This window comes from Tsukamurella sp. DT100 (assembly GCF_049844855.1).
Lineage (GTDB): Bacteria > Actinomycetota > Actinomycetes > Mycobacteriales > Mycobacteriaceae > Tsukamurella.
Window position 1 is genome coordinate 516094 of the sequence record NZ_JBNCLV010000002.1, and the last position, 54743, is coordinate 570836.

Annotated in this window: 57 protein-coding genes (2 of these 57 only partly in view); 24 read left to right on the plus strand and 33 right to left on the minus strand. The window is 71.1% G+C overall.

The features are described 5' to 3' along the window. The 6 genes from ACLQ3K_RS06060 to ACLQ3K_RS06085 form a co-directional block, all read right to left on the minus strand. Positions 1–442, minus strand: the 5' end (the start) of a protein-coding gene (locus tag ACLQ3K_RS06060; protein WP_425997819.1) for a pyridoxal phosphate-dependent aminotransferase. The gene continues 719 nt to the left of window position 1, outside the view; the window shows 442 of its 1161 coding nt (coding positions 1–442); its start codon is at positions 440–442; its stop codon lies off the left edge, out of view. 96 nt (positions 443–538) lie between these two features. Then, positions 539–1693: a THUMP-like domain-containing protein gene (locus ACLQ3K_RS06065; protein ID WP_425997821.1), complete on the minus strand. Its 1155-nt coding sequence runs from the start codon at positions 1691–1693 to the stop codon at positions 539–541. A 16-nt stretch (positions 1694–1709) separates the two neighbouring features. Next, complete coding sequence (locus ACLQ3K_RS06070; RefSeq protein WP_224648413.1) at positions 1710–2672, minus strand: class I SAM-dependent methyltransferase; 963 nt, start codon at positions 2670–2672, stop codon at positions 1710–1712. A gap of 132 nt (positions 2673–2804) precedes the next feature. Then, positions 2805–3593 (minus strand): enoyl-CoA hydratase/isomerase family protein, encoded by a 789-nt coding sequence (locus ACLQ3K_RS06075; RefSeq protein WP_224648415.1) that lies wholly within the window; start codon positions 3591–3593, stop codon positions 2805–2807. A 68-nt stretch (positions 3594–3661) separates the two neighbouring features. Next, complete coding sequence (locus tag ACLQ3K_RS06080; RefSeq protein WP_425997824.1) at positions 3662–4309, minus strand: NUDIX hydrolase; 648 nt, start codon at positions 4307–4309, stop codon at positions 3662–3664. Then, positions 4306–5178: an ABC transporter ATP-binding protein gene (locus ACLQ3K_RS06085; RefSeq protein WP_224648419.1), complete on the minus strand. Its 873-nt coding sequence runs from the start codon at positions 5176–5178 to the stop codon at positions 4306–4308. The genes ACLQ3K_RS06080 and ACLQ3K_RS06085 overlap by 4 nt, the downstream gene beginning before the upstream one ends. A 40-nt stretch (positions 5179–5218) precedes the next feature. On the opposite strand from ACLQ3K_RS06085, the gene glgX reads away from it, so the two are divergent. Beyond that, positions 5219–7363: a glycogen debranching protein GlgX gene (glgX, locus tag ACLQ3K_RS06090; RefSeq protein WP_425997826.1), complete on the plus strand. Its 2145-nt coding sequence runs from the start codon at positions 5219–5221 to the stop codon at positions 7361–7363. 23 nt (positions 7364–7386) lie between these two features. Here the strand turns inward: glgX and serB are convergent, their stop codons facing one another. Further along, positions 7387–8616 carry a phosphoserine phosphatase SerB gene (gene serB, locus ACLQ3K_RS06095; protein WP_425997828.1) on the minus strand — a complete coding sequence of 410 codons (1230 nt, stop codon included), beginning with the start codon at positions 8614–8616 and terminating at the stop codon, positions 7387–7389. A gap of 88 nt (positions 8617–8704) precedes the next feature. Further along, positions 8705–10441, minus strand: a complete 1737-nt coding sequence (ctaD, locus tag ACLQ3K_RS06100) for a cytochrome c oxidase subunit I (protein WP_425997830.1) — start codon at positions 10439–10441, stop codon at positions 8705–8707. A gap of 246 nt (positions 10442–10687) precedes the next feature. On the opposite strand from ctaD, the gene ACLQ3K_RS06105 reads away from it, so the two are divergent. The 5 genes from ACLQ3K_RS06105 (at position 10688) to ACLQ3K_RS06125 (ending at position 16132) form a co-directional block, all read left to right on the plus strand. Continuing rightward, positions 10688–11632: an ABC transporter substrate-binding protein gene (locus tag ACLQ3K_RS06105; protein ID WP_425997832.1), complete on the plus strand. Its 945-nt coding sequence runs from the start codon at positions 10688–10690 to the stop codon at positions 11630–11632. A gap of 351 nt (positions 11633–11983) precedes the next feature. Next, a complete protein-coding gene (locus ACLQ3K_RS06110) occupies positions 11984–12988 on the plus strand; it encodes an AurF N-oxygenase family protein (RefSeq protein ID WP_224650451.1) in 1005 nt (334 codons plus the stop codon). Positions 12989–13082: 94 nt separating this feature from the next. Then, positions 13083–14606 (plus strand): FAD-dependent oxidoreductase, encoded by a 1524-nt coding sequence (locus ACLQ3K_RS06115; protein ID WP_425997834.1) that lies wholly within the window; start codon positions 13083–13085, stop codon positions 14604–14606. A gap of 28 nt (positions 14607–14634) precedes the next feature. Continuing rightward, positions 14635–15582, plus strand: a complete 948-nt coding sequence (gene ligD / locus ACLQ3K_RS06120; protein WP_425997836.1) for a non-homologous end-joining DNA ligase — start codon at positions 14635–14637, stop codon at positions 15580–15582. Positions 15583–15637: 55 nt separating this feature from the next. Continuing rightward, positions 15638–16132 (plus strand): beta-class carbonic anhydrase, encoded by a 495-nt coding sequence (locus ACLQ3K_RS06125; RefSeq protein ID WP_425997838.1) that lies wholly within the window; start codon positions 15638–15640, stop codon positions 16130–16132. 10 nt (positions 16133–16142) lie between these two features. On the opposite strand, the gene ACLQ3K_RS06130 is transcribed toward ACLQ3K_RS06125, so the two are convergent. The 3 genes from ACLQ3K_RS06130 to nrdF form a co-directional block, all read right to left on the minus strand. After that, positions 16143–16379, minus strand: coding sequence for a DUF1272 domain-containing protein (locus ACLQ3K_RS06130; RefSeq protein WP_224650414.1), 237 nt, complete (start codon positions 16377–16379; stop codon positions 16143–16145). Between the two features lie 79 nt (positions 16380–16458). Continuing rightward, positions 16459–17058, minus strand: coding sequence for a hypothetical protein (locus ACLQ3K_RS06135; RefSeq protein WP_425997840.1), 600 nt, complete (start codon positions 17056–17058; stop codon positions 16459–16461). Between the two features lie 80 nt (positions 17059–17138). Then, the gene (nrdF, locus tag ACLQ3K_RS06140) at positions 17139–18143 is read right to left on the minus strand and encodes a class 1b ribonucleoside-diphosphate reductase subunit beta (protein ID WP_224650410.1); all 1005 of its coding nucleotides are present in this window, start codon (positions 18141–18143) and stop codon (positions 17139–17141) included. A gap of 141 nt (positions 18144–18284) precedes the next feature. On the opposite strand from nrdF, the gene ACLQ3K_RS06145 reads away from it, so the two are divergent. Then, complete coding sequence (locus ACLQ3K_RS06145) at positions 18285–18734, plus strand: SRPBCC family protein (RefSeq protein ID WP_224650408.1); 450 nt, start codon at positions 18285–18287, stop codon at positions 18732–18734. A 58-nt stretch (positions 18735–18792) separates the two neighbouring features. Here ACLQ3K_RS06145 and ACLQ3K_RS06150 read toward each other — a convergent pair whose 3' ends face one another. The 3 genes from ACLQ3K_RS06150 to ACLQ3K_RS06160 are packed head-to-tail and all read right to left on the minus strand — an operon-like array spanning position 18793 to position 20866. Continuing rightward, complete coding sequence (locus ACLQ3K_RS06150; RefSeq protein ID WP_425997843.1) at positions 18793–19533, minus strand: maleylpyruvate isomerase family mycothiol-dependent enzyme; 741 nt, start codon at positions 19531–19533, stop codon at positions 18793–18795. Positions 19534–19550: 17 nt separating this feature from the next. Then, positions 19551–20066: a TrmH family RNA methyltransferase gene (locus ACLQ3K_RS06155; RefSeq protein ID WP_425997847.1), complete on the minus strand. Its 516-nt coding sequence runs from the start codon at positions 20064–20066 to the stop codon at positions 19551–19553. Between the two features lie 50 nt (positions 20067–20116). Beyond that, positions 20117–20866, minus strand: a complete 750-nt coding sequence (locus ACLQ3K_RS06160; RefSeq protein ID WP_224650402.1) for a maleylpyruvate isomerase family mycothiol-dependent enzyme — start codon at positions 20864–20866, stop codon at positions 20117–20119. Positions 20867–20903: 37 nt separating this feature from the next. Between ACLQ3K_RS06160 and ACLQ3K_RS06165 the strand changes: the two genes are divergently transcribed. After that, on the plus strand, positions 20904–21521 hold the full coding sequence (locus ACLQ3K_RS06165) for an LON peptidase substrate-binding domain-containing protein (RefSeq protein ID WP_224650400.1): 618 nt from the start codon (positions 20904–20906) through the stop codon (positions 21519–21521). A 155-nt stretch (positions 21522–21676) separates the two neighbouring features. After that, on the plus strand, positions 21677–22048 hold the full coding sequence (locus ACLQ3K_RS06170; protein ID WP_224650398.1) for a nitroreductase family deazaflavin-dependent oxidoreductase: 372 nt from the start codon (positions 21677–21679) through the stop codon (positions 22046–22048). Between the two features lie 7 nt (positions 22049–22055). Here ACLQ3K_RS06170 and ACLQ3K_RS06175 read toward each other — a convergent pair whose 3' ends face one another. Next, on the minus strand, positions 22056–22664 hold the full coding sequence (locus ACLQ3K_RS06175) for a TetR/AcrR family transcriptional regulator (RefSeq protein ID WP_224650396.1): 609 nt from the start codon (positions 22662–22664) through the stop codon (positions 22056–22058). Positions 22665–22734: 70 nt separating this feature from the next. On the opposite strand from ACLQ3K_RS06175, the gene ACLQ3K_RS06180 reads away from it, so the two are divergent. Both ACLQ3K_RS06180 and ACLQ3K_RS06185 read left to right on the plus strand, forming a co-directional pair. Beyond that, on the plus strand, positions 22735–23187 hold the full coding sequence (locus tag ACLQ3K_RS06180) for a PaaI family thioesterase (protein WP_224650394.1): 453 nt from the start codon (positions 22735–22737) through the stop codon (positions 23185–23187). A 123-nt stretch (positions 23188–23310) separates the two neighbouring features. Continuing rightward, positions 23311–23685: a hypothetical protein gene (locus ACLQ3K_RS06185; RefSeq protein ID WP_224650392.1), complete on the plus strand. Its 375-nt coding sequence runs from the start codon at positions 23311–23313 to the stop codon at positions 23683–23685. Here ACLQ3K_RS06185 and ACLQ3K_RS06190 read toward each other — a convergent pair. Next, on the minus strand, positions 23670–24284 hold the full coding sequence (locus ACLQ3K_RS06190) for a TetR/AcrR family transcriptional regulator (RefSeq protein WP_224650390.1): 615 nt from the start codon (positions 24282–24284) through the stop codon (positions 23670–23672). The genes ACLQ3K_RS06185 and ACLQ3K_RS06190 overlap by 16 nt on opposite strands. A 101-nt stretch (positions 24285–24385) precedes the next feature. Between ACLQ3K_RS06190 and ACLQ3K_RS06195 the strand changes: the two genes are divergently transcribed. Then, complete coding sequence (locus tag ACLQ3K_RS06195; protein WP_224650388.1) at positions 24386–24871, plus strand: SRPBCC family protein; 486 nt, start codon at positions 24386–24388, stop codon at positions 24869–24871. Positions 24872–24901: 30 nt separating this feature from the next. Here the strand turns inward: ACLQ3K_RS06195 and ACLQ3K_RS06200 are convergent, their stop codons facing one another. Next, positions 24902–25447 (minus strand): TetR/AcrR family transcriptional regulator, encoded by a 546-nt coding sequence (locus ACLQ3K_RS06200; RefSeq protein ID WP_224650386.1) that lies wholly within the window; start codon positions 25445–25447, stop codon positions 24902–24904. 84 nt (positions 25448–25531) lie between these two features. Here ACLQ3K_RS06200 and ACLQ3K_RS06205 point away from each other — a divergent pair, with 84 nt between their 5' ends. Together ACLQ3K_RS06205 and ACLQ3K_RS06210 are read left to right on the plus strand one after the other, a co-directional pair. Beyond that, positions 25532–28021 (plus strand): molybdopterin-dependent oxidoreductase, encoded by a 2490-nt coding sequence (locus tag ACLQ3K_RS06205; protein WP_425997852.1) that lies wholly within the window; start codon positions 25532–25534, stop codon positions 28019–28021. Next, entirely contained in the window at positions 28018–28443 is a 426-nt protein-coding gene (locus ACLQ3K_RS06210; protein ID WP_224650382.1) for a CBS domain-containing protein, read from the plus strand. The genes ACLQ3K_RS06205 and ACLQ3K_RS06210 overlap by 4 nt, the downstream gene beginning before the upstream one ends. A 1-nt stretch (position 28444) precedes the next feature. On the opposite strand, the gene ACLQ3K_RS06215 is transcribed toward ACLQ3K_RS06210, so the two are convergent. From ACLQ3K_RS06215 to ACLQ3K_RS06240, 6 genes are all read right to left on the minus strand, one after another. Then, a complete protein-coding gene (locus tag ACLQ3K_RS06215; RefSeq protein ID WP_224650379.1) occupies positions 28445–29494 on the minus strand; it encodes an aromatic ring-hydroxylating dioxygenase subunit alpha in 1050 nt (349 codons plus the stop codon). After that, positions 29491–31911: a cytochrome P450/oxidoreductase gene (locus ACLQ3K_RS06220; RefSeq protein WP_224650377.1), complete on the minus strand. Its 2421-nt coding sequence runs from the start codon at positions 31909–31911 to the stop codon at positions 29491–29493. Before ACLQ3K_RS06220 ends, ACLQ3K_RS06215 begins: the two co-directional genes overlap by 4 nt. A 157-nt stretch (positions 31912–32068) precedes the next feature. After that, complete coding sequence (nrdE, locus tag ACLQ3K_RS06225; RefSeq protein WP_336671082.1) at positions 32069–34249, minus strand: class 1b ribonucleoside-diphosphate reductase subunit alpha; 2181 nt, start codon at positions 34247–34249, stop codon at positions 32069–32071. Next, on the minus strand, positions 34246–34704 hold the full coding sequence (nrdI, locus tag ACLQ3K_RS06230; protein WP_224650373.1) for a class Ib ribonucleoside-diphosphate reductase assembly flavoprotein NrdI: 459 nt from the start codon (positions 34702–34704) through the stop codon (positions 34246–34248). The genes nrdE and nrdI overlap by 4 nt, the downstream gene beginning before the upstream one ends. Before the next feature lie 2 nt (positions 34705–34706). Next, the gene (gene nrdH, locus ACLQ3K_RS06235; RefSeq protein WP_425997856.1) at positions 34707–34955 is read right to left on the minus strand and encodes a glutaredoxin-like protein NrdH; all 249 of its coding nucleotides are present in this window, start codon (positions 34953–34955) and stop codon (positions 34707–34709) included. Between the two features lie 386 nt (positions 34956–35341). Next, the gene (locus tag ACLQ3K_RS06240; protein WP_224650369.1) at positions 35342–35875 is read right to left on the minus strand and encodes an NADPH-dependent FMN reductase; all 534 of its coding nucleotides are present in this window, start codon (positions 35873–35875) and stop codon (positions 35342–35344) included. A gap of 128 nt (positions 35876–36003) precedes the next feature. Between ACLQ3K_RS06240 and ACLQ3K_RS06245 the strand changes: the two genes are divergently transcribed. Next, entirely contained in the window at positions 36004–36600 is a 597-nt protein-coding gene (locus tag ACLQ3K_RS06245; protein WP_224650367.1) for a TetR/AcrR family transcriptional regulator, read from the plus strand. Here ACLQ3K_RS06245 and ACLQ3K_RS06250 read toward each other — a convergent pair. The 4 genes from ACLQ3K_RS06250 to ACLQ3K_RS06265 form a co-directional block, all read right to left on the minus strand. After that, positions 36583–37476, minus strand: a complete 894-nt coding sequence (locus ACLQ3K_RS06250) for an SDR family oxidoreductase (protein ID WP_224650364.1) — start codon at positions 37474–37476, stop codon at positions 36583–36585. The two genes, ACLQ3K_RS06245 and ACLQ3K_RS06250, sit on opposite strands and share 18 nt — an antisense overlap. An 84-nt stretch (positions 37477–37560) precedes the next feature. Beyond that, entirely contained in the window at positions 37561–38955 is a 1395-nt protein-coding gene (locus ACLQ3K_RS06255) for an N-acetylmuramoyl-L-alanine amidase family protein (protein WP_255604073.1), read from the minus strand. A 159-nt stretch (positions 38956–39114) separates the two neighbouring features. After that, positions 39115–40194 carry a CobW family GTP-binding protein gene (locus tag ACLQ3K_RS06260; RefSeq protein ID WP_224650360.1) on the minus strand — a complete coding sequence of 360 codons (1080 nt, stop codon included), beginning with the start codon at positions 40192–40194 and terminating at the stop codon, positions 39115–39117. Continuing rightward, positions 40191–41027 carry a rhodanese-related sulfurtransferase gene (locus ACLQ3K_RS06265; protein ID WP_425997860.1) on the minus strand — a complete coding sequence of 279 codons (837 nt, stop codon included), beginning with the start codon at positions 41025–41027 and terminating at the stop codon, positions 40191–40193. The genes ACLQ3K_RS06260 and ACLQ3K_RS06265 overlap by 4 nt, the downstream gene beginning before the upstream one ends. An 87-nt stretch (positions 41028–41114) precedes the next feature. Here ACLQ3K_RS06265 and ACLQ3K_RS06270 point away from each other — a divergent pair, with 87 nt between their 5' ends. The 5 genes from ACLQ3K_RS06270 to ACLQ3K_RS06290 all read left to right on the plus strand — a co-directional run bounded on the left by ACLQ3K_RS06270 (position 41115) and on the right by ACLQ3K_RS06290 (position 47112). Next, positions 41115–42143, plus strand: coding sequence for an ABC transporter substrate-binding protein (locus tag ACLQ3K_RS06270; RefSeq protein ID WP_336671086.1), 1029 nt, complete (start codon positions 41115–41117; stop codon positions 42141–42143). A 10-nt stretch (positions 42144–42153) separates the two neighbouring features. After that, positions 42154–43044: an ABC transporter permease gene (locus ACLQ3K_RS06275; protein ID WP_336671087.1), complete on the plus strand. Its 891-nt coding sequence runs from the start codon at positions 42154–42156 to the stop codon at positions 43042–43044. Further along, on the plus strand, positions 43020–43796 hold the full coding sequence (locus ACLQ3K_RS06280) for an ABC transporter ATP-binding protein (protein ID WP_425997863.1): 777 nt from the start codon (positions 43020–43022) through the stop codon (positions 43794–43796). Before ACLQ3K_RS06275 ends, ACLQ3K_RS06280 begins: the two co-directional genes overlap by 25 nt. After that, positions 43793–46099: an arylsulfatase gene (locus ACLQ3K_RS06285; RefSeq protein ID WP_425997865.1), complete on the plus strand. Its 2307-nt coding sequence runs from the start codon at positions 43793–43795 to the stop codon at positions 46097–46099. The genes ACLQ3K_RS06280 and ACLQ3K_RS06285 overlap by 4 nt, the downstream gene beginning before the upstream one ends. A gap of 95 nt (positions 46100–46194) precedes the next feature. Beyond that, positions 46195–47112: a TauD/TfdA dioxygenase family protein gene (locus ACLQ3K_RS06290; protein ID WP_425997867.1), complete on the plus strand. Its 918-nt coding sequence runs from the start codon at positions 46195–46197 to the stop codon at positions 47110–47112. On the opposite strand, the gene ACLQ3K_RS06295 is transcribed toward ACLQ3K_RS06290, so the two are convergent. From ACLQ3K_RS06295 to ACLQ3K_RS06315, 5 genes are all read right to left on the minus strand, one after another. Continuing rightward, the gene (locus ACLQ3K_RS06295; RefSeq protein WP_425997869.1) at positions 47076–48362 is read right to left on the minus strand and encodes an esterase/lipase family protein; all 1287 of its coding nucleotides are present in this window, start codon (positions 48360–48362) and stop codon (positions 47076–47078) included. The two genes, ACLQ3K_RS06290 and ACLQ3K_RS06295, sit on opposite strands and share 37 nt — an antisense overlap. A gap of 46 nt (positions 48363–48408) precedes the next feature. Beyond that, positions 48409–49713 (minus strand): UDP-glucose dehydrogenase family protein, encoded by a 1305-nt coding sequence (locus ACLQ3K_RS06300; protein WP_425997871.1) that lies wholly within the window; start codon positions 49711–49713, stop codon positions 48409–48411. Between the two features lie 139 nt (positions 49714–49852). Continuing rightward, positions 49853–50902: a hypothetical protein gene (locus ACLQ3K_RS06305; protein WP_224648739.1), complete on the minus strand. Its 1050-nt coding sequence runs from the start codon at positions 50900–50902 to the stop codon at positions 49853–49855. Between the two features lie 61 nt (positions 50903–50963). After that, positions 50964–51833, minus strand: a complete 870-nt coding sequence (locus ACLQ3K_RS06310; RefSeq protein ID WP_425997873.1) for an NAD(P)-dependent oxidoreductase — start codon at positions 51831–51833, stop codon at positions 50964–50966. Further along, a complete protein-coding gene (locus ACLQ3K_RS06315; protein WP_425997875.1) occupies positions 51830–52747 on the minus strand; it encodes an NAD(P)-dependent oxidoreductase in 918 nt (305 codons plus the stop codon). The genes ACLQ3K_RS06310 and ACLQ3K_RS06315 overlap by 4 nt, the downstream gene beginning before the upstream one ends. 83 nt (positions 52748–52830) lie before the next feature. Between ACLQ3K_RS06315 and ACLQ3K_RS06320 the strand changes: the two genes are divergently transcribed. From ACLQ3K_RS06320 to ACLQ3K_RS06335, 4 genes are read left to right on the plus strand one after another with little or no spacing between them, the layout of a single operon-like run. Further along, on the plus strand, positions 52831–53250 hold the full coding sequence (locus tag ACLQ3K_RS06320) for a winged helix-turn-helix transcriptional regulator (protein WP_425997877.1): 420 nt from the start codon (positions 52831–52833) through the stop codon (positions 53248–53250). After that, a complete protein-coding gene (locus ACLQ3K_RS06325; protein ID WP_425997879.1) occupies positions 53247–53570 on the plus strand; it encodes an ArsR/SmtB family transcription factor in 324 nt (107 codons plus the stop codon). The genes ACLQ3K_RS06320 and ACLQ3K_RS06325 overlap by 4 nt, the downstream gene beginning before the upstream one ends. 1 nt (position 53571) lies before the next feature. Beyond that, a complete protein-coding gene (locus ACLQ3K_RS06330) occupies positions 53572–53964 on the plus strand; it encodes an SRPBCC family protein (protein ID WP_425997881.1) in 393 nt (130 codons plus the stop codon). A 27-nt stretch (positions 53965–53991) separates the two neighbouring features. After that, positions 53992–54678 (plus strand): GNAT family N-acetyltransferase, encoded by a 687-nt coding sequence (locus tag ACLQ3K_RS06335; RefSeq protein WP_425997883.1) that lies wholly within the window; start codon positions 53992–53994, stop codon positions 54676–54678. 3 nt (positions 54679–54681) lie between these two features. Here ACLQ3K_RS06335 and ACLQ3K_RS06340 read toward each other — a convergent pair whose 3' ends face one another. Further along, positions 54682–54743, minus strand: partial view of a copper resistance D family protein gene (locus tag ACLQ3K_RS06340; protein WP_425997885.1) — the end only. 1084 nt of this gene lie beyond the right edge of the window; only the last 62 of its 1146 coding nucleotides appear in the window; its start codon lies off the right edge, out of view; the stop codon is at positions 54682–54684.

A 54743-nucleotide genomic window follows, 5' to 3' on the forward strand; every position in this document is an offset into this window, starting at 1 on the left:
CCGCGCCGCAGTCCAGCTCGACGACCTCACAGCCGAGCGCCTTCAGCGTGTTCCGGTAGGCGGGGTAGCCGGGCCGGGCCATGACGACGGTGTCGCCCGCGTCGAAGGCGGCGAGGAAGACCAGCGTGAACGCGCCCGACGAGCCGGTGGTCACCGCCACCGCCTCCGGGGGGACGTCAAGGCCGTAGGCGCGACCGTAGTGCGCGGCGATGGTCTCGCGCAGCGGCGCGATGCCCATCGACTCGGTGTAGCCGAGCGGCCCGGCGTCCAGCGCCGCGTGCGCGGCGGCGAGCACCGGCTTGGGCGCCCCCGCACTGGGCTGGCCCGCGGCCAGCGAGATCACGTCGCCGTGGGTCTCCCGGCGCCGGGCCGCCGCGGCCAGCACGTCCATGACGTGGAACATCTCGACATCCGACCGGCTGGATTCCTGCATGCGCTCCATCGTTTCACGCCCGGTCGTGTCCGAAACCGGCCTCACACTCGGTCACGACGCGAATACTTCGGCCCGGCCCAGAAATCGGGCGGTTTCGGACGACGATCAGCGGGTCGGGCGGGTCAGGTAGGCGACGACCTCGCGGCCGATGCGGGTGATCACCACGGTCATCGGCTGTGAGCCCTGGAGTTTGAGCCGTTTGCGCAGGGCGTCGGGATCCACGCCCGCGCCGCGGGTGAGGATCTCCACCGACCCCACGTCGCGCCGCCGCAGCTCCGCGCGCAGCGCCTTCTCGGAGAACTTCAGCTCCTCGAGGATCTCGAAGCCGCGCTCCCCCGCGGGCACGGCGTCGCCGCTGAGATAGGCGATGTGCGGGTCGATCTGCCACAGCCCGTGGCGCGCGGCGTAGTGCCGCACCAGGCCGGCGCGGATGACGGCGCCGTCGGGCTCGAGGAGGTACTTCCCCGCCGGCTCCGGGTCCACGTCGTGCGGGTCGGTGGAGAAGACCTCGTAGCCGCCGGAACCGGAGCCGTGCAGCACCGTCGCCCTGGTCAGGCCGGGGACGGCGACGGGGCCGGACCACAGGCAGGCCTCCCGGACGCCGCCGTCGAGGGAGACGATCTCCACTTCCCCGTCGAAGCCGCCCCGCCGCAGGCCGTCGTAGTCGATGCCGGGCGCCGTCTTCACGGCCAGCGAGCGTCCGGCGTACGCGGCGCGCAGGGCCGAGAGCGCGGGCGACATCTGCTCGGGATCGACGATGCGCCGCCCGCCCGCCCGGCGCGCCGGGTCGGCGATGACGACGTCGGCGGTGGACGTGGGGGTGAGCGCGTCGGCGACGTAGACCAGCGCGCGGGGCACGTTGTGCGCGGCCATCCGGGCGCGCAACGGATCCAGGTCGCTGCCAACGACCCGCGGGCAGACCTGCACCAGCGCGCGCAGCTCCGCGCCGATCGAGCAGGTGACGTCGTGCACCGACAGCCACGCCAGGCGGCGGGCGCGGTGCTCCGCGACCGCCGACGGGGTGGCCTGCTGCACCGCCTCGTCGGTGAGCAGCCAGCCGTCGACGTCGCCGAGCTTGGCGGCCGCGCGGCGGCGGGCCCGCACCTGCTCGATGACGGCGGGGGCGTGCGCACCCGCGATGCCGCGCACCGTCCCCACGTCCGCGAGGAGGGTGCGATCGGTCAACGCGAGCCGACCCGCCGCGGCGACGGCGGCGGCGCCGTCGGCCGTGCGCAGATAGGCGAGATCGGCCCCGTCCAAACCCGGCGTGCCCGGACTACTCGGGCTTGGTGCCCGTGATGGCCAGGTTGTAGAAGAACTTGCGCGGGACGACGCGGCGCATCACGGCCTCGTCGAGCGCGGAGAGCTTCTTCCAGCCGCCGAAGGCGAAGCCGGCCCAGCCGAAGCCGAGCTTCGACGGCGGCACGGCCGCCTCGAAGGTGCGCACGGGCCAGCCGAGGAAGGCGGCGGTGAACTCGTCGGTGGTGGCCTCGACCTCGACGGCGCCGGCGCGGGCCGCCATGGCCTCCATCTCGTCGGGGTCGAAGGTGTGGATGTCGACGACGGCCTCGAGCGCCGCGGCGCGCGACGACTCGTCGAGCTCGGCCTGCGGGCGGCGCCAGTCCGCGAGGAACGGGAGCTTCGTCGCGTTGGTGGTGATGCCCCAGGTGATCCGCCCCAGCCAGCGGGCGTAGAAGTCGCCGATGGTCGTCGGCTCGCCCGCGAAGACGAACCGGCCGCCCGGCTTGAGCACGCGCAGGACCTCGCGCAGCGACTGCTCCACATCGGGGATGTGGTGCAGCACGGCGTGGCCGACGACCAGGTCGAAGGTGTTGTCCTCGTACGGGATCGTCTCCGCGTCCGCGACGCGCCCGTCGACGGTGTGGCCCAGGGCCTCGCCGTTGCGCAGCGCGACCTTCACCATGCCGGGCGAGAGGTCGGTGACCGAGCCGGTCTCCGCGACCCCCGCGGACATGAGGTTGAGCAGGAAGAAGCCGGTGCCGCAGCCCAGCTCCAGGGCGCGGCCGTAGGGCTTCTCGTTCTCCCCGCCGGTGGCGGCCTCGAAACGCTCGCGGGCGTAGTCGATGCACCGCTCGTCGAAGCTGATGTGCCACTTCTCGTCGTACGTCTCGGCTTCCCAGTCGTGGTAGAGCACCTGGGCGAGCTTCGTATCGGAGAATGCGGCCTCAACCTCGTCCGCCGTGGCGTGCGGGTTGGGAGCCGGCTGCTGGTCGGTCATGAAGGCCTTTCGAGAAGATTGTTCCCGTCAGGTTACCGCCCGGTCAGATCACCGCCAACCCGCGTGATGAGAACAGGTTCTCCCGCCGCGGGCCGCCCGGGACCTCCGGGCGGCAGCCGCGGGGCGCTCGGGCTACTTGCCGACGAACTTCGCCTTGCCCGGCCCGTTCTCGATGAACGAGGTCATGCCGATGGTGCGGTCCTCGGTGGCGAACAGCCCGGCGAACAGGTGCCGCTCGATGGCGAGGCCGGTGTTCAGGTCGGTGTCGAGCCCCTGGTCGATGGCCTGCTTGGCGGCGCGCAGCGCCTGCGAGGCGGCGCCCGAGAACTGCTTCGCCCACGTCAGGGCGGCGTTGTAGACGTCGTCGGGGGCGACGACCTCGTCGACCAGGCCGATCTGCAGGGCCTCCTCGGCGCCGACGAAGCGGCCGGTGAAGACCATGTCCTTGGCCTTGGCCGGGCCCACGAGGCGGGCGAGGCGCTGTGTGCCGCCGCCGCCGGGGATCACGCCGAGCAGGATCTCGGGCACGCCCACCTTGGCGTTGTCGCCGACAATGCGGCGGTCGGCGCCGAGGGCCACCTCGAGGCCGCCGCCGAGGGCGTAGCCGGTGATGGCGGCGACGGTCGGCTTGGTGATCGACGCGATTGCCGACAGGCCGCCCTGCAGCCGGGCGATGGCCTCGCTCATGTCCGCGTAGCCCATCGCCTGCATCTCCTTGATGTCGGCGCCGGCCGCGAAGACCTTCGGCCCGCCGTAGACGACGACGGCCTTGATGTCGTCGCGCGTGTTCACCTCGGCGGCGAGGGCGATGAGCTCGTCCTGGACCTGCGAGTTGATGGCGTTCATCGGCGGGCGGTTCAGGCGGATCGTGCCGATGCCGGGGTGCTCGTCGGAGGTCTCGAGGGTCACGAATTCAGTCATGACCCCAGAGGCTACCGGGTGCCGGGAAATTTAGTTGGACGTCCACGTAAATCCGGCGGGCGCCGCGGTCAGTCGATCGTCGAGCCCGCGGCGTACTCCGCCCAGCCCGGGAACCGTCGCTCCTCGCGCGTCATCCCGTCGACGATGGCGACGGGCGTCAGGTCCGCCGCCTCGGCGGCCCAGCCCAACACGTCCTCCACGGTGTCGAAGGGCAGCAACTGGAACAGCTGGGAGTAGGTGGGCGCCATGAGCTTGTTGCGTCCCGCGAGCCACGCGTCGATCACGGCCTGCGGCGCGTGCCAGCCCGCCGACACGGCCTCGGTGGTCACGCACGTCGCCTCCTGCCCCGCGGGCAGCGCGGCCAGGTAGAACATCGTGTCGTAGCGGCGCGGCCGCCCGGGCGGGGTCACCCACCGCGACAGCGGCACCAGGTCGTCCGGGTGCACGCGCACGCCGCACTCCTCGTGCGTCTCCCGCGCCGCAGTCACCCGCAAGTCGTCGCCGTCCGACGGCTCGATGCCGCCGCCCGGGAAGACCGTCACGTCGGGCGCGAACTCCATCCCGCTCGCGCGGGTCTGCACGAAGACCTCCAGGCCCGACGGTGCCGTCCGCAGCAGCAGGACGGTGGCCGCGGGCCGGATGGGCACGTCCGGGAGGTCACGCCGATGGTCGGCCCCCTCCGCGCGGTGCGCCTGCGCCGCCTCGTCGCCGCTCATGCCTGCAGCCTCCGGCGTCCGGGGCGCGAGGCCCGTCGGGCGAAGAACCGGCCGTCCACCTCGTCGAGCAGGATGCGCTGACTGAAGGTCTCCGAGAGCACCTCGGCGGTGAGCACGTCGCCGATCAGGCCCTGCGCCACGACGCCGCCCTCCTTGAGCATCAGCGCGTGGGTGAAGCCCGGCGGCACCTCCTCGACGTGGTGCGTCACGAGCACGGTCGCGGGGGCGTCGGGATCCTGCGCCAGGGTGTCGAGGCGGGCGACCAGCTCCTCGCGGCCGCCGAGGTCGAGGCCCGCGGCGGGCTCGTCGAGGAGCATCAGCTCGGGGTCGGTCATGAGGGCGCGGGCGATGAGCACGCGCTTACGCTCGCCCTCGGAGAGCGTGCCGAAGCGGCGGTTCGCGAGGTGCTCGGCGCCCATGGACTCGAGCACGTCGACGGCGCGGCCGATGTCCACCTCGTCGTAGCGCTCGCGCCACCGGCCGAGCACGGCGTAGCCGGCGGAGACGACGAGGTCGGTCACCAGCTCGTCGTCCGGCACCCGCGACGCCAGGGCCGCCGAGCACACGCCGATCCGCGCGGTGAGGTCCTGCACCACCGTCTTCCCGAGCACCTCTCCCAGGATGTGGGCGGTGCCCGCGCTGGGGAAGTCCTGCGCGGAGGCCAGCCGCATGAGCGAGGTCTTGCCCGCGCCGTTGGGGCCGATGACGATCCACCGCTCGTCGAGCTCGACCCGCCAATCGATGGGGCCCACCAGGGTTCGGCTGTCGCGCCGCAGGCTCACGCCGCGGAAGTCGATCACCAGGTCCTGGTCGGGTTCGGCGGCGGAGTCGGGGGCGGGCGCGCTGGATGCGGCGGCGGGATCGGACACATCACCATCCTGCCGCACGCGACCGGTCGCGGTTGGCAGGATGGTCCCCGTGTCCACAGACCACCGCTCCCCCACCCCCGGCGCCGCGCACCCCCTCGGCGCCGCCCCGCAGCCCGGCGGCGTGAACTTCGCCGTGCACGCCCCGCGCGCCACCGACGTCTGGGTGTGCCTGATCGACACCGACGAGGCGGGGGTGCGCAGCGAGCAGCGCCTGCGACTCCCCGCGCAGACGGCGGGCGTCCACCACGGCTTCGTCGCGGGGATCGGCGAGGGCACGCGCTACTGCCTGCGCGCCGCGGGCCCGTGGGAGCCGGAGAACGGTCTGCGCTTCAACGAGCGCAAGGCCCTCATCGACCCGTACGCCCGCCGGCTCGACGGCGCCCTCGGCGACGGCACCGCCCTGTTGCCGTACGGCACGGACGGCGCACCGTCGGAGACGGATTCGCTCCCCGACATCCCGCTGTGCGTGGTCACCGGAACACCGCCGGCGCCGGAGCCGGGCCCGGGCGTCCCGTGGGACCGGACGGTGATCTGCGAGGTGCACGTCGGCTCGTACACCGCGCGCCACCCGGGCGTCCCCGAAGAGCTCCGCGGGACGTACCGGGGCCTCGCCCAGCCCGCCGTGATCGAGCACCTGCGGCGCATCGGCGTCACCGCCGTCGAGCTGCTGCCCGTCCAGGCCTGCCTCACCGAGCCCGGCGTCCGGGACCGCGGCATGCGCAACCACTGGGGTTATTCGACGGGGGCCTACTTCGCGCCGGACCCGCGGTACGCGGCGCAGCCCGGCCACGAGGTCGAGGAGTTCGCGGAGATGGTCTCGGCGCTGCACTCCGCCGGCCTCGAGGTGTTGATGGACGTCGTCTACAACCACACCGCCGAGGAGTCGGTGGCGGGCCCGTCGCTGTCCTGGCGCGGGCTCGACGCGCCCGGCTACTACCTGCTCGAGAACGGCGAGGACCTCGACTACACCGGCTGCGGCAACACGGTCGACTGCGCCTCCCCCGCCTCGGTGCGGATGGTGCTCGACAGCCTGCGGTACTTCGCGGGCGAGTTCGGCGTCGACGGCTTCCGGTTCGATCTCGCGAGCGTCCTCGGCCGCGGCCGGACGGGGACCGGGCCGCAGGGCCCGGTCATCCCGTTCGACCACCGCGCGCCGCTGCTCACCGCCATCGCGGCCGACCCGATCCTGTCCACCCGCAAACTCATCGCCGAGCCCTGGGACGCCACCGGCGAGGGCTACCGGGTGGGCGGCTTCCCGCCGGTGTGGGCCGAGTGGAACGACCGCTACCGCGACACCGTCCGCGACTTCTTCGCCGGCGGCGCGACCGTCGGCGCGCTCGCGTCGCGGGTCTCCGGCAGCCAGGACCTGTTCGGCGCGCAGGGCCGCACGCCCTTCTCGTCGATCAACTTCGTCACGGCCCACGACGGCTTCACCGCGCGCGACCTGGTCAGCTATGAGCGCAAGCACAACGAGGCCAACGGCGAGAAGAACCGGGACGGCACCGACAACAACCACTCGGTCAACCACGGCTTCGAGGGCGGCACCACCGATCCCGCGATCCTCGCGGCGCGGGCGGCGCACGTCCGGGCGCTGATCGCCACGCTGCTGCTCTCCACCGGCACGCCGATGCTGCTCGGCGGCGACGAGCTGGGCCACACCCAGTTCGGCAACAACAACGCGTACTGCGTGCCGGAGGGCACCCGCGCGGCCGACGCCTTCGCCGTGGACTGGAACGCCGCCGACGCCGACCTGACGGCCTTCGTCGCCCGAGTGGCGGCCGTGCGCCGCGCCGCACCGGTGCTGCGCCAGCACGAGTTCTTCGACGGCCGCGCGACGAGGGACGGCGAGCCCGACCTGGCGTGGTTCGGGGCGGACGGCGCGGAGATGTCGGGCGAGGCGTGGCAGTCACCCGAGGTACGCACCCTGCAGGCCTGGGTCGACGGCTCCGATGTCCGTGCGCCGGGCCGCGACAGCGCGATCGCGGAGAAGGATGCGCTCATCGTCTGGCACGCCGGCGGCGAGGCCGTCGTCGTGCTCGGCGGCCCCGAGTCGTGCACGCACGACTGGGAACTCATCGTCGACAGCACGCTCCCGACGGGCGAACCCACGGGTCGCACCGTCTACCCGTCGCGCACGGAGGTCACGGTCTCCGGCCCGACGGTGCTGGCCTTCCAGCAGGTCTGACGGCGCTCAGCTCTCGATCGGGCTCAGTTCTCGATGGGGACGCGGCGCAGCCGGCCGTCGACGGCGTCGGCCGCCTCGATCTCGTCCCGGGTCACCCCGAGCACGAACAGGACCGCGTCGAGGTAGGGGTGCGAGAGCGCCGCGTCGGCGACCTCGCGGAGCGCGGGCTTGGCGTTGAACGCGACGCCCAGGCCGGCCGCGGAGAGCATGTCGATGTCGTTGGCGCCGTCCCCGACGGCGACGGTCTCCTCCACCGGCACCCCGAAGGTGTCGGCGAACTCCTGCAGCGCGCGGGCCTTGCCCGGCCGGTCGACGACCTCCCCGATCACGCGACCGGTCAGCACACCGTCGATCACCTCGAGAGTGTTGGCGCGGACGAAGTCGAGCTCCAGGTCCCGCGCGAGCGGCTCGATGACGGCGGTGAAGCCGCCGGACACGACGCCGCACCGGTAGCCGAGGCGCTTGAGCGTGCGGATCGTGGTCCGCGCGCCGGGCGTCAGCTGCAGGCCGGCCGCCACGTCGTCGATGACGGACGCGGGCAGTCCGGCGAGGTTCGCCACGCGGGCGTGCAGGGACTGCTCGAAATCGAGCTCGCCGCGCATCGCGGCCTCGGTGACGGCCGCGACCTCGGCCTCCTTGCCGGCGCGGGCGGCGAGCATCTCGATGACCTCGCCCTGCACCAGGGTCGAGTCGACGTCGAAGCAGATCAGCCGCTTGGAACGGCGCGCGATTCCCGCGCGGGAGGTGGCGATGTCGACGCCCTGCTCCTTGGCGACGGCCGCGAGCTCCGCACGGAAGGCGACCTCGTCGGCACCGTCGGGCACGGTCACCATGAGCTCGAGCGCGGTGACGGGGTAGTCGGCGACGCCGGCGATCGACTCGATGTTGACGTCCCGCCCGGCGAGGGCGGTCGCGAGCGCCGAGAGCGCGCGGGCGCTGACGGGGGCGCCCAGTAGGACGACGGCGTGCGTCGGCACGGGCGGGCGGGGCGGCTGCTCGGCGGTGATCTCCACCGCCACGTCCATCCCGACGGTGGCCATGGCCTGCTCGACGAGCTCCTGCACGTGCTCGGGATCGCCGTGCACCGCGGCGAGCACGCCGAGGGTCAGGCGGCCGCGGATGACGGTCTGCTCGACATCGAGGACGCTGACCTCGTTGCGGGCCAGGACCCCGAACAGGACCGAGCTGACGCCGGGCTTGTCGCCGCCGGTCACGGTGATGAGGATCGTGGGATCCGAAGTCGCTTCGTGCACGGGGGAAAGCGTAGTCGCCGCCTCGCGGAACGCCGAACGGCGCCTCCCGTGCGGGAGACGCCGTTCTGATCAGGTCACGAGCCGAGCATCACACCTTCGCGTCGCCGCGCTCCTGCGAGTGCTTGTCGCCCAGACCGGGGCCCGAGTGGGCCTCGGTGCGCATGCGCTCGACCATGTGCGGGTAGTGCAGCTCGAACGCGGGGCGCTCGGAGCGGATGCGGGGCAGCTCGGTGAAGTTGTGCCGCGGCGGCGGGCAGCTGGTGGCCCACTCGAGGCTGTTGCCGAAGCCCCACGGATCGTCGACCGTGACGACCTCGCCGTAGCGGTAGCTCTTGAAGACGTTCCACACGAAGGGCAGCGTCGAGGCGCCCAGGATGAACGCGCCGACCGTCGAGATCTGGTTCAGCGTGGTGAAGCCGTCCGTGTCGAGGTAGTCGGCGTAGCGACGCGGCATGCCCTCGGCGCCGACCCAGTGCTGCACCAGGAAGGTCATGTGGAAGCCGATGAAGGTGAGCCAGAAGTGCCAGCGGCCCAGGCCCTCGTCGAGCATGCGGCCCGTCATCTTCGGGAACCAGAAGTAGATACCGGCGTAGGTCGCGAAGACGATGGTGCCGAACAGCACGTAGTGGAAGTGCGCGACGACGAAGTAGGTGTCGGACACCGCGAAGTCGAGCGGCGGCGATGCGAGGAGCACGCCGGTCAGGCCACCGAAGAGGAAGGTCACGATGAAGCCGATCGAGAACAGCATCGGCGATTCGAACGTTATCTGGCCTCTCCACATCGTGAGGATCCAGTTGAAGAACTTCACACCTGTCGGCACCGCGATGAGGAAGGTCATGAAGCTGAAGAAGGGCAGCAGCACCGCGCCGGTGGCGTACATGTGGTGCGCCCACACCGCGACCGAGAGGGCCGCGATGGCCAGCGTGGCCAGGACCAGACCGCTGTAGCCGAAGATCGGCTTGCGGCTGAAGACGGGGAAGATCTCCGAGACGATGCCGAAGAAGGGCAGCGCGATGATGTAGACCTCGGGGTGGCCGAAGAACCAGAACAGGTGCTGCCACAGGATGACGCCGCCGTTGGCGGGGTCGTAGATGTGGGCGCCGAACTGGCGGTCGACCTCGAGGCCCATGAGCGCGGCGGTCAGCAGCGGGAAGGCCAGCAGGATCAGCAGCGAGGTCACCAGGATGTTCCAGGTGAAGATCGGCATGCGGAACATCGTCATGCCGGGGGCGCGCATGCAGATCACGGTGGTGACCATGTTGACGGCGCCGAGGATGGTGCCGAGGCCACCGACCGCGAGGCCCATGATCCACAGGTCGGCACCGGGGCCGGGCGAGTGGAGGGCGTCGGTCAGCGGGGTGTACGCGGTCCAGCCGAAGTCGGCAGCGCCGCCGGGGGTGATGAAGCCGGCGATCACCATGATGGCGCCGAAGACGAACAGCCAGTAGCCGAAGGCGTTCAGGCGCGGGAAGGCGACGTCGGGCGCGCCGATCTGCAGCGGCAGCACGAAGTTGGCGAAGCCGATGACGATCGGCGTCGCGTACAGCAGCAGCATCACGGTGCCGTGCATGGTGAACAGCTGGTTGAACTGCTCGGTGGAGAGGAACTGCAGGCCCGGGTTGGCCAGCTCGGCGCGCATCAGCAGCGCCATCAGGCCACCGATGAGGAAGAACGCGAAGCACGTGACGATGTACATGATGCCCAGCGTCTTGTGATCGGTCGTCGTGACCAGCTTGTAGATGAACGAGCCCTTGGGCCCGGTCCGCTGCGGATACGGACGTGCGGCGGTCACCTCGACTGCCGGACGATGCGCTTGCGCGGTCACAAATCCTCCTGCCCTGGGCCTTCCGGTACCGCGGCTGTCGGTATCGGCGTACGGCCTCTTCAATCAGGTCTTTCGGGCGGTGTTCGCTCACGGCGGACGCCACCCTTGTGGGGCTAGCGTAGCGCCTCGCACCCGGGCTTGTCCCCGCGGTCCTACTCTGCGTCGTACTCGCGTCGCGGGAGCGGCCGGAAAGGCCCCGGCTGCTACCGTGGCGCACGGTCGGAACTACAGGTGAGGACAGTTGCCGTGAACAGGCTCGGAACATCCAGGGCGGGCGCCGCGATCGCGCTCACCGTCGTCGCCGGCTCGGTACTCACCGCGTGCGGCGGCTCGGAGCCGATCCAGCAGCCCTTCGCCTCGATCTCCACCACCACGACGCGCCTCGCGTCGGCGAACATCATCGGCCTCGACCGCGAGCCCGGCGAGGCCTGCGCGGCCCCCGTCGCCGGCACCGCCGCGCCGGCCGCCATCGTCGTCGCCGATCCCGCGCTCCTCGACGGCCTGTGCGCGCTCGGCCTGCAGAACCGGGTGAAGGCCGTCGGCGGGGACGTGCCGTCGTACCTGGGCGCGACCCTCGCGAAGGTCCCGAAGCTCGCCGGCGGCGCGCAGGCCGACGTCGCGGTCGGCACCGCGGACTCGGCGGAGGCGAACCGCCGCGCCGGCCGGACGGTGACGATCCCGGCACCCGCGGCGGACTGGCGCCGCAGCTTCCTCGCCCTGGCCGACGCGGTGCGCATGCCCGCGGAGGCGCGGGCCGTGCTGGACCGCTACCAGCGGGACGCGGCGGAGAAGTCGGTGAAGATCGACGCGGTGCACAACACCGTCTCCCTGGTCCGGTTCACGGCGGACGGCAAGAACCTCGCGCTGGGTACCGCGCCGCTCGCGGCGCAGGTCCTCGCGGACCTCAAGGTCGTACGGCCGGAGCCGCAGCGCAAGCCCGAGGCCGTCGAGATGTCGGGCGACGACGTCTCCGCCGCCGACGCCGACCTGATCTACGTGGGCTACGAGGGCGACAAGGGCCGCGAGCACGGCATGGCCGTCATGACCACGAAGCCCTGGAAGCAACTCCGCGCCGTGGTCGCCAAGCGGCAACTCCTGGTCGAGGACTCCGCGTGGTTCTCCGCGGGCGGCCCCGTCGCCGCCGGCATCGTGCTGCACGACGTCGGCAACACCATCAAGGCCTCCTCCTAGGCCACCTCCCCCGCACCCCGTCGCGTCCCGACGGGGTGCTCGGCGTGCGTCCGCCACAGCCTCCGCGCAGGGGCGGAAACACCCCGGAACGCGAACGTTCCTCCGTGACGCCTCTCACATCCGCCGGGTAAAACCGCTGGCCGAGAGCTCGGTGTACACCTGTTCACGGATTGCCGGTCGAAGAGCCTTCATTCATGCTTGTTTCAAGTGATAGTCTGAGGACGATTCAATCTCATACACGGCTTCTACCAGCACAGACGCCTGTGGGATTTCCCACAGGGTCACGGAAGAAACACCAGGTACGAGCCGGTCGAGGGTGCCAGGAAAGGATCCATCATGGCCCTGCTGAACATGCCCCGAGTGACCCACATGGCGCGCATGCGCGGCCGCTCGTTCCCCGGCCAGGCCGAATACGAGCAGACGCTGAACGACCTCTCCGAGGCCTCGGTGCGCCGTAATTTCGATCCCTACGTCGACATCGACTGGGACTCCCCCGAGCTCGCGATCGTCCCCGACGATCCGCGCTGGGTCTGCAACCCGCGCTTCGACCCGATCGGCCGCCACCCCTGGTACCAGGAGCAGCCGCTGGCCAAGCAGATCGAGATCGGCATGTGGCGCCAGGCCAACGTCGCCAAGGTCGGCCTGCAGTTCGAGTCGATCCTGATCCGCGGCATCATGCAGTACACCGCCGTGCAGCCGAACAACTCCCCCGAGTTCCGCTACGCCACGCACGAGGCGAAGGAGGAGTGCCAGCACACGCTGATGTTCCAGGAGTTCGTCAACCGCGTCGGCATGGACGTCCCCGGCGGCGCGTGGTGGTTCCGCCGCCTGTCGCCGATCATCCCGCTGGCGGCCACCACCTTCCCGAACATCTTCTACATGGGCGTGCTCGCCGGCGAGGAGCCGATCGACCACCTGCAGAAGCAGTTCCTGCGCTCGGCCGACACGCAGCACCCCGCGATGACCTCGGTGATGCAGATCCACGTGGCCGAGGAGGCCCGCCACATCTCGTTCGCGCACCAGCTGCTCGAGCACAAGGTGCCCACCCGCGGCCCGATCCCCCGCTTCCTGCTGTCGCTGGCGATGCCGCTGGTCATGCGCATCCTGCTCGGCGCGATCATGGTCCCGCCGAAGCAGTTCTGGGACACCTTCGACATCCCGCGGTCGGTCAAGAAGGACATCTTCTGGCGCTCGCCCGAGTCGAAGGCCATGCGCCAGGAGATCTTCGGCGACGTCCGCCTGCTCGCGGAGCGCACGGACCTGATGAACCCGGTCTCCCGCGTGCTGTGGCGCGTGCTGGGCATCCACGGACGGACCTCGCGATTCCGCAGCGAGCCGTCGTACACCGCGCAGTAGTCTCGAACCACCCCGAATATCCGGCTCGGCGGTCACCCGCCGAGCCGGACCCGTATCCCGGCCCGGATGCGAACACCCCGGAGGAGCTTCCTCAATGCCCCACGTCATCACCCAGTCCTGCTGCAGCGACGCCTCGTGCACGTTCGCGTGCCCGGTGAACTGCATCCACCCGACGCCCGACGAGCCGGGCTTCGCGACGGCCGAGATGCTGTACGTGGATCCCACCACCTGCGTCGACTGCGGCGCCTGCGTGACGGCGTGCCCCGTCGACGCGATCGGCCCCGCGCACCGCCTGCCGGAGGAGCACAAGGTCTACATCGAGCTCAACCGCTCGCTCGCGGCGGCCGACCCGGCCAACTCCTCGCTCGGCGGCCCCAACCCGCAGGAGCGCAGCCGCCCGCCGATGGCGCACACCGTGCCGCCGAAGGTCCTCCCGATCCCGTCGGGCACCGTCATCAGCGTCGGCGTGATCGGCAGCGGCCCGGCCGCGATGTACGCGGCCGACGAGCTCCTGCGCTACCCGGGCGTCACCGTCGACGTCTACGAGAAGCTGTCCACGCCCTACGGCCTCGCCCGGTTCGGCGTCGCCCCCGACCACACCCGCACCCGCAAGGTCTCGGGCCTGTTCGACAAGGTCGCCGCCGACCCGAACTTCACGATCCACCTGAACACCGAGGTGGGCACCGACGTGAGCCTCGAGGAGCTGCGGAAGCGCCACGACGCGATCGTCGTCGCGGTCGGCGCCAGCACCGACAAGAAGCTGGGCATCACCGGCGAGGACCTGCCCAACGTGCGCAGCGCCACCGACTTCGTGGCCTGGTACAACGGCCACCCCGAGCACAAGGGCGACGCGGTCGACCTCACGCACGACCGCATCGTCGTCATCGGCAACGGCAACGTCGCGCTCGACGCGGCCCGCATCCTCACCGCGGAGCCGGAGGAGCTCGAAGGCACCACCATCTCCCCCGCCGCCCTCGCCGCGCTGCGCGAGTCGAAGGTCGAGGAGGTCGTGATCGTGGCCCGCCGCGGCCCCGAGCACGCCGCGTTCACCCTGCCGGAGGCCCTGGGCCTCGCGGACGAGCGCACCGTCATCGTGCACCCGGACCCCGACGTCGCCGAAACGCTGGTCGCGGGCAGCGATTCCGAGCTGGTCAGTCACAAGCTGGAGCTCCTCGAGTCGCTGGAGACCCAGTCGGACGCGCCCCGTCGCATCCGCCTGCGCTTCCTCACCACGCCCGAGTCGATCGAGGCCACCGACGACGGCCTGGTCCTGCACGCGAAGCACACCGTCACCGGCGAGGCGATCGACCTGCCCGTCGGCATGGTGTTCACCTCCGTCGGCTACCGGGGCGTCCCGGTGCCGGGCCTGCCCTTCGACGACCGCCGCGCGGTGCTGCCGAACGAGGCCGGCCGGGTCCTCGGGGACGACGGTGCGCCGCTCCCCGGCGTGTACGTCACGGGCTGGATCAAGCGCGGCCCCAACGGCTTCATCGGCACGAACAAGACCGACTCGCAGGAGACGGTGGAGAAGTTCGCCGAGGACGTCGTCGCCGGCGTCATCAAGGGCCGTCCGTCGGGGAAGCGCAAGCGCCCGCTGGGCCGTTTCCTGGGCGCGTAGTCCCGCCCGGGCGCGTAGTCTCAGCGCCGTGGCCTCCTCCGCGCACGGCGAGCCGATCGAACTGACCGTCGGTGACCGGGTCGTGCGCGTCTCCAGCCCGGACCGGGTCTACTTCCCGCGGATCGGCGCGACGAAGCTCGACGTCGTGCGGTACTACGAGGCCGTGGGCCCGGGCATCGTCCGGGCGCTGCGCGATCGGCCGACGATGCTGCACCGCTACCCCAAGGGCGTCGACGGGCCGAAGGTGCACCAGAAGCGGATCCCCGCCGGCGCGCCCGACTGGCTCGAGACGGTGGAGATCTACTTCCCGCGGTTCGGCCGCACCGCCGACGAGGTGGTCGTCACGGAGCTCGGCTCGGTGATCTGGGCGGCGCAGATGTCGACGGTCGAGTTCCACCCCTGGAACTGCCGCGCGGGCGACCTGGACCATCCCGACGAGTGGCGGATCGACCTCGACCCGATGCCCGACTGCTCATGGGAGCGCGTACAGAAGGTGGCCGCGGTCGTGCGGGAGGTGCTCGACGAGCTCGGCATCCGCGGCTTCCCCAAGACCTCGGGCGGCTCCGGCCTGCACGTGTACGTGCGGATCGAGCCCCGCTGGACGTTCTCGGAGGTCCGACGGTGCGCCCTCGCCTTCGCAGGGGAGGTCGAGCGCCGGGCACCGTCGGACGTGACGACGGTGTGGTGGCGCAAGGACCGCGACCCGGCGGCGGTGTTCCTCGACTACAACCAGAACGCCCGCGACCACACCATCGCGTGCGCGTACTCGCTGCGCGGCACCCCGATCGCCACCGCCTCCGCCCCGATCACCTGGGACGAGGTGCCGGACGTGCACCCCGACGACTTCACGATCCGCACCCTCCCCGCCCGCTTCGCCGACCTCGGTGACCTGCACGCATCCATCGACGACGAGGCCTTCTCGTTGGACACCCTCGTCGAGTGGGCCGACCGCGACGACCTCCCCCTCGCCGATTGACGCAGCGGGAGCGCAACGGTGGGCAGCGCCCCATGCGCGATCGACCATGGATCCCATGACCGTCACCGACGACCTGCTCACGAACAACGCCGCATACGCCGAGGCCTTCTCAGGCCCGCTTCCCCTCCCACCGTCGAAACACGTCGCGGTCGTCGCCTGCATGGACGCCCGGCTCGACGTCTACCGCGCCCTGGGCCTCCAGGAGGGCGAGGCGCACGTCATCCGCAACGCCGGCGGTGTGATCACCGAGGACCAGATCCGCTCGCTGGCGATCAGCCAGCGGCTGCTGGGCACCACCGAGATCATCCTGATCCACCACACCGACTGCGGCATGCTGACGTTCACCGACGACGGGTTCAAGGCCGACATCCTGGCCGAGACCGGCATCAAACCCGCCTGGGCCGCCGAAGCCTTCGCCGATCTGGACACCGACGTGCGGCAGTCGCTCAAGCGCGTGGCGGCGAGTCCGTTCATCCCGTCCACGACGTCGTTGCGCGGCTTCGTCTTCGACGTGGCCACCGGCCGGCTGCGCGAGGTGGCGTCGGCCTAGGGCGGACGACCTAGCGGCAGGTCTCGCTGACGACGCGGACCGTCGAGGCGGGATGGGCTTCGAGCAGGGCCGCCGGGCGGATCGGGCGGCGGACGAGCTCGCCGCCGCAGTTGGGGCACGTGCCGTGCAGCTTCTCGTCGTTGCAGTCCGCGCACCACGTGCATTCGAAGGTGCAGATGAGCACGTCGCGTGCGTCCGGCGCGAGGTCGCGCCCGCAGCACTCGCAGTTCGGCCTGATCTCCAGCATGTGAACCTCCTTGCCGCCCACTGTCGCAGTTCCGTGCGGTTCCGACGAACGAATCCCCAGGATGTCGCCGCCGAAACCGCTAGGAACTGCCGATGAAGTCGAGCAGACCGTGGACGGGATCGAGAGCATTCGTGACGTTGGCGACGGTGACCACACCGGTGACGACGGCGGCCACCAGCGTCGCCGCCGCCCACCGTCGACGATCCTGCCGCCAGGCACGGACGGCGAAGACCAGCAGCACGACGGTCAGCACGCCGGCCATGACCACGACGGCCAGGTGGTACCGCGCGAAGTCGTCGACCAGCGCCTGGACCGGGCCGGACGGCGTCGCCCGCAGCTCGGAGCGCATCAGTGCGAGCGCGCGTCCGGGCTCCCCGTCGCGCAAACGCACCGGGTCGAGCAGCGAGAACGCCGACGACAGCGGCGCGATCGCGCCCTGCACATTGGCGATGAGCAGCACCGTCGGGATCAGCGCCAGCGCGCGGTGCCCCAAGTACAGGGCCAGCGCCAGCAGCAGCGCCGCGCACACCGCCTTGATGAGGTGGAAGCCCGCCCAGTCATCGACGAGCGATTCCAACCCGGCCGTCGGCTCCGCCCGCTCCCCGAGCAGCCAGGGCGGGAACACATCGACGGCCCTGGCCTCGACGTCCGTGCCGTACACCGCTCGCGGCAGGAACACGAACGCGAGAACGAGAAGACCCGCCCCGACGAGCCACCACAGGCTCGTCTGCGGGCGGGTCTCGCCGGAGTCGTCCGGGGTCAGAAGTCCCAGTCCTCGTCTTCGGTGTTGACGGCCTTGCCGATCACGTACGACGAGCCGGAACCGGAGAAGAAGTCATGGTTCTCGTCGGCGTTGGGCGACAGGGCGGAGAGGATCGCCGGGTTCACGTCGGTGGCGTCCTTGGGGAACAGCGCCTCGTAGCCCAGGTTCATCAGCGCCTTGTTGGCGTTGTACCGCAGGAACTTCTTCACGTCCTCGGTGAGCCCGACCTCGTCGTACAGCGACTCGGTGTAGTCCTCCTCGTTCGAGTACAGCTCCATGAGCAGGTCGAACGTGTACTCCTTGAGCTCTTCGCGGCGCTCCGGGCTCTGCGTCTCCAGCCCGCGCTGGTACTTGTAGCCGATGTAGTAGCCGTGCACGGCCTCGTCGCGGATGATCAGGCGGATCATGTCGGCCGTGTTGGTGAGCTTGGCCCGCGAGGACCAGTACATCGGCAGGTAGAAGCCGCTGTAGAACAGGAAGGACTCGAGCAGCGTCGAAGCCACCTTGCGCTTGAGCGGGTCGTCGCCGCTGTAGTAGCCCATGACGATGGCCGCCTTGCGCTGCAGATTCTCGTTCTCCTCCGACCAGCGGAAGGCGTCGTCGATCTCGCGAGTGCTGCACAGGGTGGAGAAGATCGAGCTGTAGCTCTTCGCGTGCACCGACTCCATGAACGCGATGTTGGTGTACACCGCCTCCTCGTGCGGGGTGAGCGCGTCGGGGATCAGCGAGACCGCGCCGACGGTGCCCTGAATCGTGTCGAGCAGCGTCAGGCCCGTGAAGACGCGCATGGTGAGCTGCTTCTCGTGGTCGGTGAGCGTGCCCCACGACGGGATGTCGTTGCTGACCGGCACCTTCTCGGGCAGCCAGAAGTTGCCCGTCAACCGGTCCCAGACCTCGGCGTCCTTCTCGTCCGGCACCCGGTTCCAGTTGATCGCCGACACCCGGCTGACCAGCTTGAGCGGAGCTCCGTCGGCGGGGCTGTGAGCGGCGGTTTCAGACATGACACCTCGGTTTTCGCGGAGCTGGATTTCAACGCTCATGACACTACCCCTTGGGGCCGACAAGTCCGGGAAACGCAACACCTAGTGCCATCGCGCCAGTTCGGCGTGTCGCCCGTCGGTGCCGCCGGGTAGCCTCCGCGCATGCAGATCACCAGCACGGTCGCCATCGCCGCGCCCCGCGCCGCGGTCTTCGCGGCGTTCGCCGACATCGAGAACGCGCCCGCTCGGATGTCCGGGATCGAGAGCGTCGAGTTCGTCTCCGACGTCCGCACCGGGCTCGGCACCCGCTGGCGCGAGACGCGCCGCATGTACGGCCGCGCCGCCACCGAGGAGATGGAGATCACGGCGTTCGACGCACCGTCGGGCTACACCGTCGAGGCCGACGGGCCAGGTGTCCGGTACCGCACCGAGTTCCGCTTCGAGGACGACGGTGCCGGCACCCGCGTCACGATGACCTTCGGCGGCGAGCCCACCACGACGGTCAGCCGCATCCTCGCCGTCCTCACCAAGCCCCTCACGGGATCGGTGCGCAAGGCGGTGGAGGCCGACCTCGCCGATATGAAGCGGTACCTGGAGCGCCCCGGCTCCTAGCCGCGCCCTGCGGTGGATTTTCGCCGCTCAGCGGGCACTATCCACCGCACAGCGTCGCTCAGATGATCACGACGTCGAGCAGCCCGTCGAGCACGGACCGATCGCCGTCCAGCTCGACGGTGCCGGGCTCGGCCCGTCGCCACAGCACCAGGTCGAGGTCGGACGCGGTGCCGCGCAGCGTCACGTCCGCCGGGGCCGGCTCGTCGAGGACGTCGATCCCGTCGGCGCGCAGCCGCAGTGTCCACCGGTCCCCCGTGTCGGTCGCCTCGATCGCGATCACCTTCCCCACCAAATCCTCAGGCAGCCCCTTCTTGCCGACGATGAGTGGGATCTGCATCTGCGTCAGCTCGGTGATGCCGTCGGCGGCGGTCCACGCCGGGAGCGGCTCGGCACCGTCGGGCAGCGAGTTCTGCAGGTCCCAGCGATGGATGGACACTTCCTGCGTCATCCGGCGCATCCAGAACGCGGCGACGGTGCGGCCGATGAAGGCGCGCGCGGGCTCGTCGGGCGCATGCCGGCGGAGCTCGTCGATCAGGGCCGCGTTGACGCCCGCGTACCACCCCAGGACCGCGTCGCCGTCGGGCGCGTCGGAGACGTCGGGGATGAAGCGCTCCTTCGAATCCGGGCCGCCCTGCAGGAAGGCGGTGGCCCAGCGATGCGCGCCGGCGGTGTGGACGATGCCGTCGCGCACCGTCCACCCGGGGCAGCTGGGGACGGGGAGCGGCAGGTGGGCGGGGTCGATGGCGGCGATGCGGGCGCCGTCGGCGGCGATGGAGTCGAGCCAGAGCTGAGCGGTCATACCCCGACCTTACGAACTCAGGACAGGCCCGCGAGCCGATACAGCACCAACGACCCCGCGACCGCGACGTTGAGACTCGCGCCCCGCCCGATCATGGGGATCTCGACGGCCTCGTCGAGCAGGGGCAGGGTGTCGCTCGGGATCCCGGAGAACTCGTGCCCCAGCACGACGACGGTGCGCCCCCGCGCGGGCGGGAGGTCGCCGAGGCGCGTGGCGCCCTCGGCGAGTTCCACGCCGATGATGTGCGAGCCTCGTTCGCGCTGCTTGAGCAGCCAGTTCTGCGGGTTGCCGACGCGGTGGATGCAGCTGGGCCCGGGCAGCGTATTACCCTTGCGCAGAGCACCCTTCACCCAGTCGTGCGACGGGACCGCCATGCAGGCGCCGACGGCGTCGCAGGTGCGCAGCAGGGTGCCGAGGTTCGCGCCGTGCTGCGCCCAGAGCGGGGCGACGATGAGGTGATCCCAACAGGAGTGGCCCTGGCGCCGCCGTGCGCGGCGCAGTTCGGAGCGGGACTTCACCCGCAGCTCGGCCATCAGACGGTGTGAGGCGTGGCGCCCCTTCCATGATTCGTCATCGCTCCAGGCTACGTGACCTGCACGGCGTCCAGCAATGCCGCGGCAACGGTGGCGTCGCCGAAGATCGCGAGGTCGGCGAGCGGCACCCGACGCCACAGCGCGAGGTACAGGTCCGACGTGGCGCCGCGGAGCGCGACGTCGCCCTTCGCGTGCCCACGCTCGACGGCGATGGACTCCCGCGCGAGCGTCAGGGTCCATTCCGCGTCGTCGCGGTCGGTGCCGTGCAGGTGGACGGTCCGCCCGACGAGCCCGTCCGGCAGGCCGGGACCGCGGGAGAGGAACCGTCCGGCGAACACCTCGGCCCACTCCTCGATCCCGTCGCCGGCGAGCACGGATTCGACGGGTCGCGCTGCGTTCCAGGAGTTCTCGGCGTCCCAGCGGTGCACGGCGGTCTCGTGGGCCTGGCGGCGCATCCAGAAGCCGGCGGTGACGCGGCCGGTGAAGGCTCGGGCCGGCTCGTCCGCGTCGTGGCGGCGCAGCTCGGCCAGCAGTCCGTCGAGGCGGTCGCGGTACCAGGCGGTGACCGCCGCCCCGGCGGGCGCGTCGTCCTCGATCGGGGCGAACCGGTTCGTCGAATCCGGGCCCTCGGCGAGGAAGGTCGCGGCCCAGCGATGGACTCCGCCGAGATGCACGACGAGGTCGCGCACCGTCCACCCGGGGCAGCTCGGGACGTCGAGGGCCAGCCGCTCCGGCGGGGTGGCGGCGACCGCGCCGCCGTCCCGCTCCAGCGCCGCCAACCAGTCGTTCGGGGCCGTCATGGCCGCGACGATACCGCCTGCAGTGCATGCTGTAGCGGTGACCGAACTGCCGATGTTCCCGCTCGGCGCCGTGCTCCTGCCCGGCGAGGAGCTGCCGCTGCGCGTCTTCGAGCCGCGGTACCGACGCATGATCGAGCAGTGCCTCGCGACCGACGGCCGGTTCGGGGTGGTCCTCATCGAGCGCGGCAGCGAGGTGGGCGGCGGCGACGTGCGCACCGACGTCGGCACCGTGGCGCTCATCGACCGGTACGTGCGCCGCCCCGGCGGCGAGTTCACCCTGATCTGTCAGGGCACGGACCGCGTCCGCGTCACCCGCTGGCTGCCCGACGATCCCTACCCCCTCGCCGAGGCGGAGGCCTGGCCGGACGAGGTCCAGCCCGCCGTCGACCTGATCCCACTGCTCGGCAAACGCAGCGAGATCGAGAGGCTCGCAGCGCGACTCGCCCGCAGCGAGGGAGGCCGTCCGCGCGCATGGCCGAAGCTGAAGCTCCCGGAGAACCCGGTGGAGCGCAGCTACTACCTCGCCCGAGCGCTGCCGCTGGCCGACGCCGACCGGCACCGGGCGCTCGCCGCTCCCGGTCCCGCCGACCGGGTGCGCGTGCTCACCGAGGCCCTGGACGACGTGATCGCGACCCTGCGGTTCCGCCTTCAGTAGCGGCCGCGCTAGGTAGACCGTATGGTCTACCTAGCGGGACGACACCGATCGAGAGGGCCGCCATGCCACGACGTCCAGATCCGAGTGCGCAGCAACGTGCGATCCGGAAATTCCAACGCGAGAGGCTGATCGGTCGATACGTCGCGAATCCGATCGTGAGCGGGCTGCAGCGCCTCGGCGTGCGCACCTCGCTCGCGACCACCTTGGAGACCACCGGTCGGAAGAGCGGCGAGCCCCGAGCAGTGCCGGTCGCGGCGACGTTCGACGACGAGGGCGCCTGGATCGTGAGCCAACACGGCCGCCGGTCCGGCTGGGCGCTCAACGTCAGCGCCGATCCCGAGGTCCGGATCCTGGAGGGCGAGATCTGGCGCGCCGGCACGGCGGAGTTCCGCCCGGAGGACGACACCCACGCTCGGATGCGGACGTTCGCACCCAGCGCGACGCTCGAGGGAATCACCACGTCCGCGTTCCGGGCACTCGCCTCCGATCCGATCAGCGTGCGCATCACGTTCGTCGACGCGCCCTGATATCCGCCTAGCGGTCGCCGTACATCGCGAGCAGCGACGCCTCGACATCGTCGAGCGGCTGCGTGGATCGCGTCGCGCTGCTCACGATGACCGCGCCCTCGATGGCGGCGATGATGGTGGTCGCGGCCTGACGCGCCGCCTTCGCCCCTCCGCCGCACTCCTCGAACCGGTTCGCCAGCAGCGCGATCCAAGTCTCGAACGCCTCACCGGCCGCATCCGCCGCTGGCGCGGAATCCGCCCTTCCCAGCGCTGCGGCGACGATCGGACACCCCGACCGGAACCCGGACGAGACCAGGACCTGCCGCCATGCAGCCCCGACCTGCTCGAGCATGTCGGTGCGACCGGTCGACTTCGCGATCGCCGCCTCGATCAGTCCGGCGATGTAGCCGCCCGCCGCCCGCGTCGCGGTATCCACCAGTTCCGACTTCCCGCCGGGGAAGTTGACGTAGACGGTGCGTCGCGATCGACCGCTGCCCTCGATGATGTCGGCGATGCCCGTGCCGGCCACGCCCTGCTCACGCATCAGAGCGATGGTGGTGCGTATCAGGTCATCCCTGGAAGTCATCTCTCCGCCTGTCGGGTTCGGGGGCGCCGCGCCGCCGTGCGCGGCACCCATCGTCCCGCGAGTATACCGATCGGTATACTCGCGGGTGCCGTAAGCGCATCATCCGATCGAAGGAGCGAACATGTCGACCACGAGCGAGATCCCCAGCGGCCTGGAGCTGCTGCGTGCCGCCGCCGCGATGCCTGTGACTGAGCACGGCATCGGCGGCCTGCTGGGGATGCGCATCGACGAGGTGAACGAGGGCGAGGTCACCTTCAGCCTCAACACCCGCACCGACTTCGCGAACCCGCTCGGCAGCGTGCACGGAGGGATCTGCGCCACCCTGCTGGACTCGGTGATGGGTTGCGCCGTGCACACCACACTCGGCCCCGGCGTGGGCTACGGAACCCTGGAACTGAAGGTGAATTACGTGCGGACGGTGCCCACCGACGGCGTCCGCCTCACCGCGACCGGTCGGGTGATTCACGCCGGCCGTCAGGTCGCGACCGCGGAGGGCCGGGTCGAGGACGAGCGTGGCAGGCTCGTCGCGCACGGCACCACCACCTGCCTGATCTACCCCGCGATCACGCCGTAGCCCGGATCGCCTCCGGCTCGGGAACAAGGGCCGGTCGGGCCCGGCGGATCTGCGGAGCCGTAGGGCTGCGCCTCCGATGTGCACCAGAATGAGTCCCATGCACCTCGACGGAATCGACTGCTGATGCATATCGAGGACGTCCGTGCCGCGAGCCCGGAGTGGTACCGGACCGGCTTCCGATACTTCCCCTACGCCGCGCGGCACGACGATGCCTGGTGGGTCCTACGGGTCAATCACGGCTTCCCCGAACACGATCTGCTCACCCTGTTCGTCGGCGGCGCCGCCGTCGTCGACGTGACCCCCGGCAGCAGTTCCTCCCCGTTCCACACGAGCCTCTCTCGGCTGCAACCGCTCGGCGGTGGCCGTGAGCCGCTGCTGGAGCAGGCCGTCGCCCGCACGGCGATCGAACCGATCGCCGCGTTCGCCGACTTCGGCAGCGAGGACGGCGACACCTGCGACTTCTGCTTCAACGACAAGGACGGCTACGCCCCGATGTGAGAGCCGCCCATGTCGTTGACGATCGCGGTCGCCAGGGCGCGCGCCCGGTCGAGTTCCGCATCGTCGCCGAAGAGTTCGCGACGGGTGTTCGCCGCGGCGAGGTAGGCGTCGACGCGGAAGGCGTCCGTCGCGGGGTCCGGCGACCCCGCCGCGGCCAGCTCCCGCTCGAGGAGATCGAGCCACTCCCGCTTGAGTTCCCGCACTGCGTCGGCGACCGGCCCCACCCGGTGCCCGTACTCAGCGGAGGTGGTGGTCACGAAACATCCGCCGGGGAACGTGCCTGCGCGGAGGTAGGCGACCCAGGCGTCGAGGAGCGCACGGAGGCGGTCCGCGCCGGGCGAGGCCGCCAGCGCCGGCCGGATCACCACGTCGACGTACACGCGCCGCGCCTCCGCGACCGCCGCGATCTGGATCGCCTCGCGCGTGGGGAAGACGGTGAGGATGCCGCTCTTGCTCACCCCCGTCGACGAGGCGAGGCCGCCGACGGTGATGCCGTCCAGCCCGTCCACCGTCGCGACGTCGGCCGCGGTCCGCGCGACCAGCCGCCGGGTGGCGTCGCCGCGTGCGCGCCGGCCGTCGGCGGCCGCCGGTTTCGTCATGCGTTCACTGTAGCCACGCGGACCCGCCTGGACGGGGTGCCGCCCGGGGCGTACCGTCGAGCCATGTTTACGACCGATCGGTCGTGCATGAACGGAGGACCATGCCCGACAACGCGTTCACGCCGCTCCTCGAGCGCAGCATCGCCATCGCCGCCCCGCCCGCCGTGGTCTGGGAGGCGGTCGGCGACGTGCGCCGCATGCCCGAGTGGAGCCCGCAGGTGACGTCCGTGCGACTACGGGCACCCGAGGACGACATCCGTCTCGGCACCCGGTTCACCAACCTCAACCGCCTGGGCGACCTGGAATGGGTCACGCACGGCGAGATCGTAAGGCACGAACCCGCGCAGGAGATCGCCTTCCGCATCGCGGAGAACTACACGATCTGGTCGTTCACACTCACGGCCGACGGCGCCGACACCCGGCTCACGCAGCGCCGTGAGACCCCGGACGGGATCTCGCGGTTCTCCCTCGACCTCACCGAGAACCACCTCGGCGGACAGAAGGCGTTCACCGCACTGCTGGAGGAGGGCATGGAGCGGACCCTCGCCGGCATCCGCGCGTCGACCGAGGCGGTCGCCCGGCGCTGACCGCACCGACCCGGCGAGCCCGGGCCCGGGTCACACCGGGGAGGCGGCCGCGACCAGTGCCTCCAGGTACCCGACGACCTGATCCAAGGGCTCGACGGATCGCTCCACCCGGCAGAGGATGATCGCCCCCTCGATCGAGGCGATCGCCATCGTCGCGAGGCTCTCGGCCGCCGGCGGCTCGAAGCCGTCGGCCACCATCCCCGCGGCCAGGACCTCGCGCCAACGCCGCATCGTGTGCGCGACCACCGGACGGAGGTGCTCCTCGTCGGACGAACCGCCCACGGCGACGGACACGACGGGACAGCCCGCAGCGAAGTCCGAGCCGCGCAGGACGGCGACCCAGAAGGCCGAGAACCGGTGCAGCGCCGCGACGGCACCGTCGCCCGACGCGCCCTCGACGAGCGCGGTGATCGACTCCCCCGCGAAATCGAGCGCGTCCGCGACGAGTTCGGCGCGGCCACCCGGGAAGTGGTGGTAGACGGAACCGCGGGGGGCACCGCTGCGGGCGAGCACGGCGTCGATCGTCACCCCGGCGGCGCCCCGCTCCCGCATCAGATCGACAGCGCTGAGCAGCATCCGACGTCGCGTGTCCCGCCGTGGTGCCACGGTGCACCCCTCTCCACCCTTGCTATGAATTATGGCCTAGTCCATACTAGGCCCATGAACCCCGAGGCGCCCACCACCGACTGGCAGAAGTCCGCGTGCATCCTCTGCGAGTGCAACTGCGGCCTGGAGATCCAGGTGCAGGACGGGCGGCTGGCCAAGATCCGCGGCGACAAGGAGCATGCGACCTCGCACGGCTACACCTGCGAGAAGCCCCTCCGCCTGGACCTCTATCAGAACGGCCGCGACCGGCTGACCTCGCCGCTGCGCCGCCGGCCGGACGGGACCTACGAGGAGATCGACTGGGACACCGCCGTCCGCGAGATCGCCGCGCGGCTCACCGCCGTGAAGGAGACGCACGGCGGCGAGCGGATCCTCTACTACTCCGGCGCCGGCCAGGGGAACCACCTGCCCGCCGCCTACGGCCAGTCGTTCCGGGCTGCGCTCGGCATGCGCTACTACTCCAACGCGCTCGCGCAGGAGAAGACGGGCGAGGGCTGGGTCGACGAGCAGCTGTACGGCACGCACACCAAGGGCGACTTCGAGCACGCCGAGGTCGTGCTGTTCCTGGGCAAGAACCCCTGGCAGACCCACTCGTTCCCGCGGGCCCGGCCCGTCCTCAAGGAGATCGCGAAGGATCCCGCGCGGTCGATGATCGTGCTCGACCCCCGCAGGAGCGAGACCGCCGCGATGGCGGACTTCCACCTGCAGGTGCTGCCGGGAACCGATGCCTGGTGCGTCGGCGCCATGCTCGCGGTCCTCGTCGAGGAGGACCTGATCGACCACGCGTTCGTCGACGAGCACACCGACGGGATGGACGACGTGCTGGCCGTCCTGCGGCGGATCCCCATCGACCAGTACGCGGCCACCTGCGGCGTCGACGAGGAACTCATCCGCGCGGCGACCCGCCGCTTCGCGACCGCGGCGAGCGCGACGACGTACGAGGACCTCGGCGTTCAGCAGGCGCCGAACAGCACGCTCGTCTCGTACCTGAACAAGCTGCTGTGGATCCTCACCGGCAACTTCGGGCGCCCCGGCACGATGTTCCTGCACTCGTGGTTCTCCTCCCCCGTCGCCGCCCCCGGGGGCGACCCCCGGCGCGCGCGTCGGGCACCGTCGAGCGTGGCGACGAAGGCGGCGCGCCGGACGATCGCGAAGGGCGTCGCCCTCGGCGCCAGCGGGCTCTCGCGCGCCGTGCCCGCGGCCGCCGGGACGCCGCTTCCCCACGCGCTCATCGATTCCGCCGCGCACGCGCTGCTCACCCGGATGGCACCGATGATGAGCGCGGGGCTCGCCGCCGAGCAGCAGCCGAAGACCGAGCGGACGACACCCGTCACGGGCGCGCGGATCATCGGCGGACTCATGCCGTGCAATTCGATCGCCGACGAGATCCTCACCGACCATCCGGATCGCCTCCGCGCCATGTGGATCGACAGCTCGAACCCCGCCCACTCACTACCGGAGTCGCGGCGCTTCATCGAGGCGATGCAGGCGTGCGAGCTGACGGTCGTCGTCGACGTCGCGATGACCGAGACCGCACGCCAGGCCGACTACGTGCTGCCCGCCTCGAGCCAGTTCGAGAAGTGGGAGTGCACCTTCTTCACCATGGAGTTCCCGCACAACGCGTTTCAGCTGCGCGCGCCGCTCCTCGATCCGCGGCCGGGAACCCTGCCGGAGCCGGAGATCTACGCCCGCCTGCTCCGCGAGCTCGGCGCCGTCGACACCGGGCTCCTGGACCGGCTCCGCACCGCGCTCACGGCCGGCACCGACGCGTTCGCGCTCGCGTTCTTCTCCGCCGCTGCCGCGGACCCGTCGCTGCTCCGCCTCGTCGGGTACGTGCTGTACGAGACGCTGGGCCCCACCCTGCCCGACGGTGCGCGCAGCGCCGCGATCCTCTGGGGCGCGGCCCACCTGTGTGCCCTGTCCCGTCCGGATTCCGTCGCCCGCGCGGGCTTCACCGGCTCGGGCATGCGTCCGGGCCAGCAGCTCTTCGACGCGATCCTCCGCGAGCGCTCCGGCGTCACCTTCTCCGTCGATGAGTGGGAGAACGCCTGGGACTACGTGCTGCGGAAGGACAATCGATTCACCGTCGCCATCCCCGAGCTGCTGGCGAAGGCCGACGAGCTCCGCGAGGCGCCGTCGTCGTGGACCACCGACGAATTCCCGTTCGTCCTTATGGCCGGCGAGCGGCGGGCCTTCACCGCCAACACGATCATCCGCGACCCGGCGTGGCGACGCCGGGACGCCGGTGGTGCCCTGCGGATCAGCGCGGAGGACGCGGACCGTCTCGGCCTGGAGCCGGAGTCGCGGGTGCGGATCACCACCGAGGCGGGCTCGCTGGAGTCCTCGATCGAGATCAGCGACATGATGCGCGCCGGACACGTCTCGCTGCCCAACGGTCTCGGCCTCGACTACCCCGACGCGGATGGACTCGCGCGTCCCGGCATCGCCCCGAACGAGCTCACGAGCGCGAAGTACCGCGACTGGTTCGCCGGGACCCCGTGGCACAAGTACGTTCCCGCCCGCATCGAGCCGGTCGCGCCATGACGCCGCCGACGGTGACCGTCGCCGACGTGATGCTGCGGCGCCCGACCGTGCACCCGGCCGACATCACCGTCGGCGCCGCGCGCACGGCGTTCGAGACGAGCCCCAAGCTCCACCTGCTCCTACTGATCCGCGACGGCGCGCTCGTCGGAACGCTCGACCGCGACGACCTGACCGGAAGCGCGGACGACGCGGCCCCCGCGCTCGCGGTGGCATCCCTCACGGAGCGCACCACCCCGCCGGTAGCGCCGGCCGACCGGCTCCGCTCCCACATGATCACCACCGGGATCCGCCGGCTCGCCGTCGTCGACGACGACCTGCGCCTGCTGGGGCTGCTGTGCCTCAAGGCCAGCAGGACCGGGTTCTGCACCGACGACGGTGTCGACGGGATGCGCCGGGCACGCCGCGACTCCGACGGCGACTGAGCTAGATCCCCCGCTCGTCCTCCACCATCGTCGTCAGGATCCGCCGTGCGCGCACGGCGGCCCGGTCCGCCTTGACGTTGACGTAGCGCCGTGGGACCGGGTCCTCATCGAGGCACCGCTGCATGGTCTCGAGGACGGCGACGTCCCGGTCGGCCATCGCGTGGAAGACCTGGATCAACTGCTCGCCGATGTCGGGCGAGACCGCGGCGCCCCGCCACGAGATCTGCAGGAAGACGTGGGTGACTCCGGACGACCGGGGGGTGAAACCGTGCGTCCGTACGAGTTCCAGCTCCGGACCGGTCGCGCCGACGATGGTGTACGTCTGCTTGTGCAGGCCCGGCGTCACGAACGTGCCCGTCTCCGTCCGACCGAACGACTCGGACGCGGTGGCGTCGTCCAGGCCCGTGACCGCGGCTTCCCACGGAGCCAGCGGCGCCTCGGGCAGTTCTCGCCTGTACGAGACCGACACCTCGGAGACCTCGACGTCCTCCAGCGGCGGCAGCGCCTCGATGCCGGGCGGCATCATCTCCGGGTGCATCGCGACGACGTTGGAGAGGTCGAGGTAGTGCTCGTGCAGCAATTGCAGGTTGGCAGCCACCTCGCGCCGGTCTCCGACGCTCGTCCATCCGTCACCGTGCAACCACGGTGTCGCCGGCGGCGGCCGCAACCGTTCGCCGCCCGGCGTCCCCGCCCAGATCCAGACGAAAGGCCCGCGCTCGACGACCGGGAAGGCCCGCACGCGCACGGACGAGGGCGGGTTGTCCTGCGACGGCACGCTCACCCAACGTCCGGTCGCGTCGTAGGTGCAGCCGTGGTAGCCGCACACGACGAAGTCACCCTCGCGGCGTCCCGCCGACAACGGGTAGGGCCGATGCGCGCAGCGATCCTCCAGCGCGGCGATCGCACCGTCGGACAGACGGAAGAGCACGACCGGTGTGTCGAGGACGCGCCGCGCGGTGAATCCGTATCCGACCTCAGCAGCGGTGGCGACGACGTACCAGCAGTCCCGCGGGTAATCGACGACGGGACGGTTCCGAGCGGTGTCGTTCATACGTCCAGCACCAGCTTCTTCGACAGGGAGCGGGAGACGCAGAGCATGATCGTCTCGCCTCGTTCCTTCTCCGCCTTGGACAGGATCGAGTCACGGTGCTCGGGCGTCCCCTCGAGCACGTCGGCCTCGCAGGTGCCGCAGATGCCTTCCATGCAGGACCCGAGGACGTCGACGCCGGCCTTCTCGACCGCGTCGAAGATCGTGGTGCCCTCCGGAACGGTCACGCTCACCCCCGAGCGCGAGCACACGACCTCGAACGAGTCGAGCGCGTCCTCGGACGCCGCGACCTCCTTGGCCGCGAAGCGCTCGATGTGCAGGCTGCCGTCGGGCCACGGCGCGCACGCCTCCTCCACGGCGTCGAGGAAAGCGCCGGGGCCGCAACAGTAGACCACCGTGTCCGGCGTGGGCGTTCCGAGCGTCGCCGCCAGGTCGATCCGACCGTTCTCGCTGCTCGGCCAGATCGTGACCCGATCGGTGTCCTCGAATCGGTCCAGGAACGCCATCGACTCGCGGGAGCGGCCGCAGTAGAGCAGGCTCCAGTTCGCCCCGCGTGCCCGAGCGGCCTCGATCATCGGGAGGATCGGAGTGATCCCGATCCCGCCCGCGACGAATCGGTAGTTCGCGGAGGCGACCAAGGGGAAATGATTGCGCGGTCCACGCACGCGGACGGTCGCGCCCTCCGTCAGCTTCTCGTGGACGTACGCCGAGCCCCCTCGGCCGTCCGGGTCGCGCAGGACGCCGATCCTCCACGACGACTCGTCCGAGGCGCTGCCGCACAGCGAGTACTGCCGCGTCAGCGACGGCTCCAGAAGAAGGTCGATGTGGGCCCCGGCGGTCCACGACGGAAGCGGTGCACCCGCCGGGTCGCGGAGGGTGAGCTCGACGACCCCGTCTGCCACCTCGCGCCGGCCCGCCACCTGAACGTCGACCTCCGTCTCCGTGGTGGTGGTCGCTTCGCGGGAGCGGCGAATCGGTGGACGAGCGGGGGCCCGTACCGCGGCGGGCTGCAGCGTCCGTTGGTCGCGGGGGCGTGGCTTCTCGCCGATCGGCGTCAACGTGACCATCATCTTCGTGTAGCCCCGGACGAAGTTCGACTGGAGGTATTCCGGCTCCTCCACCACTTCGATGTCCTCGAACCGCGCGAGCAACTCCTCCCAGAGGATCCGCAACTGCAGTTCGGCCACGCGACTGCCCATGCAGCGGTGCACGCCGATGCCGAACGAGAGGTGGTGGCGGGCGTTGTGCCGGTCGATGACGAAGTCGTCCGGATTCTCGAAGGTGCGCTCGTCCCGGTTCGCAGAGGCGTACCACATGACGACCTTGTCGCCCTTGCGGATGAACTGACCGCCCAGGACGGTGTCCTTCGTGGCGACGCGCCGCATGTAGGCCAGCGGCGTCTGCCAGCGGATGTTCTCGTGGACGAACTTCGGGATCAGGCTGTGATCGGCTTTGAGACGATCGAACTGGTCCGGGAACAGGTTCAGTGCGTACACGCCGCCCGACATCGAGTTGCGGGTGGTGTCGTTGCCGCCCACGACGAGCAGGATGAGATTGCCGAGGAATTCCATCGGCCTGTTGATCAGGTCCTTGGTGTCCTCGGACATCTGCATCAGGGTGATCAGGTCGTATCCCGGCTTCTCGCCCGCCTTGAGGCGCGCCGCCTTGTCGTGCCAGAGGGCGCTGAAGCTCTTCGCCATCTCGGCAGCGCCCTGGTACATCTCGTCCATGTCGACGTCGCCGCCGGTGGCCGCGGCGCTCGCGCCTGCCAACTCGGTCCAGTGGACGAGCTTGCGCCGATCCTCGTAGGGGAAGTCGAGCAGGGTCGCGAGCATGCGGGACGTCAACTCGACGCTGACCCTGTCCACCCAGTCGAACGGTTCGCCGACCGGCAGGTCGTCGAGGACCTCCTGGACGCGCGAGCGGATCAGGCCCTGCATCTCCTCGAGATTCTGCGGTGCCACGACTCCCTGTACCGCTGCGCGCTGCTCGTCGTGGCGCGGCGGATCCATCGCGATGAACATCTCGATGTCCAGCCCGTCCGGCGGTACGCCGATGACGATCTGCGGCTCGGCCGAGTAGGTCTCGAAGTCACGGTCCACCGCGACGATGTCGTCGTACCGCGTGACCGACCAGTACGGCCCGAATTCGCTCGACGCCCGGAAGTGCACCGGCGCCTCGTTGCGCAGTCGCTCGAAGTAGGGGCGCCACTGGCCCTGCCGCCACATGAACGGGTTGCTCATGTCGATCTCGGTCAGCGACACCGCGTCGACGTCGGGGATCTCCTCCTCGACGAACTCCGGCTGCCGGTCACCCAGAGCCAGCGTCTTCGCCTTCTGGAAGAGGTGCAGGCCCTGGACCTGCCGTTCCATCGGGATGGTCGCCTGGGCCTTGTTGATGACCCGATCGAGAAAGCTCATGGTCCAACCGCCTTGCGGACGAGGATGTGTGGACTCATCCAAACTAGGCCGCCCACCGCCTCGCGCGGCCGAGTTTGCTCGTTTCGATCGACCAGTGAGAACAAGAACGCCGGCCAGGGGATGTTCCCCCTGGCCGGCGACTTGAGCTACGACACCCCTAGAGCATGCAGCTGACGCAGCCCTCGACCTCGGTGCCCTCGAGCGCCATCTGGCGCAGGCGGATGTAGTACAGGGTCTTGATGCCCTTGCGCCACGCGTAGATCTGCGCGCGGTTCACGTCGCGCGTGCTCGCGGTGTCCTTGAAGAACAGCGTCAGCGACAGGCCTTGATCCACGTGCTGCGTGGCGGCCGCATAGGTGTCGATGATCTTCTCGTAGCCGATCTCGTACGCGTCCTGGTAGTACTCCAGGTTGTCGTTGTCCATGAACGGCGCCGGGTAGTACACGCGGCCGATCTTGCCCTCCTTGCGGATCTCGACCTTCGCCGCGACGGGGTGGATCGAGCTCGTGGAGTGGTTGATGTAGCTGATCGAGCCGGTGGGCGGCACCGCCTGCAGGTTCTGGTTGTACAGGCCGTGCTTCTGGACGTCGGCCTTGAGCTCGCGCCAGTCGTCCTGCGTGGGGACGTGGATCTCGGCGTCGGCGAAGAGCCCGGCGACCTTGTCGGTGGCCGGCTTCCACTCCTGCTCGGTGTACTTGTCGAAGAACTCGCCCGAGGCGTACTTGCTGTTCTCGAAGCCGCCGAAGGACTGGCCGCGCTCGCGCGCGATGTGGTTCGACGCGCGGATCGCGTGGAAGAGCACCGTGTAGAAGTAGATGTTCGTGAAGTCCACGCCCTCGTCGGAGCCGTAGAAGACCCGCTCGCGCGCCAGGTAGCCGTGCAGGTTCATCTGCCCGAGGCCGATCGCGTGGGAGAGGTTGTTGCCCTTCTCGATCGACGGCACGGAGCTGATGTCGGTCTGGTCCGAGACGGCGGTGAGGCCACGGATCGCGGTCTCGATGGTGGCGCCGAAGTCGGGGCTGTCCATGGTCTTCGCGATGTTCAGCGAGCCGAGGTTGCAGGAGATGTCCTTGCCGATCTCGGCGTAGGACAGGTCGTCGTTGTAGGTCGACGGGGTGGAGACCTGCAGGATCTCGCTGCACAGGTTGGAGTGCGTGATCTTGCCGGCGATCGGGTTCGCGCGGTTCACGGTGTCCTCGTACATGATGTACGGGTAGCCCGACTCGAACTGCAGCTCGGCGAGGGTCTGGAAGAACTCGCGGGCGTTGATCTTGGTCTTGCGGATCCGCGAGTCGTCGACCATCTCGTGGTACTTCTCCGAGACGTTGACGTCCGCGAAGGGCACGCCGTAGACGCGCTCCACGTCGTACGGGGAGAACAGGTACATGTCGTCGTTGTTCTTGGCGAGCTCGAAGGTGATGTCCGGGATCACCACGCCCAGCGACAGGGTCTTGATGCGGATCTTCTCGTCCGCGTTCTCCCGCTTGGTGTCGAGGAAGCGGTAGATGTCCGGGTGGTGCGCGTGCAGGTACACGGCGCCCGCGCCCTGCCGGGCGCCGAGCTGGTTGGCGTAGCTGAACGAGTCCTCGAGCAGCTTCATGATCGGGATGACGCCCGAGCTCTGGTTCTCGATCTTCTTGATCGGCGCGCCGTGCTCACGGATGTTGCTGAGCAGCAGCGCGACTCCGCCGCCGCGCTTGGACAGCTGCAGCGCGGAGTTGATCGAGCGGCCGATCGACTCCATGTTGTCCTCGATGCGGAGCAGGAAGCAGGAGACGGGCTCGCCGCGCTGCTTCTTGCCCGAATTGAGGAAGGTGGGGGTGGCGGGCTGGAAGCGGCCGGCGATGATCTCGTCCACCAGGTTCACGGCGAGCTTCTCGTCACCGTCGGCGAGGGTGAGCGCGACCATGCAGACGCGGTCCTCGAAGCGCTCCAGGTAGCGCTTGCCGTCGAAGGTCTTCAGCGTGTAGCTGGTGTAGTACTTGAACGCGCCCAGGAAGGTGGGGAACCGGAACTTCTTGGCGTAGGCCGCGTCGAACAGGCCCTTGACGAAGGAGCGGCTGTACTTGTCCAGCACCTCGGGCTCGTAGTAGTTCTCCTCGACGAGGTAGTCGAGCTTCTCGTCCAGGTTGTGGAAGAAGACCGTGTTCTGGTTGACGTGCTGCAGGAAGTACTGCCGCGCGGCCTCCCGGTCCTTCTCGAACTGGATGCGCCCGTCCTTGTCGTACAGGTTGAGCATCGCGTTCAGGGCATGGAAGTCCAGCTCGCTGTGGCCGGGGCCGCCGTGGACGCCGGACTGGCTCGCGGAGGGGACGAGGTCTTCCTGAGTTGCGGTCATGAGCGCGCGCTTTCCTTTTCGAGGGTGGAGACGGTTCCGGCGAAGAATTCGGTGAGCCCGCTGTGGACGCGATCCACGTCGTCAGTGGTGCCCATGAGCTCGAAGCGGTAGAGGTACGGGATCCGGCACTTGCGCGAGATCACATCCCCTGCGAAGCAGAACTCTTCGCCGAAGTTGGTGTTCCCCGCCGCGATCACTCCACGGATCAGGGAACGGTTGTGTTGGTCGTTGAGGAACCGGATCACCTGCTTGGGGACGTATCCCCCGCCAGACAGCGCGGTGGCCTGCTTCCCCCCGCCGTACGTCGGGGTGATCAGGACGAAGGGCTCGTCGACGGTGAGCGGATCGGACGCCCGCGTCACCGGGATGCGCAGGGCGCGCATGCCCAGCTTCTCGACGAATCGGTGCGTGTTCTCCGACACCGACGAGAAGTAGACGACGAGCGGCGCAGCCATCGCTACGCCGTGGCGGCGACGGCGGCGAGCGCCTTGACCCGGTCCGGGCGGAAGCCCGACCAGTGCGCATCGCCGGCGACGACGACGGGGGCCTGCAGGTAGCCGAGCGCCATGACGTAGTCACGGGCCTCCGCGTCCTCGGTGATGTCCACCACGCGGTACTCGAGGCCGGCCTTGTCGAGCGCCTTGTACGTGGCGTTGCACTGCACGCAGGCGGGCTTGGTGTAGACGGTGATCTCGACCTGGCTCATGGACGGCTCCCCTTCGCTGGACGGTCCCGAAGACTGCTCGGAACCCGATTATCGACCTACGGACTGACAAGTTTTCTCGCCACGTTTACCTGCGTGAACTCAGTCGGCCAGCGGACCCCTCAGCGACGTCCTCATGCCTCCCGGGCGGCCTTTCGGCGCGTCCGCTCTCGCAGTGGACTGAACACTACACCTAGTGGTGGCCCCGAGGAAGCGACACAACCACTTGCGAACAACATTCGTGAAATTACTAGCTCGCAAGACGGTCTTTCGGGCGTTTTTCATCGTGAATCCCCAGGACACGCCGAGGATCGACGACACGCCGATCCGACACGCCCGACACCGTCGGAACACCGCTCGCGACGGCCTACCGGACGCGCGGGACCGCCCTACCGGACGGGCGCGACGAGGCGCTCGAGGAGGTCGCCCGCGCGCTGCGCGACGGCGTCGTGCTCGCGGACCGACTTGCCCTCGAGGCCGGAGATGGGGAACTCCTCAACGAGCCCCTCGGGGACCTCGCCACCGGCGATGGTGACGGCCCGCTCGGCGTCGGCCAGGGTGGTGTCCAGACGGTGCCCCACACCGGCCAGGGCGACCCGCTTGCCCGAGAGCGCGCTGGCGCCGTAGGGCCGCGAGCCCCAGTCGATGACGTTCTTGAGCACGGCGCTGACGGTGCCGTTGTTGGGCGGGGCGAGCAGCAGGAGGGCGTCCGCGGCGGCGATCCGGTCGCGCAGGGCCGCGGCGGTGGCCGGCGCACCCTCGCCGTCGATGTCCTCGTTGTAGAAGGGCACGTCCGCGATCCCCTCGGCGATCTCGACGCGCACCCCCTCGGGCGCGTTCGCGACGGCGACCTCGGCCAGCTCGCGGTTGAGTGAGCTGCTGCGCAGCGATCCGACGACGGCGAGCACGGTGATGTCCGACATGATCCTCAGTTCTCCTGACGTTCCGAGCGACCCCGCCGGGCCGCATCCGCACAAGTTAACGGACTTCGGTCCGGATTTCTTCCCCGGGATCATGGTGAGTCGAAAACCCGCACGGTAGGCTCCATCCGATGACCGGACCACTCCTGCCCCTCGCGCAGCCGCAGACCGAGCCGCGCCGTGACGCGGCCCGCAACCGCGAGCTGCTCATCGACGCGGCGCAGCGGCTCTTCGCCGAGCACGGCGTCGACGCGGTGAGCATGGACGCCGTCGCGCAGGCGGCCGGCGTGGGCAAGGGCACCGTCTTCCGGCGCTTCGGCTCGCGCGCCGGGCTCCTGCAGTCGCTCCTCGACCACGACGAGACCGAGCTGCAGCACCGCTTCATGTTCGGCCCGCCGCCGCTGGGCCCGGGCGGCGATCCGGTGCACCGGCTCACCGAGTACGGCAAGGCCCGGATGCAGCTCATCGCGCGCCACGGCGACCTGCTGCGGGGCGCCGAGCAGGCCGCCCGCGACCCGTACGACGCCCCGCCGTGGCGGGTGTCGACGATGACGGTGCGCGCGATGCTCGTCGAGGCGGGGCGCACGGCGCAGGCGGACGTGTGGGCGGCGGCGCTGATGGCCACGCTCAGCCCGGCATGGGTGCTCCACCAACTCGCCTCGGGCGTCACTCAGGACGAGCTCGAGGCAGTCTGGACGGAGCACGTGCGCCTAGTGGCCGCGCTCTGAGATCTTCGCCAGGTAGGCGAACCGGTCGTTGGCCACCCGCATCGCGATCTCGTAGGGCAGCGCGAACTTCCGCTTCCAGAAGTAGCCGAAGCGGGTGTCGAGCGAGGTGTACACGATGAAGCGGTTGTGGAGCACCCCGTCGACGATCGCCTGCGCCGCCTTCTCGGCGGTGACCTTCGGGAAGGCGTCGATGCCCTTGTTGACCTTCGGGTTGGTGCGGTCGACTCCGTTGATCTCGACGGTCTTCACCAGGCCGGTCTCCACGGCGCCGGGCACCACCACGGAGACGCCGATGCCGTGCCGGCGCAGGTCGTAGCGGAGCACCTCGGAGACGCCGACGAGGCCGAACTTCGCGGCCGAGTACGCGGCGTGCCAGGGCAGTGCGATGAGGCCGGCCGTGGACGAGACGTTGACCAGCTGGCCGCCGCGCTTCGCCGCGATCATCGGCGGGATGAAGGTCTCGATCACGTGGATCGGCCCCATGAGGTTCACGTCCACGGTCTTGCGCCACTGCTCGTGGGTGAGGTTCTCGACGGTGCCCCAGACGGCGATACCGGCGACGTTCATCACGATGTCGAGGGCGCCGGCGGCCGCGTGCACCTCGTCGGCGAACGCGCGGACCGCGTCGTAGTCGGAGACGTCGAACGCCCTGGACGCGATGACCTTCGCGCCCAGGGCGGTGACGTGGCGGGTGACGGCGTCGAGCTGTTCGGCGTTGATGTCGGTCAACACCAGCTCGGCGCCGTGCGCCGCGAGGAGATTCGCGGTAGCGCGGCCGATCCCGCTGGCCGCGCCGGTGACAAGGACCTTCTTCCCCTTCAGGTCCTTGATCGGCGGGGCCATGTGGACGAGCCGGACGATATTGCGGAGTGCCATATCAGCCAGCTTGCCAGATCGGGCCGCGCTACCGCTTCCCGCCGGGGCGTGACGTCCCCGGCGGAAGTCGGTGCGGTGTGACGCCTACTTCGGCAGGATCGCGCCGGCGCTCAGGATCGCCTTGAGGATCTCCTGCGCGGCGGCCGGTCCCTGCGCGGACTGCAGGGAGTTGAAGGCCTGCGGGCTGGAGATCAGCGTGTTGACGAGCTGCGTCCCCTGCGAGCTGGTGAGGAACTCTGCGGCCTTGGGCCCCATCTCGAAGAGGGAGTTCACGCCCAGCGGCTGGGCCTGCCCGGGGATCGTCACCGTCGGGAGCTGCGGCAGCGCCACCTGCCCCAGGCCGGGGATGGTCACCGAGGTGCCCTGTGGCGCGGTCGCCGCCGGAGCGGTCGCCTGCGGTGCGGTGGCGGCCGACGGGGTCGCACCGCCCTGCAGCATCGGCACGCCCGAGACGATCGGGGAGGTCCCCGTCCCGGTGCTGGGCGTCACGGGAGCCGCAGCGGCGGGCGCGCCCGGCACGGCGGGAACGATCGGCGTCTGCGCCGGGGCGGTCGGCACCGTCGCCGCCGGAGCGGTGGCGGCCGGAGCGGTCGCGGCGGGAGCCGTCGCCGCGGGCGCGGCCGGAGCTGCGGGGGTCACCGGCACGACCGGGTCGACCTGCGGTGCGACGGGCTGGGCCACGACGGGCTGCTCGACGACGCCGCCGGGCTTGACCTTGCCGGTCAGCTGCTGGATCACGCCGTTGGTGAGCACGGAGGCGTACTGGGTCTGGCCCTCACGCGAGGTGAGCAGCGCCGCATCGTCGGCGTTGGCCAGGTTCCCGAGGTTCGCGTAGACGAGCGGGATGTTGACCAGCGAGGCGAGGGCGTTGGTGGTCTTCGCGATGCCGTCCTGGCCGCCGAAGTACTGCGCAGGCACGAAGCCGCCGGCGCGGGTGGCGTCGCGGAGCACCGTGGTCGCGGGGTCGCTGACGGCCTGCTGGGCCGTCACCTTGGGGTCGGTGGCGCCCGGGGCGGCCGTCTCCAGCACGAATCCGCGCTGGGCCGCATCCTGGACCGCGCTGTTGATACTGACGGCGAGGTCGGCGCCGGACTTGTTCGCGGCGGTGGCGCGCTGGTCGACGCAACCGCCGAAGCCGGCGTCGTCCGCGCGGGAGAGGATGACCTTGGCGCCCTGGGTCTTGAGCGCCGCCTCGACCATCTTGGCCACGGCGAAGTTGACGGAGTGGTCGGCGGTGCCGTTGGAGGCGATCGCCACCGGATTGACGCACGGCACCTGGCCGCCGCGACCGTCGGCGACCTTGCGGGCCTGCTCGACGGCCGACGCGACGGACGAGCCGGCGTCGAGGAACACGGTCTTGCCGTTCAGCGGCTTCGCCGGTGCGGCGGGGGCGGGGTCGGCGGATGCGAAGCCGGGCACGCCGAAAAGCGCGACGGCCGCAGTCGCAAGCGAACCTGCGAGGACACGGGTCTTCTTCATGGGTAGCTGGGCGCCGGGGAAGTGGCACCGCTCTCCTTCCAAGTCTCTTGTGCAACTTTCGTCACATCAGTCACACGAGAAACAGTCAACCATCAATTGAGACTTTAGGAAAACCCCGACCTTGATCGTTACCGGATCGTTACCAACGAACGACGTCGATCAGTCCTCGAGGATCGCCGAATCAGCTTGCGCCGCAGCGGAGTACCGCAGCAGGGAAAGCACTGCCCGCGGGTCGGCGGGGGCGTCCGGGTCCGCCAAGCATCCCTCGACCCGGGAGCGGATCGCCTCCTCGTCGAGCCCGATACCGAGCAGGACGAGCACCGACGCCGCCCCGCCCCGCCGGCCGCGCTCCGGGGCCGTCCGCACGTGCCGGCCGACGGCGTGCACCTCGAGCCGGGTGCCGTCCGCGGCGGTGACGAAGCCCTTCGTCCGGAAGACGCCCCGCGGCGGATCGGCGAGCAGCGCGGCGGTCGCCCGGGCGTCCAGCCGCCCGGTCTCGACGGTGACGGCGGCGTAGTCGTCGTGCAGGTGCCGGTGCGATTCGCCGTGCTCGTGATCGTGACGGTGGTCGTGCTCACGCAGCGCCTCGTCGAGAGTCAGCTGGCGCGGGGAGTCCCGCCGCTGCGCGGCGCGACGGGCGAGGACCTCCGCGTCGATGAGCAGTTCCACCGGCACCACCGCGTCGACCGTCCCCACCACCGGGGCGGACGGCGCGTGCTCGCGCACCAGCGCCCGCGCGGCGTCCGGGTCGGCGGCGAGGTCGATCTTGTTGAGCACCACCAGGTCGGCGAGCGCCAGGTGGTGGCGCAGCGAGGGGTGCCGCTCCATCGTGCCGGCGAGGTGCGCGGCGTCCGCGACGTACACGAGCCCGCCGTAGTCGATCCGCGGATCCTCCGCGAGCACCACGCGCCGCACCATCGCCGCGGGCTCGGCGAGCCCGGACGCCTCGACCACCACGAGGTCGAGGTCGCGCGCGGCCAGCGAGGAGAGCACGTCCTCGAGCTCGTCGTCGTCGACGGTGCAGCACACGCACCCGTTGCTCAGGGAGACGGTCCGCACCGATCCACCGCCGGACGCGCCCGAGACGAGCATCGCGTCGATGTTGACCGCGCCGAAGTCGTTGACCACGACGCCGATCCGGGCGTCCCCCGCGCCGGACAGCAGGTGGTTGAGCAGCGTCGACTTGCCCGCGCCCAGGTAGCCGGCCACCACGACGACGGGGACGGGACCGCCGCTCACGGCGCGCAGTCCTCGCACAGCACCGCCAGCTCCCGGTCCTGCGGCGGCGCGAGGTTCGCGACGTTCGAGGTCGGCGCGCCGCACTCGGTGCAGCGACCGATCCGCTTCGCCCGGTCGGAGAAGTCGATGCGCATGCGCCGGTCGAAGACGTACATCGAGCCCTCCCAGAGCCCGCGGTCGCCGAACCGCTCGCCGTAGCGCGCGATGCCGCCGTCGAGCTGGTAGACCTCGCCGAACCCCCGGTTGCGCATCACGGCGCTGAGCACCTCGCAGCGCACGCCGCCGGTGCAGTACGTGATGACCGGGCGGCCCTTGAGGTGGTCGTACTCCCCCGCGTCGAGCAGGGTCACGAAGTCGCGGGTCGTCGTGGCCGGCGTCACGACGGCGCCGGCGAACCGGCCGATCTCGGCCTCGATGGCGTTGCGGCCGTCGAAGAAGACGGCGTCGGGCTTCTCGGCGAGGAGTGCGTGCACCTCGTCGGGCGTCAGGTGCACGCCCCCGCCGCGGACGCCGTCCGCGTCGACCTCCACCTCGTCGGGGACGCCGAAGGTGACGATCTCGTCGCGCACCTTGACGGAGAGCTTGGGGAAGTCCTCGGCGGAGCCCTCGGACCACTTCACGTCGGCGCCCTTGAAGGCCGGGTACTCGCGCACGGCGCGCACGTACCGCTTCACCGCCCGGATCTCGCCGCCCACGGTGACGTTGATCCCGTGGCGGGAGACGATGATCCGGCCGCGGAGACCGTTCGCCTCACACAGCGCCCGCTGCCACAGCCGGATCGCCTCCGGGTCGGCCAGCGGGGCGAACACGTAGAACAGCACGACCTTGCCCATGACGCCCACCATTCTATCCGGGCCGCCTTGCGCTCAGCCTGCGTCCAAGGGTTCCGACGACGCCCCCGCTCCCCTTCAATGGCCCCCATGCCTTTTCGCCTCCCCCGCCGCGCCGCGGCGCTCGCCACCGCCCTCGTCGCGGTGCTCGGCGTCTCCGCGTGCGCGTCGTCGACGGGGCCCGCGTACGACCCGTCCGCGCCGATCGCCGACCAGGTCCCGGCCGGCACCGTCATCACCGTCGCCGACCAGCAGTCCATCCTCAAGACGATGCTGACCGCGTCCGGGGAGGCCGCGAAGCTGGGGTTCGGCGTGAAGTTCGCGGACTTCGCCGGCGGGCCCGCGATCCTCGAGTCCTTCCGCGCCGACGCGACGCAGGTCGCGATCGTCGCCGACGTGCCGCCGATCCACGCCCGGATCGCGCGGTTCCCCAGCCCGATCATCAAGGCCTGGCAGCTCGACCGCGGCGGCGTCTCCACCGTCGCGCGCCCCGGTGTGCAACTGCGCACCGCTGCCGACCTGCGCGGACGCAAGATCGGCTATGCCGAGGGCACCGCCCACCAGGCGATGGTCCTGCGGCTGCTGCGCTCGGCGGGCCTCTCCAAGCACGACGTCCAGCTCGTACCGCTGCAGCTCACCGAGGTGGGCGAGGCCCTGGGCGCCGGCCAGATCGACATCGCCCCGCTGATGGAGCCGATCAGCACCAAGTACCGGCTCGCCCACCCGGACGCGCAGGTGCTGCCGGACCAGCTCAACCAGGCCGCGCAGTCCGGCCTGATGTTCCTCTACTCACCGCAGGCCGCGCTGGCCGATCCCGCCCGGGCCGCGGCCCTGAAGCGACTCTCGGCGGCGGTCGACCGCGCCCGCGCGTGGGTGGACGCAGACAAGGACCGCTGGATCCAGACCTACTACGCGGGGGCGCTGAAGATCCCCGCCGCCGTCGGCCGTGTCGCCTACGAGGGCCAGGGCAGCTGGCGCTCCGTGCCGCTCGACCGCGCCCTCGTCGCGCGCCAGCAGAGCACCATCGACGTCCTCGCCGACTTCGGCGAGATCCCCGGCGGCCGCGTCTCCGCCGACGGTTCCGTCGACTTCCGGTTCGACACCCACCCCGCAACGTAAGGGCCCTCCCGTGACCTCTCCCCCGACCGGCCGCCTCGGCAGCGGCCTCGCCCACGATTCCGCGCCCGAGCAGCGACCGGGCGCCCTCGATCCCGACCACGAGCTGCTGCCCCGCACGTCCACGCGCCGCGCCCTCGTCGACTCCCGCCCCATCGGCGCGTGGATCCTCGCCGGCCCCGCGCTCGTCGTCGCTCTGTGGGCCGCGGGCTCCGCAACCGGGATCATCCCGGACACCGTCCTGTCCGCGCCGTGGACGGTCGCGAACACCGCCTGGAACCTCGCGCTCGACGGCTCGCTGTGGTCCAACATCTGGGCCTCCGCGCAGCGCGCGATCATCGGCGGCGTCCTCGGCGTGACCCTGGCGGTCGTGCTCGCACTCCTCTCGGGCCTCACCCGCCCCGGCGAGGCTCTCATCGACGGAACCGTCACCATCTACCGCGCGATTCCCGCGCTCGCGCTGCTGCCCCTGTTCATCGTCTGGTTCGGCATCGGCGAGGAGATGAAGATCGTCCTCATCACCCTCGCGGTCGCCACGCCGGTGTACCTCAACACCCACGCGGGCCTGCGCGGCATCGACCGCAAGTACGTGGAGCTGGCGGAGACCGTCGGCCTCAGTCGCGCGAAGTTCGTGCGGTACATCGCGATCCCCGGTGCCCTGCCCGGCTTCTTCACGGGCCTGCGGCTCGGGGCGACGGTGGCCTGGCTCGCCCTGGTCGTCGTCGAGCAGGTCGGCGCCTCCGACGGCATCGGCTACCTCATGTACAAGGCCCGGCTCTACGGCCTGACCGACGTCATCGTCGTGGGCCTCGCCGTCTACGCGCTCCTCGGCTTCAGCACAGATCTCCTCGTCCGCTTCTCCGCACGAAAGGCCCTGTCATGGCAGAGCACCCTGGCCCACTGAGCACGCCGACCGCCACGCCGGAGAGCGACGGTCCGGTGATCGAGGCGCGGAACCTGGTGCGCGGCTTCGACGGCCGCGCGGTCCTCCGCGGCATCGACCTGACCATCCGGCGCGGCGAGTTCGTCGCGCTGCTCGGCCGGTCCGGCTCCGGCAAGTCGACGCTGCTGCGCGCCATCGCCGGACTGGACGACGGCGTCCCCGGATCCGGTGTGCTCGACGTCGATCCGCGGCGCGCCGTGGTCTTCCAGGACTCCCGGCTGCTCCCGTGGTCGCGCGTGCTCGACAACGTCATCCTCGGCCTCGGCGGCGCCGATGCCAAGGACGTGGGCCGCGAACTGCTGCGCGAGGTGGAGCTGGACGGGCGCGAGAGGGCCTGGCCGCGCGAGCTCTCCGGCGGCCAGCAGCAGCGCGTCGCACTCGCCCGCAGCCTGGTGCGCGAGCCCGCCGTTCTCCTGGCCGACGAGCCCTTCGGCGCGCTCGACGCCCTGACCAAGCTCAAGATGCACGACCTGCTGCGGCGTCTCGTCGCGCGGCACCGCCCCGGGGTCCTGCTCATCACGCACGACGTCGACGAGGCCATCGCGCTCGCCGACCGGATCCTCGTGCTGGACCACGGGATCCTCTCCGTGGACGTCACCCTCGCCGACGGTGCCGGGCGCCGGCCGGGCGAGTCCGGGTTCGCGGAGCTGCGCGGCTCGCTGCTCGACGCCCTGGGCGTGGAGCAGGATTCGGCGGTGGCCGCCACCGCATGACGATCCCCGATCACGCCCGCGGGTACGACGGCTTCACGGGGCGTATCGGCCGCTCCGAGGCCGAATCGGAGCCGGCCTGGCCGGCGGAGGTGCGGGCCAGGCCCGGTGCGCCGAACATCATCGTCGTCCTCGTCGACGACATGGGCTTCTCGGACATCGGGCCCTACGGCTCGGAGATCCCCACCCCGCACCTGGACGCGCTCGCCGCCCGCGGCATCGTCTCCACCAACCACCACACCACCCCGGTGTGCTCGCCCGCCCGTGCGGCGCTGCTGACAGGGCTCAACCCGCACCGCGCGGGCTACGGCTCGGTCGCCAACTCCGATCCGGGCTTCCCCAACCTGCGCCTGAGCCTCGCCGACGACGTGCTCACCCTGCCGGAGATCCTCCGCGAATCCGGCTACGCCACCCACGCGGTCGGCAAGTGGCACCTGGCGAAGGACTCGCGGCTCGGCCCGGACGCCGACCGCTCGTCGTGGCCGCTGCAGCGCGGCTTCGACCACTACTACGGCTCCCTGGAGGGGCTAAACTCCTTCTTCCACCCGAACCAGCTGGTGCGGGACAACACCGTCGACCCCGTGACCGAGTACCCGGAGGACTTCTACGTCACCGACGCGCTCACCGACACGGCGGTCTCGTGGATCAAGGACCTGCGGGCGCACGACGCGGAGAAGCCCTTCTTCCTCTACTTCGCGCACATCGCGATGCACGGTCCGCTGCAGGTGAAGCACGAGGATCTGCCGCGCGGCGACCTCGACTACGCCCGCGGCTGGGACGCGGTGCGCGCGCAGCGGTTCGCGCGGCAGCAGGAGCTCGGCCTGTTCGGCGCGGACGTCCGGCCGGCACAGCGCAACAGCGAGCCCGGCTACGACGTGCCGCCGTGGGACGAGCTCGATCCCGAGCGGCAGCGGCGGTTCGCCCGGTACATGCAGGTGTACGCGGCGATGGTGCGCACCGTCGACGACAGCCTGGGCCGGCTGTTGGAGACGGTCGAGCAGCTGGGCGAGCTGGACGACACGATCGTCGTCTTCACCTCCGACAACGGTGGCACCGCCGAGGGCGGCCCGGAGGGCACCCGCAGCTACTTCGCCGAGTTCGTGAAGTTCGCCGACGGCATCGGGCCCGACGGCTGGGAGGGCGACGTCGACCACCCCGAGGAACTCATCGGCACCGCGCGGCTCGGCGTGCACTACCCGCGCGGCTGGGGGCAGGTGTCCAACACGCCCTTCCGGTTCTACAAGGGCCAGACCTTCGCCGGCGGCGTGCGCGTGCCCCTCGTCCTGTCCTGGCCCGGGGGCCTGCCGGAGGCGCGCGGCGTGCGTGAGCAGTTCTCGTTCGTCACCGACGTGGCACCGACTTTGCTGGACCTGGCGGGCGTGCCGACGCCCGCCGCGCGGCACGGCCTTCCTGCGCAGGAGCGCGACGGGCTCTCGCAGCGCGCCGCCTGGTCCGATGCGGCCGCCCCGTCGGCCCGCACGCGCCAGTACTCGGAGTTCCGCGGGCACCGCGGCTACTACCGGGACGGCTGGAAGTTGCTGAGCCTGCACGGCCGGGGCGACGATCCGCTCGCGCCGCGCTGGCAGCTCTTCGACAACCGGGCGGACCCCGCCGAGACCACCGACCTCGCCGCGCAGCACCCCGACCTCGTCGCCGAACTGGCCGCCGAGTGGGAGCACGAGGCCTGGCGGAACACGGTGTTCCCCATCGTGATCGACGGGTCCACCCGCAATCCCGCGGAGCGGCGCCTCTCCGATCCCGTGCGCCTACTGCCCGGCACGCCCCTGCTCGAGCGGTACCGCTCGGCGAAACTCGTGCAGTACCGGGACTTCCGCGTCGACATCGACGTCGAGTTCGCCGACGGCGCCGAGGGCGTCCTCGTCGCGCACGGCGACGCCTTGGGCGGCTATCTCGTCTACGTCGAGGACGGAGCAGTCGTCGTCGGCTACAACGCCTACGGCCGGTACGCCGAGGCGCGCTCGGGCCCCGTCGAGCCGGGCCGGCACACCGTCACGCTCACGGCGACGGTGCGCCCGAACCTGCGCTGGGACCTCGCGCTCGCGGTCGACGGCGCCGAGGCAACCGTGCTCCCGGACCGCGTCCAGCTCATCGGCATGGCGCCGTGGACCGGGATCTCCGTCGGCCTCGACGCCCGCGGACCGGTCGCGTGGGAGCTGCGCGAGCGCCGCGGCACCTTCCCGTACTCCGGTGCGCTGCACGCGATCACGTACACTCCGGGCCCCGTCGGCGTCCCGTCGGACGACATCGACCGCCTGCAGCAGGAGGCCGAGGAGGAGGCGGACTGAGCGGATTGCGCCCGCGTTGAACGCAACCCTGGCCCCGTCGGCCCGGATCGGGTGAGCTGGGTCTACCACGCACGCAACGCACCCCGGAGGCAGCCATGACCGCAACGCTCGAGCCCACCACCACCGCGCCCGAGATCACCGTGACCAAGCTGGGCGAGCACATCGGGGCGATCGTGCACGGCGTCCGGGTCGGCGGCGACATCGACGACGCGACCGCGGAGACGATCCTCGACCTGCTCGCCGAGCACGAGGTCATCTTCTTCCGCGGCCAGGACCACCTCAACGACGCCGGCCAGCACGCCTTCGCCGCACGCCTCGGCGTGCCGACGACCCCGCACCCGACGGTCCGCTCGAACTCGGACCTGCTGCCCATCGAGGGCGCGGCGAACAGCTGGCACACCGACGTCTCCTTCGTCGACCGCGTGCCGAAGGCGTCGATCCTGCGGCCCGTCGAGCTGCCGCCGCACGGCGGGAACACGACGTGGGCGTCCACCACGCGCGCCTACGACCGGCTGCCGGAGCCGCTCAAGGCGCTCGCCGAGAACCTGCGCGCGCTGCACACCAACGACTACGACTACGCCGGCCACAACGCCACCTACCAGCGCGCCGAGTACCACAAGGAGTTCATCCGCAACATCTTCGAGGCCGAGCACCCCGTGGTGCGCGTGCACCCGGAGACGGGCCGCCGCTCGCTCCTGCTGGGCCACTTCGTGAAGTCCTTCGCGGGCCTGAGCACGCAGGACTCGGCGCCGATCCTCGCGCTGCTCCAGCGGCGGATCGAGAACCCGGACAACACCGTCCGCTGGGCGTGGCAGCCGGGCGACGTGGCGATCTGGGACAACCGCTCGACGCAGCACTTCGGCATCAACGACTACGGCGACCACAAGCGCCTGCTGCGCCGCGTGACGCTCGCGGGCGACCTGCCCGTCGGCGTCGACGGCCGGGAGGGCGTGGCGCTCAAGGGCGATGCCTCGGACTACGCGCCCGTGACCCCCGCGCGCTCGCGGGGCTGATCCAGCCAGCTCAGGATCCGCTCGTAGACGGCGTCCGAGCGGAGCAGGGTGAAGTGATGGGCTCCGCCGAGGTGCATCCCCGCCTCGGCGGTGAACCCGATGCGGCGGGCCTTTCCCCGGCCCGCCGCACTCGGCGCGAGCACGAGGCCGTCGCCCAGGAGGCGCCCCACCGGGTGCCGCGCGTCGCGGGTGAAGGTGGCGGCGACGAAGTAGTGCTCCGCGCCCTCCAGGAGCGGGATCTCCGCCGCGGCGGCGGCGCCGAGCGCGTCGGCCTCGCGGCCCCGCCAGTCCTCGTCGACGATCGAGCCCCCACGCAGGTCGCGGATCCCCGCGCTGCGGCGGCGCAGTAGCCGTCCGAAGGGCGCCGTCTCCGGGATCGCGGTCAGGGCCGCGCTGCCGTAGTGCGCGGCCTGCTCCAGCGGGGCACCCAGGTGCGGCGTCCCCAGGCTGACGGTGGCCGATACCGCTGCGGGCCACGCCATCACCTCCTCGTCGGCGAGGTGCGCCGCGCTGCGGGCGACGAGGCCGCCCATGGAGTGGCCGATGAGCACGAGATCCGTGACGGGGACCGGCCAGGCCGCGACGAGCCGCTCCAGCAGCTCCGCCAGATCGCGCCCGTTGTCGCTGATGTGTCGCCCGCTGTTGTAGCGCACGTACACCGGGGTGGCGCCGAGGTCGACCGCCAGCCGCACGCCGTAGTCGTCGGCCTCCAGGCCGCCCACGCCCCACGCGTGCTCGGTCTCGGTGAGCCCGTGCAGGAGCACCACCACGCGGCCCGTCGCGCCGTCGAAGACCTCCGCCGGATCCAGCCGGCCGGGCGGGACGGGCCCCTCCCCCAGGTGGACGACGGCGCCGTCGATGCGGACCGTGACGGGGTCCGCGGCCAGCGGCGAGGCCCGGGTCTCGAGGTCGTCGCCGATGAGCCCGAGCACGGCGCCGATCAGCGTCGCCCCGCGCATCGTCTCCGACGGTGGCCGGTCCCCCGGCCAATCCGCGCCGACGGCCGCGACCCGCCCGACGGTCCGCGCGACGGTGCTGATGGTCGCGTAGACGCCGTCGGTGATGCCGTCGTGCAGGGCGCGCACCGGCGCGACCGCAGGGCCGACGCCCAGGCGGACGTAGCGGAAGACCCGGTCCGAGATCGCCCGGTGCACGCCGTGCACGCCGTCAGCGGCGCCCGCTATCTCGCTGCAGCCCAGCTCAGCGAGAGCACGCACCTCGGCGCGACGGCGATCTTCGACAACACTCACGAAGATCGAGTGTACGAGTGTGCACTCGAACTGTCCAGCAGCGACGTCAGGCGCGGTACTCCCAGCCGGCGGCGACCCACTCGGCGGACGGCATGCAGTTGCGGCCGTCGAGCAGCACGGGGTTGCGCACGACCGCGCCGACCACGGCCGGGTCCAGCTCGCGGAACTGGGTCCACTCGGTGAGCACCAGCACCACGTCGGCGCCCTCGCAGGCCTCGAGTGCGGTGGTGGCGTAGTCCAGCGTCGGGAAGACGCGGCGCGAGTTGTCCATGGCCTCGGGGTCGTACACCGAGACGGCCGCGCCCTGCAGCTGGATCTGGCCCGCGATGTTGAGCGCCGGCGAGTCGCGCACGTCGTCGGAGTCCGGCTTGAAGGCGGCGCCGAGCACGGCGACCTTCGCGCCGAGCAGCGAGCCGCCGCAGGCCTCCCGCGCCAGGTCCACCATGCGGGTGCGGCGGCTCATGTTGATCGCGTCGACCTCGCGGAGCAGGCCGTGCATGTGGCCGGCGCCGAGCTCGCCCGAACGGGCCATGAAGGCGCGGATGTCCTTCGGCAGGCAGCCGCCGCCGAAACCGATTCCGGCGCCGAGGAACTTGCGGCCGATGCGGGAGTCGACGCCGATCGCGTCGGCCAGGGCCACCACGTCGGCGCCCGCCGCCTCGCAGACCTCGGCGACGGCGTTGATGAACGAGATCTTGGTCGCCAGGAAGGCGTTCGCGGAGATCTTCACCAGCTCCGCAGTGGCGGTGTCGGTGACGAAGAACGGGGTGTCGCGGGCGAGGATCTCCGCGTAGACCTCGCGGGCGACCTCCTCGGCGCGGCCGCCGGGCTCGACGCCGAGCACCAGGCGATCGGGCTCGAGCGTGTCCTTGACGGCGTGGCCCTCGCGCAGGAACTCGGGGTTCCAGGCGAATTCGACGCTCACGTCGGCCGGCACCAGCTCGGCCGCGCGGGCCCGGAGCAGGTCGGTGGTGCCGACGGGGACCGTCGACTTGCCGAGGATCACCGCGTCGCGGCGCAGGTGCGGCACGAGCGAATCGATCACGGAGTTCACGTAGGTCATGTCGGCCGCGAACTCGCCCTTGCGCTGCGGCGTGCCCACGGCGATGAAGTGCACGTCGCCGAACGCGCCGGCCTCCTCGTAGGAGTCCGTGAAGCGCAGCCGGCCGGCCTCGATGTTCCGCTTGAGCACCGCGGGGAGCCCCGGCTCGTGGAAGGGCACCTTGCCCTCCGAGAGCGCGGCGATCTTGCTGAGGTTGACGTCGACACCGAGCACCTCGTGGCCCAGCTCCGCCATGCACGCCGCGTGCGTGGCTCCCAGGTACCCCGTACCCAGCACTGTGATCTTCATGCGCCGAAAGTAGGTCGGCACCAGGGCGACACGGAAGGGCCGCGCGCCGGAGTTGGGCAAGGGTTACGCGGAGATTCACGAGCGCGCCCGCCGCGATCCCCCGTGTTCGCCTCGGAGTGGCCGCGGGTTCGCCTCGGCGTTACTGGGGCGGAGCGGCGGGATCGTCCGCCCCGGGCGCAGCGGGACGGGGCGCGGGCGCGCTCGGTCGGGGCGCCTGTGCCGCCGCGCTCGCCGGGCCGGACGGGGCCGAGGGCGCACCGTCGTACGCGGACGAGCCGCGGCGGGGCTCCCGGCCCTCGCGGCCCTTGAGGATGCGCTTGGGCAGCCGGTTGACCAGGTCGCTCATCGGGTTCACCGCCGCGGTCATCAGCGCGACGGCCTCGTTGAGCTCGGCGACGACGTCGGGGAGCTGGGAGACGGCGTCCAGCGTGCCGCCGGGGGCGATGGCGCGCTCGATGGCGCCCTCCTGGCCGAGGAGCTGGTCGACGATGCCCCCGTCGGCGATCGCGCGGTCGATGACCCCGTTCGGCTCGGTGAGCTTGTCGATGAGGCCGTCCTGGCCGGTGAGCTTGTCGAGCACGCCGTCCTTGGCGGCCAGCTTGTCCAGCACGCCGCCCTTCTCGGTGAGCTTGTCGAGGACGCCGTCCTTGGACATGAGCTTCTCGAGCACGCCGTCGGGCGCGGTGAGCTTGTCGATGACGCCGCCCTCGGAGGTGAGGCGCTCGAGGACGCCCTCGGACTCCGTGATCTGGTCGACGACGCCGCCGGGGCGGGTGAGCCGGTCGAGCGGTCCGCCCTCCTGCGTCAGGCGGGTGACGGGGCTGTCCTCCTTGGTCGCCTGGTCGAGGAGGCCACCGGGGGCGGTGAGCTTCTCGAGCATGCCGCCGGGCTCGGTGAGCCGGTCGACGACGCCGCCGGACTTGAGCACGCGGTCGAGGGGCCCGCCGCGCGAGAGGATGATGCCGACGGGGCGGTCGGGTTCGAGGAGCGAGGCGAGGCGCTGCAGCAGCTGCATCGGCGTGGCGGAGGACATCCCCGCCTCGACGTGCAGCGCGTTGCTCACCTCCGTGTCGACGTTCTGCACGGCGAATCGGGTGACGGCGACGCCGCCCTCGATCGCCGACATCGCGGCGTCGGCGGTGGAGAAAGCGACGCGCAGCGGTGTGGTGACGATGCCCTTGAGGTCCATAGCCGCCCATCGTAGGGGTGCAGTGAGAGGATCTGCGCCGAATCCACTCATTGTGGGCCACCTATGCGGGCCGACGGACCGCCTCCACCGTCGCGGTCCAGCCCTCCGCTCCGCGCCCCTCCGCGATCGCCCGCTGCGCCACCGCGCCGACCGCCCGCAGCACGGAGACGTCCAGGCCGTGATGCGCGGCGGCGTGCCGCACGTGCTCGACGCCGGCGGCGTCCATGACCAGGTTGTCCTCGTCGCCCGGGTACTCGCCGGCGTCGACGTCCGCCGCCATGGCGGGGATGATCGAGGCCAGCAGTCCGCCGTTGCCGAGCAGGTGGGGCGCGAGGTCGGCGGCCGCGATCCCCTCGGCGCGGGCCAGCGCGAAGGCGTGCACGATCCCCGCCATGCTCGTCCAGAAGTAGTCGAGCACGGCGACGTCGTACGCGGCCGCGAGGGCGTGGTCCTCGCCGAGGTACGTGGTGGCGCCGCCGAGTGCCCGCAGGGTACGCTCGTGCCGCTCGTACGCGGACCGCGGGCCCGCGTACAGGACCAGCGCGTCGTCGGCGCCCACCATCGGCACGTTGACGACGATGGTGCCGTCCAGGTAGTCGAGTCCCTCCTCCTTCGCCCACGCGGCGGCCTCCCGGGCGCGCTGCGGGACATCGGAACTCAGGTCCGCCAGCACCCGGTCCCGCAGGTCCGCGGCGAGTGGGCCGAGCACGGCCCGGGAGGCCGTCTGGTCGAGCAGGCACACCACGACGAGATCGGACGCGCGGACGGCCTCGGCCGCGGTGGCCGCCTCCCGCGCGCCGCGGGCGACGAGACGGTTCGCCCTCCCCGGAGTCCGGTTCCACACGGTGACGCGGTGCCCCGCGTCGACGAAGGCCGCTGCGATCGCGTGCCCCATGGCCCCGAGGCCGAGCACCGTGACGTCGGCGGTCACGCGATCCGCTCCTGCTGCTCGCCGCCGCGCGGGAAGCGCAGGCTCTCGTAGATCCGGGCGAAGCCCTCCCGCCCCCGGCCCGCGTCGACCTGACGCCGGATCAGGCCCTGCGCGGCCGCGATCGTCGACGAGTCGACCCCCGCTCCGTCGCTGGTCCGGACGATGTCGCCGAGGTCGGAGAAGTACAGGTCCTGCTGCCCGGCGACGGTGTAGTCCCCGCCGTCGATGATCGCCGCATCGGTCGCGAAGTGGTGGACGAGCGATTCGAGGAACGGGATCACCCGCTCGGCGAACGCCGCGGCCGGCATCCCCTGCGAGCCCACCATCGCCGCACCGTGGAACATGCCGACGAACATCTGGTACATCGCGGAGAGCATCGCCAGGTCGATCAGCGACGCCGCCCCGATGTCGGGCCCGTCGTACACGCCCTCGGCCCACGCGGCCAGCGCATCCCGGTTGCTCTCGAACAGTTCCGACGGTCCGCTGTAGAGGATCCGCGCGCCCGGCGCGCCGATCTGGAAGGGCGTCGCCATGATCGCGCCGTTGAGGAAGCGGATCCCGTGCTCCGTGGCCCACCGCCCCAGCTCGCGCGCCTCGTCCGGCGTCGTGGTGGTGAGGTCGATGAGGGTGCGGCCGCGGAGCGATTCCGCGAAGGGGTCGAGGGTCTCCCGGACCGAGGCGTACCGGAGCAGGCAGGTGACGATCACCTCGCTCCGGCCCACCGCCTCGTCGATGGTGCCGGCGCGGTGCGCGCCGCGCTCGACGAGGCCGTCGCCGCGCCCGGGGCTGCGGTTCCAGACCGTGACGGGGTCGCCGCGGTCCAGGAGTGCGGCGGCGAGGGCGGTGCCCATGGCCCCCAGTCCGAGGATCGACAGGGTCTGCGGCTCGTGTGCTCTTGCGTTCTGCGGTGTCATGCCTCGATCATCGAGAGGCACAGTCGGTTCCGTAAGTACCCACTATTTACTGGGGTACTTACCTTCTGGTGAGTGAGGTGGTCATGGCGAGATCGACACGATCGGGCCCGTACATCTGCGGCATCGACGCCGCGCTGGACGTGGTGAGCGGGAAGTGGAAGGGCCTCATCCTGTGGGAGCTGCAGGCCCACGGCGTGCGGCGGTTCGCGGAGCTGCGCCGAGGACTGCCGGGAGTGAGCGAGAAGATGCTCACCCAGCACCTGCGGGAGATGGAGGAGGACGGCCTCGTGATGCGCGAGGTGTATGCGCAGGTGCCGCCGAAGGTCGAGTACTCGCTGACCGCGTCCGGCCTGGCGCTGAACGCGGCGCTCGCGCCGCTCGGCGCCTGGGGGCGCGACCGCCTGCAGCGGGAGCGGATCGACACGGTGCCGCTCGCGCCCGACAGAGAAGCGTCGGAGAAAGTTGACACGTCGGGAATCTCCGACATATCCTCGACGGCGTGACCACCAAGACGGAGAGCGCCGATCGCGTCTTCCTCGCGCTCGCCAATCCTGTTCGCCGCGAACTCCTCCGCATCCTCGCCGAGGGGCCGCTCGCCGCGGGCGAGCTCAGCGAGCGGTTCACGCTGAGCCGCCCGGCCGTGGCGGAGCACCTCAAGGTGCTCCGCGACGCGGGGCTCGTCGCCGACTCCCCCGACGGCCGGCGCCGGATCTACCGGCTGACGGCCGAGCCGCTGGCGGACCTCGGCGAGTGGTTGCATCCGTTCGAGAAGTTCTGGCGCGCACGCCTGTCCGCGCTCGCCGACGTCGCAGAGGAGTTGTGAGATGGCCGTCATCACGCTGGATCAGTTCGTCGCCGCCGCGCCGGCCGCCGTGTGGCGCGCGCTCACCGAACCGGAGCTGGTGCGGCGATGGTGGGCCGAGGGCGACATCGGGCCCGAGGTCGGCCACGAGTTCACCCTGGACATGCCGGGTTTCGGCGCGCAGCCGTGCCGCGTCCTGGAGTCGGTCGCGCCCGAGCGCTTCGTCTACACCTTCACCCCCGCGTGGACCCTCGCGTGGACGCTGCGCCCGGAGGGGCGGGGCACCCGCGTCGTCCTGGAGCACAGCGGATTCGACCTGGACGACAAGCGGATGGCCGCCGCCTTCGAACGCATGGGTCCGGGCTGGCGCGACGTGGTGCTGCCGCGCCTCGCGGAGACCGCCGCCGCGCTCTGACGCCGGCACGTCTGCCATGATCGGCTGGTGACCGAGCGCACCGTTCTCGCCGACCCCGTCAACTCCGCCCTCTCCGGCCCGCACGCGCGGTTCCGGCAGGCCTCGGGACGGATCCAGCGGTACCACCCGGACGTCTCGGTGTTCTACGGCCACCCGCGCGAGCTCACCGACGAGGACTACGCGGACGTCGCGCGCCTGACCGGCGCGGACCGGATCGCCCTCCTGCGCGACCGCTCGGCACCGCTCCCGGCGGGATGGACCGTGGTCGAGACGATCGGCCTGGTGCAGTACGACGGCAGCGCCGTCGAGACCGCGCCGGAGCCGGAGGCCGTGCGCCTCACCGCCGCCGACGTCCCGGAGATGACCGCGCTCGTCGAACGGACCAAGCCCGGCCCGTTCCTGCCGCGCACCATCGAGCTGGGCACGTACCTCGGCATCCGGGACGCCGACGGGGCCCTCATCGCCATGGCCGGCGAGCGGATGCACCCGCAGGGCTGGACCGAGATCAGCGCGGTGTGCACGGCGCCCGAGGCCCGGGGGCGGGGCCTGGCCTCCCGGCTGATCCGCGCCGTCGCCCACGGCATCCGCGAACGCGGCGACGTCCCCTTCCTGCACACCTCGGACGACAACCCGGCGCAGAAGCTCTACGACGCCATGGGCTTCCACCACACGAGCACGGTGCCCCTCGAGGTCGTCCGCGTCCCCGCGGACTAGGAACTAGGCCGCGGGAGCGCCCGTGGCGCCGGATGAGCGCTCCGAGCCCAGCCGAACCGCGGCCG

Excerpts from the sequence above, each read along its gene's own strand:
- ACLQ3K_RS06070 (WP_224648413.1), bottom strand. The coding sequence starts at position 2,672 with ATGACCGACCAGCAGCCGGCTCCCAACCCGCACGCCACGGCGGACGAG.
- ACLQ3K_RS06075 (WP_224648415.1), bottom strand. The coding sequence starts at position 3,593 with ATGACTGAATTCGTGACCCTCGAGACCTCCGACGAGCACCCCGGCATC.
- ACLQ3K_RS06080 (WP_425997824.1), bottom strand. The coding sequence starts at position 4,309 with ATGAGCGGCGACGAGGCGGCGCAGGCGCACCGCGCGGAGGGGGCCGAC.
- glgX (WP_425997826.1), top strand. The coding sequence starts at position 5,219 with ATGGTCCCCGTGTCCACAGACCACCGCTCCCCCACCCCCGGCGCCGCG.
- ACLQ3K_RS06110 (WP_224650451.1), top strand. The coding sequence starts at position 11,984 with ATGCCCCGAGTGACCCACATGGCGCGCATGCGCGGCCGCTCGTTCCCC.
- ACLQ3K_RS06115 (WP_425997834.1), top strand. The coding sequence starts at position 13,083 with ATGCCCCACGTCATCACCCAGTCCTGCTGCAGCGACGCCTCGTGCACG.
- ACLQ3K_RS06125 (WP_425997838.1), top strand. The coding sequence starts at position 15,638 with ATGACCGTCACCGACGACCTGCTCACGAACAACGCCGCATACGCCGAG.
- ACLQ3K_RS06130 (WP_224650414.1), bottom strand. The coding sequence starts at position 16,379 with ATGCTGGAGATCAGGCCGAACTGCGAGTGCTGCGGGCGCGACCTCGCG.
- nrdF (WP_224650410.1), bottom strand. The coding sequence starts at position 18,143 with ATGTCTGAAACCGCCGCTCACAGCCCCGCCGACGGAGCTCCGCTCAAG.
- ACLQ3K_RS06145 (WP_224650408.1), top strand. The coding sequence starts at position 18,285 with ATGCAGATCACCAGCACGGTCGCCATCGCCGCGCCCCGCGCCGCGGTC.
- ACLQ3K_RS06150 (WP_425997843.1), bottom strand. The coding sequence starts at position 19,533 with ATGACCGCTCAGCTCTGGCTCGACTCCATCGCCGCCGACGGCGCCCGC.
- ACLQ3K_RS06155 (WP_425997847.1), bottom strand. The coding sequence starts at position 20,066 with ATGGCCGAGCTGCGGGTGAAGTCCCGCTCCGAACTGCGCCGCGCACGG.
- ACLQ3K_RS06160 (WP_224650402.1), bottom strand. The coding sequence starts at position 20,866 with ATGACGGCCCCGAACGACTGGTTGGCGGCGCTGGAGCGGGACGGCGGC.
- ACLQ3K_RS06175 (WP_224650396.1), bottom strand. The coding sequence starts at position 22,664 with ATGGGTGCCGCGCACGGCGGCGCGGCGCCCCCGAACCCGACAGGCGGA.
- ACLQ3K_RS06180 (WP_224650394.1), top strand. The coding sequence starts at position 22,735 with ATGTCGACCACGAGCGAGATCCCCAGCGGCCTGGAGCTGCTGCGTGCC.
- ACLQ3K_RS06185 (WP_224650392.1), top strand. The coding sequence starts at position 23,311 with ATGCATATCGAGGACGTCCGTGCCGCGAGCCCGGAGTGGTACCGGACC.
- ACLQ3K_RS06190 (WP_224650390.1), bottom strand. The coding sequence starts at position 24,284 with ATGACGAAACCGGCGGCCGCCGACGGCCGGCGCGCACGCGGCGACGCC.
- ACLQ3K_RS06195 (WP_224650388.1), top strand. The coding sequence starts at position 24,386 with ATGCCCGACAACGCGTTCACGCCGCTCCTCGAGCGCAGCATCGCCATC.
- ACLQ3K_RS06200 (WP_224650386.1), bottom strand. The coding sequence starts at position 25,447 with ATGCTGCTCAGCGCTGTCGATCTGATGCGGGAGCGGGGCGCCGCCGGG.
- ACLQ3K_RS06205 (WP_425997852.1), top strand. The coding sequence starts at position 25,532 with ATGAACCCCGAGGCGCCCACCACCGACTGGCAGAAGTCCGCGTGCATC.
- ACLQ3K_RS06210 (WP_224650382.1), top strand. The coding sequence starts at position 28,018 with ATGACGCCGCCGACGGTGACCGTCGCCGACGTGATGCTGCGGCGCCCG.
- ACLQ3K_RS06215 (WP_224650379.1), bottom strand. The coding sequence starts at position 29,494 with ATGAACGACACCGCTCGGAACCGTCCCGTCGTCGATTACCCGCGGGAC.
- ACLQ3K_RS06220 (WP_224650377.1), bottom strand. The coding sequence starts at position 31,911 with ATGAGCTTTCTCGATCGGGTCATCAACAAGGCCCAGGCGACCATCCCG.
- nrdE (WP_336671082.1), bottom strand. The coding sequence starts at position 34,249 with ATGACCGCAACTCAGGAAGACCTCGTCCCCTCCGCGAGCCAGTCCGGC.
- nrdI (WP_224650373.1), bottom strand. The coding sequence starts at position 34,704 with ATGGCTGCGCCGCTCGTCGTCTACTTCTCGTCGGTGTCGGAGAACACG.
- nrdH (WP_425997856.1), bottom strand. The coding sequence starts at position 34,955 with ATGAGCCAGGTCGAGATCACCGTCTACACCAAGCCCGCCTGCGTGCAG.
- ACLQ3K_RS06240 (WP_224650369.1), bottom strand. The coding sequence starts at position 35,875 with ATGTCGGACATCACCGTGCTCGCCGTCGTCGGATCGCTGCGCAGCAGC.
- ACLQ3K_RS06245 (WP_224650367.1), top strand. The coding sequence starts at position 36,004 with ATGACCGGACCACTCCTGCCCCTCGCGCAGCCGCAGACCGAGCCGCGC.
- ACLQ3K_RS06250 (WP_224650364.1), bottom strand. The coding sequence starts at position 37,476 with ATGGCACTCCGCAATATCGTCCGGCTCGTCCACATGGCCCCGCCGATC.
- ACLQ3K_RS06255 (WP_255604073.1), bottom strand. The coding sequence starts at position 38,955 with ATGAAGAAGACCCGTGTCCTCGCAGGTTCGCTTGCGACTGCGGCCGTC.
- ACLQ3K_RS06265 (WP_425997860.1), bottom strand. The coding sequence starts at position 41,027 with ATGGGCAAGGTCGTGCTGTTCTACGTGTTCGCCCCGCTGGCCGACCCG.
- ACLQ3K_RS06270 (WP_336671086.1), top strand. The coding sequence starts at position 41,115 with ATGCCTTTTCGCCTCCCCCGCCGCGCCGCGGCGCTCGCCACCGCCCTC.
- ACLQ3K_RS06280 (WP_425997863.1), top strand. The coding sequence starts at position 43,020 with ATGGCAGAGCACCCTGGCCCACTGAGCACGCCGACCGCCACGCCGGAG.
- ACLQ3K_RS06285 (WP_425997865.1), top strand. The coding sequence starts at position 43,793 with ATGACGATCCCCGATCACGCCCGCGGGTACGACGGCTTCACGGGGCGT.
- ACLQ3K_RS06290 (WP_425997867.1), top strand. The coding sequence starts at position 46,195 with ATGACCGCAACGCTCGAGCCCACCACCACCGCGCCCGAGATCACCGTG.
- ACLQ3K_RS06300 (WP_425997871.1), bottom strand. The coding sequence starts at position 49,713 with ATGAAGATCACAGTGCTGGGTACGGGGTACCTGGGAGCCACGCACGCG.
- ACLQ3K_RS06305 (WP_224648739.1), bottom strand. The coding sequence starts at position 50,902 with ATGGACCTCAAGGGCATCGTCACCACACCGCTGCGCGTCGCTTTCTCC.
- ACLQ3K_RS06315 (WP_425997875.1), bottom strand. The coding sequence starts at position 52,747 with ATGACACCGCAGAACGCAAGAGCACACGAGCCGCAGACCCTGTCGATC.
- ACLQ3K_RS06320 (WP_425997877.1), top strand. The coding sequence starts at position 52,831 with ATGGCGAGATCGACACGATCGGGCCCGTACATCTGCGGCATCGACGCC.
- ACLQ3K_RS06330 (WP_425997881.1), top strand. The coding sequence starts at position 53,572 with ATGGCCGTCATCACGCTGGATCAGTTCGTCGCCGCCGCGCCGGCCGCC.